This window comes from Pseudoalteromonas arctica, assembly GCF_012927645.1.
In the GTDB taxonomy this organism is placed as follows: Bacteria; Pseudomonadota; Gammaproteobacteria; order Enterobacterales; family Alteromonadaceae; genus Pseudoalteromonas; species Pseudoalteromonas arctica_A.
In genome coordinates this window covers 1-43312 of sequence record NZ_JABBMT010000031.1, presented here as the reverse complement: position 1 = coordinate 43312, position 43312 = coordinate 1, and the positions used below count along the sequence as shown (strand labels likewise).

Annotated in this window: 37 protein-coding genes, 1 tRNA gene and 1 pseudogene; 13 read left to right on the top strand and 26 right to left on the bottom strand. The window is 40.3% G+C overall.

The features are described from left to right. A pseudogene (locus tag HHO47_RS19200) lies at positions 1 to 233 on the top strand (IS1634 family transposase); the annotation flags it as partial. A 401-nt stretch (positions 234 to 634) separates the two neighbouring features. On the opposite strand, the gene pyrF reads toward HHO47_RS19200, so the two are convergent. The 9 genes from pyrF to gyrA all read right to left on the bottom strand — a co-directional run bounded on the left by pyrF (position 635) and on the right by gyrA (position 10933). Beyond that, positions 635 to 1339, bottom strand: a complete 705-nt coding sequence (pyrF, locus tag HHO47_RS15710; protein ID WP_169021155.1) for an orotidine-5'-phosphate decarboxylase — start codon at positions 1337 to 1339, stop codon at positions 635 to 637. Positions 1340 to 1387: 48 nt separating this feature from the next. Then, positions 1388 to 2524 (bottom strand): lipopolysaccharide assembly protein LapB, encoded by a 1137-nt coding sequence (gene lapB / locus HHO47_RS15705; RefSeq protein WP_169021154.1) that lies wholly within the window; start codon positions 2522 to 2524, stop codon positions 1388 to 1390. A 2-nt stretch (positions 2525 to 2526) separates the two neighbouring features. Further along, positions 2527 to 2808, bottom strand: a complete 282-nt coding sequence (locus tag HHO47_RS15700) for a lipopolysaccharide assembly protein LapA domain-containing protein (protein WP_169021153.1) — start codon at positions 2806 to 2808, stop codon at positions 2527 to 2529. Between the two features lie 21 nt (positions 2809 to 2829). Further along, positions 2830 to 3117, bottom strand: coding sequence for an integration host factor subunit beta (gene ihfB / locus HHO47_RS15695; RefSeq protein WP_169021152.1), 288 nt, complete (start codon positions 3115 to 3117; stop codon positions 2830 to 2832). Positions 3118 to 3182: 65 nt separating this feature from the next. Then, positions 3183 to 4850: a 30S ribosomal protein S1 gene (gene rpsA, locus HHO47_RS15690; RefSeq protein WP_029216020.1), complete on the bottom strand. Its 1668-nt coding sequence runs from the start codon at positions 4848 to 4850 to the stop codon at positions 3183 to 3185. Positions 4851 to 4943: 93 nt separating this feature from the next. Next, positions 4944 to 5654: a (d)CMP kinase gene (cmk, locus tag HHO47_RS15685; RefSeq protein ID WP_169021151.1), complete on the bottom strand. Its 711-nt coding sequence runs from the start codon at positions 5652 to 5654 to the stop codon at positions 4944 to 4946. Between the two features lie 106 nt (positions 5655 to 5760). After that, entirely contained in the window at positions 5761 to 7038 is a 1278-nt protein-coding gene (aroA, locus tag HHO47_RS15680; protein ID WP_169021150.1) for a 3-phosphoshikimate 1-carboxyvinyltransferase, read from the bottom strand. Continuing rightward, complete coding sequence (gene serC / locus HHO47_RS15675; RefSeq protein ID WP_169021149.1) at positions 7038 to 8120, bottom strand: 3-phosphoserine/phosphohydroxythreonine transaminase; 1083 nt, start codon at positions 8118 to 8120, stop codon at positions 7038 to 7040. The genes aroA and serC overlap by 1 nt, the downstream gene beginning before the upstream one ends. A gap of 113 nt (positions 8121 to 8233) precedes the next feature. Next, on the bottom strand, positions 8234 to 10933 hold the full coding sequence (gyrA, locus tag HHO47_RS15670) for a DNA topoisomerase (ATP-hydrolyzing) subunit A (RefSeq protein ID WP_169021148.1): 2700 nt from the start codon (positions 10931 to 10933) through the stop codon (positions 8234 to 8236). A gap of 179 nt (positions 10934 to 11112) precedes the next feature. Between gyrA and ubiG the strand changes: the two genes are divergently transcribed. From ubiG to HHO47_RS15640, 6 genes are all read left to right on the top strand, one after another. Beyond that, positions 11113 to 11823 carry a bifunctional 2-polyprenyl-6-hydroxyphenol methylase/3-demethylubiquinol 3-O-methyltransferase UbiG gene (ubiG, locus tag HHO47_RS15665; RefSeq protein WP_169021147.1) on the top strand — a complete coding sequence of 237 codons (711 nt, stop codon included), beginning with the start codon at positions 11113 to 11115 and terminating at the stop codon, positions 11821 to 11823. Then, positions 11823 to 12503 (top strand): HAD family hydrolase, encoded by a 681-nt coding sequence (locus HHO47_RS15660; protein ID WP_169021146.1) that lies wholly within the window; start codon positions 11823 to 11825, stop codon positions 12501 to 12503. Before ubiG ends, HHO47_RS15660 begins: the two co-directional genes overlap by 1 nt. Before the next feature lie 400 nt (positions 12504 to 12903). Next, positions 12904 to 15186, top strand: a complete 2283-nt coding sequence (nrdA, locus tag HHO47_RS15655) for a class 1a ribonucleoside-diphosphate reductase subunit alpha (RefSeq protein WP_169021145.1) — start codon at positions 12904 to 12906, stop codon at positions 15184 to 15186. A gap of 69 nt (positions 15187 to 15255) precedes the next feature. After that, a complete protein-coding gene (gene nrdB / locus HHO47_RS15650; protein ID WP_169021144.1) occupies positions 15256 to 16386 on the top strand; it encodes a class Ia ribonucleoside-diphosphate reductase subunit beta in 1131 nt (376 codons plus the stop codon). After that, positions 16386 to 16658, top strand: coding sequence for a class I ribonucleotide reductase maintenance protein YfaE (yfaE, locus tag HHO47_RS15645; RefSeq protein ID WP_169021143.1), 273 nt, complete (start codon positions 16386 to 16388; stop codon positions 16656 to 16658). Before nrdB ends, yfaE begins: the two co-directional genes overlap by 1 nt. 378 nt (positions 16659 to 17036) lie before the next feature. Next, positions 17037 to 19406: a TonB-dependent receptor gene (locus tag HHO47_RS15640; RefSeq protein ID WP_169021142.1), complete on the top strand. Its 2370-nt coding sequence runs from the start codon at positions 17037 to 17039 to the stop codon at positions 19404 to 19406. Between the two features lie 70 nt (positions 19407 to 19476). Here HHO47_RS15640 and HHO47_RS15635 read toward each other — a convergent pair whose 3' ends face one another. The 6 genes from HHO47_RS15635 to HHO47_RS15610 all read right to left on the bottom strand — a co-directional run bounded on the left by HHO47_RS15635 (position 19477) and on the right by HHO47_RS15610 (position 24031). Then, the gene (locus HHO47_RS15635; RefSeq protein WP_169021141.1) at positions 19477 to 20094 is read right to left on the bottom strand and encodes an FKBP-type peptidyl-prolyl cis-trans isomerase; all 618 of its coding nucleotides are present in this window, start codon (positions 20092 to 20094) and stop codon (positions 19477 to 19479) included. A gap of 104 nt (positions 20095 to 20198) precedes the next feature. Continuing rightward, a complete protein-coding gene (locus HHO47_RS15630; protein ID WP_211183744.1) occupies positions 20199 to 20585 on the bottom strand; it encodes a hypothetical protein in 387 nt (128 codons plus the stop codon). A gap of 49 nt (positions 20586 to 20634) precedes the next feature. Beyond that, positions 20635 to 20725 (bottom strand) — tRNA-Ser (locus HHO47_RS15625). Between the two features lie 101 nt (positions 20726 to 20826). Then, on the bottom strand, positions 20827 to 21204 hold the full coding sequence (locus HHO47_RS15620; RefSeq protein WP_169021140.1) for a hypothetical protein: 378 nt from the start codon (positions 21202 to 21204) through the stop codon (positions 20827 to 20829). Positions 21205 to 21405: 201 nt separating this feature from the next. After that, positions 21406 to 21954, bottom strand: a complete 549-nt coding sequence (locus HHO47_RS15615; protein ID WP_169021139.1) for an NAD(P)H nitroreductase — start codon at positions 21952 to 21954, stop codon at positions 21406 to 21408. A 115-nt stretch (positions 21955 to 22069) separates the two neighbouring features. Continuing rightward, on the bottom strand, positions 22070 to 24031 hold the full coding sequence (locus HHO47_RS15610) for an FAD-dependent oxidoreductase (RefSeq protein ID WP_169021138.1): 1962 nt from the start codon (positions 24029 to 24031) through the stop codon (positions 22070 to 22072). Between the two features lie 218 nt (positions 24032 to 24249). On the opposite strand from HHO47_RS15610, the gene sppA reads away from it, so the two are divergent. Then, positions 24250 to 26115, top strand: coding sequence for a signal peptide peptidase SppA (gene sppA / locus HHO47_RS15605; protein WP_169021137.1), 1866 nt, complete (start codon positions 24250 to 24252; stop codon positions 26113 to 26115). Between the two features lie 70 nt (positions 26116 to 26185). Further along, a complete protein-coding gene (gene ansA / locus HHO47_RS15600; RefSeq protein WP_169021136.1) occupies positions 26186 to 27196 on the top strand; it encodes an asparaginase in 1011 nt (336 codons plus the stop codon). A gap of 73 nt (positions 27197 to 27269) precedes the next feature. Here the strand turns inward: ansA and gndA are convergent, their stop codons facing one another. Then, complete coding sequence (gndA, locus tag HHO47_RS15595) at positions 27270 to 28643, bottom strand: NADP-dependent phosphogluconate dehydrogenase (RefSeq protein ID WP_169021135.1); 1374 nt, start codon at positions 28641 to 28643, stop codon at positions 27270 to 27272. Positions 28644 to 29046: 403 nt separating this feature from the next. On the opposite strand from gndA, the gene pyk reads away from it, so the two are divergent. Continuing rightward, on the top strand, positions 29047 to 30483 hold the full coding sequence (gene pyk / locus HHO47_RS15590; RefSeq protein WP_169021134.1) for a pyruvate kinase: 1437 nt from the start codon (positions 29047 to 29049) through the stop codon (positions 30481 to 30483). Positions 30484 to 30576: 93 nt separating this feature from the next. Here the strand turns inward: pyk and HHO47_RS15585 are convergent, their stop codons facing one another. The 6 genes from HHO47_RS15585 to thrS all read right to left on the bottom strand — a co-directional run bounded on the left by HHO47_RS15585 (position 30577) and on the right by thrS (position 35977). Further along, positions 30577 to 31401, bottom strand: coding sequence for a LytR/AlgR family response regulator transcription factor (locus HHO47_RS15585; RefSeq protein WP_169021133.1), 825 nt, complete (start codon positions 31399 to 31401; stop codon positions 30577 to 30579). Then, positions 31398 to 32471: a sensor histidine kinase gene (locus HHO47_RS15580; protein ID WP_169021132.1), complete on the bottom strand. Its 1074-nt coding sequence runs from the start codon at positions 32469 to 32471 to the stop codon at positions 31398 to 31400. Before HHO47_RS15580 ends, HHO47_RS15585 begins: the two co-directional genes overlap by 4 nt. Before the next feature lie 183 nt (positions 32472 to 32654). Then, positions 32655 to 33017: a 50S ribosomal protein L20 gene (rplT, locus tag HHO47_RS15575; RefSeq protein WP_169021131.1), complete on the bottom strand. Its 363-nt coding sequence runs from the start codon at positions 33015 to 33017 to the stop codon at positions 32655 to 32657. Between the two features lie 15 nt (positions 33018 to 33032). Next, positions 33033 to 33233, bottom strand: coding sequence for a 50S ribosomal protein L35 (gene rpmI, locus HHO47_RS15570; RefSeq protein WP_004587840.1), 201 nt, complete (start codon positions 33231 to 33233; stop codon positions 33033 to 33035). A gap of 210 nt (positions 33234 to 33443) precedes the next feature. After that, positions 33444 to 34007 (bottom strand): translation initiation factor IF-3, encoded by a 564-nt coding sequence (infC, locus tag HHO47_RS15565; protein ID WP_145233176.1) that lies wholly within the window; start codon positions 34005 to 34007, stop codon positions 33444 to 33446. Positions 34008 to 34066: 59 nt separating this feature from the next. Further along, entirely contained in the window at positions 34067 to 35977 is a 1911-nt protein-coding gene (gene thrS / locus HHO47_RS15560; protein WP_169021130.1) for a threonine--tRNA ligase, read from the bottom strand. Between the two features lie 459 nt (positions 35978 to 36436). Between thrS and HHO47_RS15555 the strand changes: the two genes are divergently transcribed. Together HHO47_RS15555 and HHO47_RS15550 are read left to right on the top strand one after the other, a co-directional pair. Beyond that, a complete protein-coding gene (locus HHO47_RS15555) occupies positions 36437 to 36883 on the top strand; it encodes a DUF3010 family protein (protein ID WP_169021129.1) in 447 nt (148 codons plus the stop codon). A 200-nt stretch (positions 36884 to 37083) separates the two neighbouring features. Then, positions 37084 to 38829: an AMP-binding protein gene (locus HHO47_RS15550; protein ID WP_169021128.1), complete on the top strand. Its 1746-nt coding sequence runs from the start codon at positions 37084 to 37086 to the stop codon at positions 38827 to 38829. A gap of 347 nt (positions 38830 to 39176) precedes the next feature. On the opposite strand, the gene HHO47_RS15545 is transcribed toward HHO47_RS15550, so the two are convergent. The 3 genes from HHO47_RS15545 to HHO47_RS15535 form a co-directional block, all read right to left on the bottom strand. After that, entirely contained in the window at positions 39177 to 39842 is a 666-nt protein-coding gene (locus HHO47_RS15545; protein WP_169021127.1) for an AbiV family abortive infection protein, read from the bottom strand. Between the two features lie 135 nt (positions 39843 to 39977). Beyond that, complete coding sequence (locus tag HHO47_RS15540) at positions 39978 to 40166, bottom strand: hypothetical protein (protein ID WP_169021126.1); 189 nt, start codon at positions 40164 to 40166, stop codon at positions 39978 to 39980. Positions 40167 to 40231: 65 nt separating this feature from the next. Further along, positions 40232 to 40612, bottom strand: a complete 381-nt coding sequence (locus HHO47_RS15535) for a hypothetical protein (RefSeq protein WP_169021125.1) — start codon at positions 40610 to 40612, stop codon at positions 40232 to 40234. Positions 40613 to 40906: 294 nt separating this feature from the next. Between HHO47_RS15535 and HHO47_RS15530 the strand changes: the two genes are divergently transcribed. Beyond that, positions 40907 to 41530 carry a tyrosine-type recombinase/integrase gene (locus HHO47_RS15530; RefSeq protein WP_010388419.1) on the top strand — a complete coding sequence of 208 codons (624 nt, stop codon included), beginning with the start codon at positions 40907 to 40909 and terminating at the stop codon, positions 41528 to 41530. A 177-nt stretch (positions 41531 to 41707) separates the two neighbouring features. Here HHO47_RS15530 and HHO47_RS15525 read toward each other — a convergent pair whose 3' ends face one another. Continuing rightward, positions 41708 to 42838 carry an alpha/beta hydrolase gene (locus tag HHO47_RS15525; RefSeq protein ID WP_169021124.1) on the bottom strand — a complete coding sequence of 377 codons (1131 nt, stop codon included), beginning with the start codon at positions 42836 to 42838 and terminating at the stop codon, positions 41708 to 41710. Positions 42839 to 43312 lie beyond the last annotated feature (474 nt).

The window sequence follows — 43312 nt, the reverse complement described above, 5'->3', positions numbered from 1 at the left end:
ACGCGGGGTTAGAGCATCAAATTCGCAAAACCTTAGTCGAGAAAGATTGTTACTTCCCAAATATGAAATACAAACCTGATCAAAGGCCAACAGCACGTTGGGTATTCCAGTGTTTCGAAGGAATAAGCATTATATATTTACCAGACAAAATTCCTATCGTTGCCAATTTGGAAGCACGCAATCAAACCATCATTGATTGTTTGGGTAAACAGTATCAGAAAATTTATTCTTAAAGTGGGTGCGGAAGATCGGCTGTATTACTCTAAAGCACAGCGCCTCTTAACCTCTTTGTGAATAATTTACTAAGTTTTTTGCACAAAGAGAAAGAAATGAGAAGTAAATGAGGGAAACTTAGCGCTTAGTATTAGCATGCTTAATAATCTAACACGAATATTACTAAGCGATTGAATCAAAATAGCAACTCAGTTATGGTTAAACCATTATGGTTAAACCATCAATAAAAATAAATTAAAAACGAGTTAATCTACAGGCTCGCTGCCGACCATCTGCAATTGGCATATTCCTGCCTATTTTTCGCCAAGTTATTCAGTTTGTATACCCAGAAACAAAAAGAGCAAAGTAAATACTTTTGCTCTTTGTTCTTTGTATTAGTACTAATTAAAATAACGCTTGTTTATTTTATCGAGTCATTAATTTCTTTAAGAACCGCGGCAGGATCTGCGGCTTGCGTAATTGGGCGGCCAACAACTAAATAATCGCTGCCATCTTCAATTGCTTGCTTTGGTGTCATGATACGTTTTTGATCGCCAGCATCACTGCCAGCTGGGCGAATACCTGGCGTCACTAGTTTAAAATCTTCACCTAGCTCTGCTTTTAATTTTTTCGCTTCTTGCGCTGAGCACACTACCCCGTCAAGGCCTGCTTCTTTTGCAAGCTTGGCTAAATAAATAACTTGCTCAGCAGGCGTTTTTTCAACACCTAAACGCTTTAGTTCATTTTCATCCATGCTGGTTAAAACGGTCACTGCAATCAATAATGGGGCTTTATCACCAAATTGCTCAAGCGCTTGTTTGGCTTTAGTCATCATTTCAACACCGCCACTGGCGTGAACATTAACCATCCAAACACCCATTTTGGCAGCTGCGGTAACCGCTTTGGCAACCGTATTTGGAATGTCATGAAACTTTAAATCTAAGAATACGTCAAAGCCAAGGTCAATTAATTCTTTTACAAAAGTAGGTCCAAAATAGGTAAACATTTCTTTACCTACTTTTAAACGACATGTATCAGGCGATAATTGCTTTACAAAATTTAAAGCGGTTTGCTGATCATCGTAATCGAGGGCGATAAGGACTTTTTTTGAATGTTCGAGAGACATAACTTTCCTAAAACTGATTGTAGAAGTAAGTGAATATTTTATAGAAAACTAAAAACCGTCTAAACCACGGCTCGGTACTATGGTTTCCCAATGTTTGCATGATGGGCAAACCCAATAAATTGTATGGCTGGTAAAGCCACAGTGTTGACACTGAAAATCTGGCTTGGTCGCAATATAAGATGTGACCAGTTTATCTATTTGGTCTAATACATCTTTAATATCATTATTTTGTTTTGCTAATAGCTGTAATAAAAAACTAAAGCCACGAATCGTCGGCTGACGTTTTAAACTATCCGTTAAAAATTTAATTGCTTGCTCGGTATGCCCTTGCTCAAGTAATGCTTGGCAATGTTTTATTTTTATTAGCACCCCACCTTTATCAAGTAATTGCAGCAATAATTCATGAAATTGGTGAGTTAAGTTTAATTGCTCATAGCTATGAGCTAAATCATCTATAAACAAGGGGGCAAAAAAAGTGAAACTACAGATCAGCTCACGCCAATAATAAATTGCTTTTACGTAATCTTCTTTTGCAAATGCTGATTTACCTAATTCATATAATGGGCGGATCGCTTTATGATTTAGGCTAATGGCTTTGCGCATAATTTGCGGATCATTGCTTAGCAACGCAGCTTCACAATAAAAGTTAGCAATGGCTTTGAAATGTTGCGGCTTTGAAAATAAATCACTGTGTGCTTCGAACATATTGATACCCTTTTCCCATTCGCGTGTTTGCGAATACAAATTAAGTATCGGCTCTAATGCATCACTGTGGTTGGCTTTGACTAACCACACTAAGTGTTCTTCGGCGCCATCAAGTAAACCCGCCATAATATAATCTTCAGCAAGTTCAAGGCGACTAGCAGCAGCTTGTTGTTCATTAAGGCTTGGGTGTTTGAGTAATAATTCGTGGATTTTTATTGCACGATCTAATTCACCTCGCCGGCGAAACATCGTTGCTAATGTAGAATAGTGTTCAACAGAGTCAGCAGCGACTTCAAGCAAATTGATTAAGTGCTCAAGGCCTTGATCTTCTTCTCTGTCGAGTAAGAACTTTAAGCCTTTACTGTATTCAGAGGTGATCTGACGATTAAGTTGATGAGCTTGGTTTTTAGCGTTATTTTTACCCATGATCCAGCCATAACCAGCCGCAACAGGTAAAAGTAAAAACAAAAGCTCAATCATAATTAGGTGTCTTTATTAGCAACAAGCTTATTATTATCTTTTTCAGGCGCTAATTTTTTTTTCAAACGATAGTTTTGCCACTTTAATTGCGAAAATAATTTAAAGCTAATAAAACAACCAATTGCGACACCTAAAGCAAAGCAGATACTTATTATCATTGCGAGGGGCAAAGTATTACTGGCAATAATATAATTTACTTGCACTAACTGTGGATTTTGCGAACCAAGTACAAATGCAAAAATTAAGCATATTGCTACCAGGATAATTTTTAATACCCTAAACAAGTAACTACTCCAACTAAGTAACTAGGCAATACTCGCGTTTACGCGATCTCGTAACTCTTTGCCTGGTTTAAAATGTGGTACGTGCTTACCTTCTAACTCAACCGTGTCGCCAGTCTTTGGGTTACGACCTGTGCGAGGTGAACGAAAATGTAATGAGAAACTACCAAAGCCACGGATCTCAATACGATCTGAGTTTGATAATGAGCCGGCCATTTGTTCAAGAATTTCTTTAACAGCATTTTCAACATCTTTCACAGGTACATGTGCATGTTGCTCGGCAAGTTGTTCTATCAATTCTGACTTAGTCATAGCGTTTCCTTTAAAAGAGATAAAGGAAGGGCAACACTGCCCTTCCAATTATTAAGACTAATTAATTAGTCTTTTTGTGCATTTGCGAATGCAGCAGCCATTGCGTTTTCGAACACTGGCTCTTCTTTCTTAAGCTTTTCTAGTACTTCTTTCTCTTCTGCTTCGAAAAGAGCTTTAACTGAAAGGCTTAAAGTGCGGTTTTTACGATCAACACCAACATATTTCACTTCAATCTCGTCGCCTACAGAAACAACAGTCGTTGCATCTTCAACGCGCTCTTGAGCGATATCAGCTACACGGATGTAACCTTCAACGCCTTCGATAAGTTCAACAGTTGCGCCTTTCGCATCAACTTCTGTCACTTTACCTTTAACAATAGCACCTTTTTTGTTTGCATCAAGGTAGTTATTGAATGGGTCAGCTTCGATTTGCTTAACACCTAGAGAGATACGTTCACGCTCTGGGTCAACTTGCAATACGATAGCAGTGATTTCGTCGCCTTTCTTGAATTCACGTACAGCGTCTTCGCCAGGTGTATTCCAAGAAATGTCTGAAAGATGTACAAGACCGTCAATACCACCGTCAAGACCGATAAAGATACCGAAGTCAGTGATTGATTTGATCTTACCAGTAACTTGATCGCCTTTGTTTTGAAGACGAGCAAATTCTTGCCAAGGATTAGCAATACATTGCTTGAGACCAAGTGAAATACGACGACGTTCTTCGTCGATTTCAAGAACCATAACTTCAACAGTGTCGCCTAAGCTAACAACTTTTGAAGGATGGATATTCTTGTTAGTCCAATCCATTTCAGAAACGTGTACTAAACCTTCAACGCCTTCTTCGATTTCTACGAAACAACCGTAATCGGTAAGGTTAGTTACACGACCAGAAAGTTTAGAACCTTCTGGGTAACGACCAGCGATAGCTGCCCATGGATCTTCACCAAGCTGTTTAAGGCCTAGAGATACACGCGTTTTATCTTTGTCGAATTTAAGAACTTTAACTGCGATTTCGTCGCCAACATTAACGATTTCTGAAGGATGCTTAACACGCTTCCACGCCATATCAGTGATGTGTAGTAGACCATCAACACCACCAAGGTCAACGAATGCACCGTAGTCAGTAAGGTTCTTAACGATACCTTTAACTTCTTGACCTTCAACAAGGTTAGCAAGAAGCTCTTCACGTTCTTGTGAGTTTTCAGATTCGATAACTGCACGACGTGAAACAACAACGTTGTTACGTTTTTGATCAAGCTTGATTACTTTAAATTCAAGCTCTTTGCCTTCAAGGTGAGTTGTGTCACGTACTGGACGAACATCAACAAGTGAACCAGGTAGGAAAGCACGGATTGAATCAACTTCAACAGTGAAACCGCCTTTAACTTTACCGTTGATAACACCAGTAACAGTCTCTTGCTCTTCACATGCTTTCTCAAGACGGATCCACGCTTCGTGACGCTTCGCTTTCTCACGAGAAAGGATAGTTTCACCGAAACCGTCTTCAATTGCATCTAGTGCAACATCTACTTCGTCGCCAACAGCAACTTCTAGTTCACCAGCAGCATTTTTGAACTGCTCTGCAGGGATAGCACTTTCTGATTTAAGACCAGCATCTACAAGTACAATGTTATTCTCGATAGAGATTACTGTACCTTTAACGATAGAGCCTTGCTCTGCTTCAAAACCCTTTAAGCTTTCTTCAAATAACTGCGCAAAATTTTCTGACATACGAATATACGTCTCATATATTATTACCAATAAGCAACCATGCTGCATGGGGTTGTTAAAATAGCACTGGCATCCTGCTGGCGCATAAATAGTTTATCGTCGTTTTGGAAGTTTACCTTCGACAATCGCGGCATCTAATAAAGTCATAACCTTATCAAACACTTGCTGTGCATTAAGCTCGCTAGTATCGAGTTCAATGGCATCGTCAGCTGGCACAAGCGGCGCAACAGCACGATTCATATCGCGCTCATCACGTGCTTGTATATCTTCTAATAGACCACTTAGTGTAACATCAAGACCGCGTTCATTCAACTCAACAAAACGTCGGCGCGCGCGTTCTTCTGCACTGGCGGTTAAATAAATTTTTAATGGAGCATCTTGGAACACCACAGTGCCCATATCGCGGCCATCGGCTATTAGCCCATTTTCAGTTCGAAATGCACGTTGACGACGTAATAACGCTTCTCTAACGCGCGGTAAGGCTGCTACTTTTGAAGCGGCTGCACCTACTTCTTCATTGCGAATTGTGGTTGACACATCTTCACCTTCCAAAATAACCTTTCCAGCGTTAGTTTGACTATCAACTAAAAACTGCACGTCTAAGTTAGCAGCTAAAGGAACCAATGCCTCTTCGTTGTCTAGTGCAATTTGGTGATGAAGTGCTGCTAGTGCTAATACGCGATAAATCGCGCCACTATCCAGTACATCCCACCCTAATTTATCGGCTAACAAGCGACAAACAGTTCCTTTACCTGAACCACTTGGGCCATCAACGGTGATCACGGGCATTAATAACGCCTGCATTTAAACCTCCTGCATGCACACCAAAATAAAACTGCGACATTATACGTTACTTAATTAAATATATCCGCTTTTTGTATGTAACTTTTTATATTTCAACTTTAGTCATTTATCGACTGACCGATGCTAGTACATTGAAAAATGTTGGAAATGTCTTGTATGTACATTTAGGGTCATTGATGGTTATTGGCTTGCCGCCTACCGCTACCATGGCAAAACACATGGCGATCCGGTGGTCGTCATAGGTATCAATTGCCACATCGTTAAAGTGTTTTGGCGGTGTTATTTCGATGAAATCTTCACCTTCAACAACCTCAGCGCCAACTTTACGCAGCTCTGTCGCCATAGCATGTAAGCGATCGGTTTCTTTTACGCGCCAGTTGTAAATATTACGAATAGCGGTTGGACCATCGGCGAATAACGCGACTGTCGCAAGGGTCATCGCCGCATCAGGAATAGCGTTGGCATCGATATCAACACCTTTTAACTGCCCTTTACGTACCACTAAGCGCTCGTCATACCAATCTATTTTAGCACCGACCTGCTCCATCACTTTTGCAAAGCCAATATCGCCTTGCACAGATTTTGCACCCACACCTTTGATCTCTATTTCACCACCGGCAATTGCAGCAGCTGCAACAAAATAGGAAGCCGATGACGCATCCCCTTCAACCATAATACGCCCAACAGCTTGGTATTGCTGTGCGCCTTTTACAGTAAAGGTTTTATAGTTATCGTGAGTTACCGATATGCCAAAGCGAGCCATGACATCTAAGGTAATATCAATATACGGTTTAGATACCAGCGTACCCTTAATTATAATGCACGTATCGCCATTAAATAATGGCGCAGCCATTAATAATGCTGTTAAAAATTGGCTAGAGATACTGCCATCAATTTCAACGTTGCCGCCGTTTATTTGCCCGCCAACAATTTTAAGTGGTGGATAATCTTTATTTTTTAAATAACGAACGTCACCACCTAGCGCTTGTAAGGCATCTACTAAATGACCAATTGGGCGCTCTTCCATACGTGGCTCACCAACTAATTCATAGTCACCTTTAACGGCGGCAAGTACCGCAGTAAGTGGCCGATAAGCGGTGCCTGCATTACCTAAAAACAATGGCTCAGCTGGCGTTAAAAACTGCCCGCCAACACCTTTTACAGTAGCTACCGTTTTATCGTCATTAAGACTTACCTGTACGCCCAATAATTTTAATGCGCCAAGCATATGGCGAATATCATCACTGTCTAATAAGTTTTCTACAACCGTTGTGCCTTTAGCAAGAGCCGCTAACAATAAAATACGATTCGATAAACTTTTTGAGCCGGGTAAGGTAACACTGCCATTTACTAGATTGATTGGCTCTAACCGTAACTGCTCCATTAGCTGTGCTCCTTGGCAAATTGTGCCATAAAGTCAACTAATGCTTGTACACCGCCAAGTGGCATGGCGTTGTAAATACTCGCACGCATACCGCCAACAATACGGTGTCCTTCAAGTGCAAGTAAGCCTGCTTCTTTTGCTTGAGCTAAAAACTGTGCATTTAAGCTTTCATCATTGAGCCAAAAAGGCACATTCATACGTGAACGACAATGCTTAGCAACCTTATTACTATAAAATGGTGATTCATCAATAAAGCCGTACAGCAGTTCGGCTTTAGCTATATTTTGCTGCTCCATGGCTTTTACACCACCATTTTGCTCAAGCCAGTCAAATACTTCTGCCGCTAAGTACCAAGCAAACGTTGGCGGCGTGTTGTACATGCTGCCTTGTTTAACTTCCAGGGCATAATCAAAAACCCCTGGTTTGGGTAGGCCTTGGTACTCAAGCAAGGTTTTACGAATGATCACAATGGCAAGGCCTGATGGACCAATATTTTTTTGTGCACCGGCATAAATTAAATCAAATTGATCAACATCAAACTCACGCGATAAAATCGTAGATGACATATCTGCAACGATCGGCGCGGTTGGATGACTTGGTACATCAAATACTTCTATGCCATCAATGGTTTCATTTGGGCAATAGTGGATATATGAAGGATCGGCTGGAAATTGCCACTCATTAACTGGTTTGATAGAAAATTGCTCATCACTGTCATTGCGTACATCAAGCTCAGTGACTGTGGTAAATTTCACCGCTTCGTCTACTGCGCCTTTTGACCACACACCGTTTTCACAATACACGGCAGCTTTATTATCGACATGCAGGTTTAACGGTACGGCAGCAAACTGACCGCGACCACCACCGTGCATAAACAGCACTTCAAATTCATCGCTGATATTCATTAACCGGCGTAAGCTTGCTTCACATTGTGCCGTTAATGCTAAAAATTCTTTACTACGATGACTAATTTCCATCACCGAGACACCTAAACCTTGCCAATCTAGAAATTCTTTTTGTGCTTTTTCCATCACAGCTGGCGGCAACATTGCAGGCCCTGCGCAAAAATTATATATACTCATTACCTTTCCTCATTCCAGTAATTTAACAATTGTTTTTTATTGCTAATTTTAACAATTAATTTTTTGATTTTTATAGTAAAAAAAAGCGGCCAAAGCCGCTTTAATGATTAATGTTATGCCTCTGGAGGATTATCCTCAGCGTCATCATTAACAGTGTCGACTAGTTCGACACTTTCACCTTCGATAATAGCGTTAAGTTCATCAATTTCGATCTCTTCGATACGTTGTAAACCAACTACTTGCTCTTCGTCAATAGTTCTTATCAAAATAACACCTTGAGTATTTCGCCCAACGGTAGAAACTTCATTAACGCGCGTTCGAACAAGCGTACCACGATTAGAGATAATCATGATTTCGTCGTTTTCGTCAACCTGTACAGCACCAACAACTGCGCCGTTACGCTCAGACACTTTAATTGATACTACACCTTGAGTCGCACGACTCTTAGATGGGTAATCTTCAAGCAACGTACGTTTACCGTAACCATTTTCAGTCACGGTTAAGATAGCACCATCAGTCTTAGGTACAATTAACGATACAACACGTTGGCCTTCAGGCATCTTAATACCACGAACACCTGTTGCTGTACGACCCATTTGGCGAACACCTTTGAACTTGATTTCCGGGTTACCGTTTTCATCAAGTACTGGGTTGCCATTTTCATCTAAAACAGGTGATTCTTCAGCTTCTTTAAAGCGAACAACTTTACCAGCATCAGTGAACAACATGATTTCGTTGCTACCATCAGTGATATCAACACCAATCAAGCTATCACCGTCATTTAAGTTAACGGCAATAATACCGCTAGCACGTTGACGGCTATAAGCAGTAAGTGGTGTTTTCTTCACGGTACCAAATGCAGTTGCCATAAAGATGTATTTATTTTCTTCATATTCACGTACTGGCAAGATAGCCGTAATACGTTCGTCTGCTTCAAGCGGCAATAAGTTTACAATTGGCTTGCCACGGGCTGCACGACTGGCAAGTGGTAATTGATACACTTTAAGCCAATATAAACGACCAGCCGTTGAGAAACACAGAATCGTGTCGTGAGTATTAGCAACTAGTAGACGTTCAATGAAATCTTCATCTTTCATCTTGGTTGCTGATTTACCTTTACCACCACGGCGCTGTGCTTCGTAATCAGATAATGGCTGATACTTCACATACCCTTCGTGAGAAAGCGTTACAACAACGTCTTCTTCTGTGATCAAGTCTTCAAGACTAATATCGTGGGCAGCAGCATTGATTTCAGTACGACGTTCGTCGCCGTATTGCTCTTTAATTTCAACTAACTCATCGCGAATAACTTCCATTAAACGCTCAGGGTTAGCAAGAATATATAAAAGCTCAGCAATTAAATCTAATAACGTTTGATATTCGCTTAGAATCTTTTCATGTTCAAGACCAGTAAGCTTGTGTAAACGTAAATCTAGAATTGCTTGGGCTTGTTGCTCAGAAATATAATACTGACCATCACGAATACCTAAGTCATCAGCTAACCAATCAGGACGTGCTACGTTTGCTTCACCGGCTTTTTCAAGCATGGCTTTCACATTACCTAATTCCCACGGACGGCTAGCAAGTGCTACTTTCGCTTCAGCTGGTGTTGGTGAGTTACGAATAAGCTCGATAATTGGGTCAATATTGGCAAGCGCAATCGCTAAGCCTTCTAGCATATGCGCACGGTCGCGAGCTTTACGTAGGTCAAATACCGTACGACGGGTAACAACTTCACGGCGGTGAATGATGAATTCTTCAAGCATTTCTTTTAAGTTGAAACACTTAGGCTGGTTATTGATCAACGCAACCATGTTCATACCAAACACAGTTTGTAACTGAGTTTGTGCATAAAGGTTGTTTAAAATCACTTCGCCTACGTCACCACGTTTGATCTCGATAACGATACGCATACCGTCTTTATCTGATTCATCACGTAATGCGCTAATACCTTCAATCTTCTTATCTTTAACAAGCTCAGCAATCTTTTCGATTAAGCGGGCTTTATTTACTTGATAAGGGATTTCGTGAACGATGATCGTCTCACGATGGGTTTTTTCATCAACTTCAATTTCCGCACGTGCACGCATGTACACTTTACCACGGCCAGTTAAGTAGGCTTGTTCAATGCCTTTCTTACCGTTAATAATTGCCGCAGTTGGGAAATCTGGGCCTGGAATATAATCCATTAGTTCATGAATAGTTAATTCAGGGTTTTGAATAAGTGCTAAACAACCATTCACAACTTCAGTTAAGTTATGAGGAGGAATGTTTGTCGCCATACCTACCGCAATCCCCGATGAACCGTTCACTAATAAGTTAGGTACTTTGGTCGGTAATACGTCAGGAATTTGCTCTGTACCATCGTAGTTAGGTACAAAATCAACCGTCTCTTTTTCAAGATCAGCCAAAAGCTCATGAGACATTTTCGCCATACGGACTTCGGTATAACGCATTGCTGCTGCTGAGTCACCATCAACTGAACCAAAGTTACCTTGGCCGTCAACTAACATATAACGTAAAGAGAATGGCTGAGCCATACGTACGATGGTGTCATACACCGCACTGTCGCCATGGGGATGGTATTTACCAATTACATCACCAACCACACGGGCTGATTTTTTGTAAGGCTTATTCCAATCATTATTAAGCTCGTTCATAGCAAACAAAACGCGGCGGTGAACAGGTTTTAAACCATCACGTACGTCTGGTAGTGCTCGTCCTACGATTACGCTCATCGCGTAGTCTAAATAGGAGTTTTTTAACTCGTCTTCAATATTGACTGGCAGAATTTCATTGGCGAAATCAGTCATTTGATATCACATTCCTTCAGTATTGACCCACGAAAGTGCCACATACGGGCGCTTGCGAGGATTTAGTTATTATTACCAAGTCATGCTACCACAATTAATTTAAATTTACAGGCGCTAAATCTTTGCGATTTATTAATTTACCCCTATATAATGGCCTGAGATTGACGAGGAAGTTTTTTATGACCGAACATCAGAATGTAGATAGTGCAGAAATTGCAAAGTTTGAAGCCATCGCTGAGCGATGGTGGGACCGCGACGGGGAATTTAAACCCCTTCATGAAATTAACCCATTACGATTAGATTTTATCGCCGATAAAGCCAACGGTTTATATGATAAAGAAACCCTCGATGTCGGCTGTGGTGGAGGCATCCTCAGTGAAAGTATGGCACGAATGGGCGCTCACGTTACAGGCATCGATATGGGCCAAGAGCCATTAACGGTTGCTAAACTGCATAGTTTAGAAACCGGTGTGAAAGTAGAATATATTAAAATACCTGCTGAACAATATGCAGCAGAGCACCCTGCTCGCTTTGATACTATTACGTGTATGGAAATGTTAGAGCATGTACCAGAACCTGCGTCTATCATTCATGCGGTAGCAGAACTAGCGAAACCTGGGGCGGATGTATTTTTCTCAACATTAAACAAAACCCCTAAAGCATACTTGTATGCAATTGTCGGTGCAGAAAAGTTATTGAAGATGGTGCCTGAAGGTACTCACGACCACAAAAAGTTTATTAAACCTGCGCAATTAATTGCATGGGCAGAACAAGCGGGCTTAAAGGTACGTGCCAGTGCAGGGTTAAGTTACAACCCACTTTCAAAGCAATATACGGTTAATGATGATGTCAGCGTAAATTATATGCTGCACTTTGAGAAGTTAGCGTAATGGCAAGCTCGCAAACACCTACTAGCCCGATTGAATTTCAAGCATTGCTGTTTGACTTAGATGGCACTTTACTCGATACCGCTGATGATTTAGGCGCCGCACTAAATAGTGTGCTGGATAATCATCGACAGCCCCAAGTGGGCAGTGATATATATCGACCCGCAGCTTCAAATGGCGCAGCAGCATTACTTGCAGCTGGTTTTAAAGAAGGTTGGGCGCAACAACCGCAAGAGCAACTTTTAGCGGAGCTAGTTGCACACTACGCTGCCAATATTGCCACCCATACCCAATGCTTTGTCGGTATAGAGCAATTACTCATTGCACTTGATAATAAAGGGATCCCTTGGGGAATTATGACAAATAAACCAGGCTTTTTAACCGCTCCTTTAGTCAAGGCCATTCCTGCGTTAAAAAATGCGCGAATTGTGGTAAGCGGTGATACCTTAGCTGAATCTAAGCCCTCCCCCCTTCCTTTATTACATTGCGCTGAGCAAATGAATGTTGATCCTTCGCGCTGCCTATATATAGGTGATGCGCAGCGAGATATACAAGCAGGTAAAGCAGCAAATATGCATACGGCAACTGCATTGTGGGGATATGTCCCTAGTAATGACGAAGCATTGACTTGGAAGGCAGATTTTAATTGGCAATCACCCATTGATGCATTTAACCATATATAGTGCCATGTTAAACTTTAACCACTACATATTGTGATTGTATTATTTTTTGCACATTGTTTGTTGATAAAAAAAGCAGCCGAAATTTATTTTTAAAATGCGTAAATTTAATCGATCATCAGTTGATTTTTATAAATTTCATTTTAATCAGATGGTCAAAGGTTAATGGCTACTAACACAAGTGTGTTATCCCAACCTTATCCACAATTAGGGGCGCTTATGCCCCTTGCAAATGATCGCATACCACACTATCTTGTGATCTAGAATTTAATGAACACCAGATGTTGTGGCTAAATGTTATTCAGTTAAATTCGCGCTAATACAGTCTTATGACAATAAAATATTTATTTAAAGAAAAATGTGTCACTAAAAATTTTATTTCCCAAGGAATACAGGCAAAACTATGAACCAACAGCTATCTGTAAGCAAACGTGACGGACGTAAAGAGTTACTTGATTTAGATAAGATCCATCGCGTTATTGCTTGGGCCGCCGAAGGTCTAAATAATGTGTCTGTCTCACAAGTTGAGCTAAAGTCACATATCCAATTCTACGATGGTATTCGTACTGAAGACATCCATGAAACCATCATCAAAGCGGCCGCTGATCAGATCTCTAAAGAGTCGCCTGATTATCAATATTTATCAGCCCGCTTAGCTGTATTCCATTTGCGTAAAAAAGCCTATGGTCAATTTGAGCCACCGCGCTTGTATGATCATATCGTTAAGTTAGTTGAAGATAAGCGTTACGATGCACACTTACTAGCTGACTATACAGAGCAAGAAATTGATCAGCTCGATGAATACCTTGATCATGGACGTGATTTAAATTTCAGTTATGCTGCTGTTAAACAGCTTGAAGGTAAATATTTAGTACAAAACCGTGTGACAGGTGAAATTTATGAAAGCGCCCAGTTTTTATATATTTTAGTTGCGGCAAGCCTGTTCTCTGACTATCCAAAAGAAACGCGTTTAGACTACATTAAGCGTTTTTACGATGCGGTGTCATTGTTTAAAATTTCATTACCTACGCCTATTATGGCGGGGGTTCGTACTCCTACGCGTCAATTCAGCTCATGTGTACTGATTGAATGTGGTGACAGCCTAGATTCGATTAATGCAACCTCATCAGCGATTGTAAAATACGTATCGCAACGTGCAGGTATTGGTATTAATGCGGGTCGTATTCGCGCACTAGGTAGCCCTATTCGCAATGGTGAAGCATACCACACCGGTTGTATCCCGTTTTATAAGCACTTTCAAACAGCTGTTAAGAGTTGTTCGCAAGGTGGTGTCCGTGGTGGTGCAGCAACGTTATTCTACCCGTTATGGCATTTAGAAGTTGAAAACTTATTAGTACTTAAAAATAATCGTGGTGTTGATGATAACCGCGTTCGTCACTTAGATTACGGCGTGCAATTTAATAAACTAATGTACTCACGTTTGATCAAAGATGATTACATTACTTTATTCAGCCCATCTGATGTGCCTGGTTTATATGATGCGTTTTTTGAAGATCAAGATGAATTTGATCGCCTTTACGTACAATATGAACAAGACGAGTCAATTCGTAAAAAACGTATTAAAGCCATTGAGCTGTTTTCAATGTTTGCACAAGAGCGTGCCAGCACTGGGCGCATCTATTTACAAAACGTTGATCACTGCAATACACACAGCCCATTTATCGCTAAAATGGCCCCAATTCGCCAATCTAACTTATGTTTAGAAATTGCATTGCCAACAAAACCACTTAACAATGTTAATGATGAAGAAGGTGAAATTGCACTGTGTACGCTGTCAGCCTTCAACTTAGGTGCGATTGAGTCACTGGATGAACTTGAAGAGCTTGCAGAACTTGCGGTACGTGCACTTGATAACTTACTGGATTTCCAAGACTACCCAGTGCCAGCTGCACATAATGCAACGATGGGTCGTCGTACTCTCGGAATAGGCGTAATCAACTACGCATATTACCTTGCTAAAAATGGCAAACGTTATTCTGATGGCAGTGCCAATGCATTGACTCACAAAACATTTGAAGCAATTCAGTATTACCTAATGAAAGCGTCAAATGAGTTGGCTAAAGAACGTGGCGCATGTCCTAAGTTTAACGAAACAACGTATTCGCAAGGTATTATGCCAACCGATACGTACAAACGTGATTTGGATAAAGTTTGCAATGAGCCATTACATTTAGATTGGGATACATTACGTACCAATATTAAAGAACATGGTATGCGTAACTCAACGTTATCTGCGTTGATGCCGTCTGAAACATCGTCGCAAATTTCAAATGCAACGAATGGTATTGAGCCACCTCGTGGTCATATCAGTGTTAAAGCCAGTAAAGATGGTATTTTAAAACAAGTTGTACCTGAGTATGAACGCCTTAAAAATAATTATGAATTATTGTGGGATATCCCATCAAATAAAGGTTATTTAGAATTAGTGGGTATTATGCAAAAGTTTGTTGACCAAACAATTTCTGCCAATACTAACTACGATCCAAATAAGTTTGAAGGTGGTAAAGTACCAATGAAGGTCTTATTACAAGATTTACTCGGTGCTTACAAACTTGGCGTTAAAACCCTTTACTACCATAACACCCGTGATGGTGCATCTGATATGCAAGAAGATACACCAGAAGTGGAAGATGATGATTGTGCAGGCGGTGCGTGTAAAATCTAATCGGTAATCAATATAAATTGGAAGCGGGCTATGAACCCGCTTTGCCCTGTTCGTTTTTTGAGTGATTTTATGTCTTATACTACCTTTAGCCGAAACCATAATAACCAATTACAAGAACCGATGTTTTTCGGCCAAACCGTTAACGTATCGCGTTACGATCAACAGAAGTATCCTATTTTTGAAAAGTTAATTGAAAAACAACTATCGTTTTTTTGGCGTCCTGAAGAAGTCGATGTAAGTAAAGATCGGTTAGATTTTCAGGCCTTACCTGATCACGAAAAACATATCTTTTTAAGTAACTTAAAATACCAAACCTTACTTGATAGTGTGCAAGGTCGTTCGCCTAATGTTGCGTTACTGCCAATTGTGTCAATCCCAGAACTTGAGACCTGGATTGAGACATGGGCATTTAGTGAAACAATCCATAGTCGTTCATATACACATATTATTCGTAACGTTACCCAAGCCCCTGAGCTTATTTTTGATGATATCGTTAGTAACAATAAGATCAGTGAACGTGCTGATGCCGTAACTAAATATTACGATGAGTTAATTAATAAAGTGGCTGTGTATAACTTATACGGTGAAGGTAAACATGAACTAAATGGCGAAACAGTGCATATCAGTTTGTTTGAACTTAAAAAACTTTTATACCTTACAATGATGTCAGTGAATATTTTAGAGGCGATCCGTTTTTATGTCAGCTTTGCCTGTTCATTTGCTTTTGCAGAGCGAGAATTAATGGAAGGTAATGCAAAAATAATCAGACTAATTGCTCGAGATGAAGCACTTCATCTGTCAGGTACTCAGCATATTTTGAATATTATGCAAGATGGCAAAGATGATCCTGAAATGGCGATCGTAGCAGCCCAGTGTCGTGATGAAGCGATCAAGATGTTTGTTGATGCCGCTGAACAAGAAAAAGAATGGGCTGAATATTTGTTTAAAGATGGTTCAATGATTGGCTTAAACAAAGATATTTTATGCCAATACGTTGAGTACATTACTAATGGCCGTATGACTGCAGTTGGTTTACCAACACAGTTTAAGACCAGCAGTAACCCTATCCCATGGGTCAATTCATGGTTGGTATCGGACAATGTACAAATTGCTCCTCAAGAAGCTGAACTCAGCTCATACCTTGTAGGGCAAATTGACTCTCAAGTTAATGCCTCAGATTTCGGTGACTTCGATCTCTAATGACCAGCAAAAAAACTGCAAAGATTCACTTTGCAGATAATAGCCAGTGTGTAGATTTTAACACTGGCTGTCATTCCCTTTTAGACTGCCTAGAACAACAGCAATATGAAATTCCTTTTCAGTGTAGAGAAGGATATTGTGGTGCCTGTAGAGCAACCCTAGTAGCAGGGCAAGTCACCTATAACGAAGAGCCACTCGCCTTTGTACGTGATGGAGAAGTACTGCTGTGCTGCTGTAAACCCGACGGGAATATCACTCTCAATTTAAAGTAATTTATTAATGCCAGTCAAACTGTTTTGTTTCGTAACAATGTATTTTATCGCTGATCATAAACCTACTTTTATGGTTATATCCCAAATTAAACTGCGTGTTAAATCCTTCTGAATAGCATCAATAAACTGCTGGTCGATTTCAATTATATGGCTATTATTAAATAACTTTAACCGTGACTCAGATCAGCAATGCTAAACCGCGCTTTAAATATACATGTTTTATCAGACATAACATTCACCAGTCTCACTATTACTGCTCATTAGTATAGCTCATTTGGTACAAGCACGTTTATTTTAAAGTTATGGTATAACATTATTGAACAGCACAAATGATAGTGTTATATTATATCACAACATAATAACCACGATGTAGTAATCATGATCCGACATTCATTAATTTCAACTGCAATTATCACTGCTTTTAGTTCTTTTTCTGCTAATGCCGCTGTAGTCACAGGGCAAGTTTTAGATGATAAAAATCAGCCGATCAGCCAAGCTGACGTCCATGTACACGGTAAAGCACAATCAATAAAGACTGACAACAATGGCCAATTTCATATTAATATCGATGCGAATAGTCAGTTACATATTAGTAAAAATAATTATGTTGATGCTAGAGTTCAAGTAACTGAAGCCAGTTCAGAACTAAATATAACACTTGTACCTACGTCAGTTGAATCAGTCGTTGTGTACGCCTCTGCCCTGCATAAAAATAGCTTAGAGATGATTTCACCAGTGAGTGTGCTCACTGGTGATGAACTACGCAATAAAGCAAAACCCACATTAGGCGAAACTCTTAAAGGCCTTGCTGGTGTTAATGCCAGCTATTTTGGCCCTGTTTCTTCAAGCCCTATAATCCGTGGCCTAGATGGCCCCCGCGTTAAAATCACTCAAAATGGCTTAGACAGCAGCGATGCGTCACGTATTGGCCCTGATCACGCAACATCGAATGACAGCCTAGCTGCTGAACAAATTGAAGTTTTGCGTGGTCCAGCTACGCTGCTGTATGGCTCTGGTGCAATCGGCGGTGTTGTTAACGTGGTTGATAACCGTATCCCTACTGATAACATTGAGCAACTATCCGGCGCAGTTGAGTACAGCCACGATACAGTATCAAATGCCAACACCTATGCTGCCAAACTTGAGACTGGCCATAACAACTTTAACTTCCATTTTGATGCTACCAAACGCACTGGTGATGACTACCAAACTCCGCGTTTTAACTTACCTGAAGGAGAGCACGACGATCATGAGGGTCATCACGACGAAGAGCATGAAACAGCAACCTCGGTAAAAAATACCTTTATTGATAGCGAAACCGTTAACTTTGGTACTAGCTATGTAGGTGAGCATTTAACGCTAGGTGTCTCTTATGGCCGTATTGAAACCGACTACGGTATTCCAGCACATAGCCATAAACATGGCCATGATCACGAACACGACCATGATGAAGGCGAAGAAGCCGTTTATGCGCGTGTAGAACAAGATCGCTGGCAAGCTTTGATGAGCTATGCATTACACAACAACTGGATTGAAACCATTAATTTACGTCTAGGTTACACTGATTATCGCCATGCTGAAATTGAAGATGGTGCCATCGGTACTATCTTTAGTAATGAAACCACTGAAGCACGTTTAAATATCGAGCACAAACTAGGTAACTGGCATGGTATGGCTGGTTATCATTTTAGTGACTCTGATTATGATGCCGATGGTGAAGAAGCCTTCACACCCGCTAGCAAAACCACTACTCATGCATTATTTATCTTAGAAGAACAACAGTTTGGTGACGTGACATTAGAATTAGGTGCGCGCATTGAAGATTATAATATTGATAGTAATGTCGGTGCTGCAGCACATGACCATGATCATACTGATGAACACGTCAATGAAATAACGGCTTACAGTAAAAGCTTTACTAATCTAAGCGCTTCAGCAGGCACTATTTGGCAATATACACCCGGACAAAGTATTGCGCTGAGCGTGTCACACTCTGAACGCGCACCGTTATCAGCCGAGCTATTATCAAATGGTATCCATATTGCAACGGGCACCTATGAGCTTGGTTTAGGCTACGCGATAGAAGACGGTGAAATTCACTTCGAACCTGAAAATATCAAACAAGAAACATCAACCAATATTGATTTTGGCTTTAGACGCTTTAGTGGCGATTTTGGTTATACTGTTAACTTTTTCTATAACGACATTGCCAATTTTTACTATCAGCAAAACACGGGGTTAGTGTTTGATGAAGAGCACGGCCTTGAAGCTGCAGAGCCAGACCATGATGATGGTATGGCTGTTTATCAATTTGTCAGTAAAGATGCGAAATTATACGGCATTGAATTTGACGCACATTATAAATTAAATTCGAATGCGATGGTAAAAGTATTTGGTGACTCAACCACAGCAAAACTGGCAGATGATGAAGGGTATTTACCGCGTATTCCGGCAAATAAGTTAGGTTCAGAATTACAGTATAATATCAGTGATTGGCAGTTCAGCTTTACGGGCACACACTACTTTGAACAACGTGATATTACGGCTTATGAAACAGCAACTGAGGGCTATACACTGTTTGATGCGCAAGCAAATTACCAATTAACTGTCGGCCCTGTCGATACGCAGTTTTATATCAACGTAGATAATATTACTGATGAACTGGGTTTTGTTCATAGTTCATTTATTAAAGATAAAGCACCATTGCCTGGGCGCAACTTTAGAATTGGTCTACGTGGTTATTTCTGATCCCAATAAATAATCATAAAAAAGCCGCGCTAATAATTATTAGCGCGGCTTTTTATTACTCAATTTCTAATTAAAGAATTTCGTGTAGCTCAACGTCAAAGACCAGTGTTGAGAATGGTGCAATTGCAGCACCGGCACCACGTTCTCCATAAGCAAGCTCATGAGGAACATAGATACGCCATTTAGTGCCTTCAGGCATCATTTGTAATGCTTCAGTCCAGCCTTTGATCACACCGCCAACTGGAAACTCTGCAGGTTGGCCACGCTCATAAGAGCTGTCAAATACAGTGCCGTTGATAAGTGTACCGTGGTAATCAACACGCACTGTTGACTCAGCTGTTGGCTTTTTGCCTTCACCTGTTACTAGTACTTCATATTGAAGACCTGATTCAGTCACTGTGATTTCAGCACGTTTTGCATTTTCTTCTAAAAATGCAATGCCTTCAGCAGCAAGTACTTTCGCTTCTTCTTCACGACGCGTTTGGATTTCAGTGTTGATTTTTTCGAATGCAGCTTGGATCTCAGGGATCTCAACTTGGAAATCGCCGCCTACATACGCATCTTTCATGCCTGCAAATACTGAATTTAAGTTCAAACCTTCGAAAGGGTTAGCTTTAAGTTGCTCACCCATCTGTAGGCCAATACCGTAACTTGCTTTTTCAGCATCTGTAGTAAAATTATCTGACATAATGTGTTTCACGTTTTGTTTATACCAAGCTTAATAACGCTGGTATCAGTTAAAAGACGCGCCTATGCTATCATAAAAAAAAGCCCTTTTGGGCTTCATTAGAGCTAGTTTTTAGTGAGTTTTCGCTTTATTAAGCGCACAGCAAAAGTCAAGATTGGCAAGCTGATTAAAATACCAGCAAGTAATGGACGACTCAGTATTGCCTGCGTACCAACTAACAACACCGGCACGACTAACAAACCGATACAAGCAATAAATATTGCCGCAATTTCTGGCCAGTATTTATCATATTTGGTAATTAAATGCCCAACCAATAGATTAAAACCTAGGCAATAAAGCAAAGCTGTGACTAATATATGCTCTGGTTGTGCATCCATCGCCATTTTAACGAGTAAATTAATAGCACTGTGATAACAGTAGCCAAACACCGACCATAACAGTACGTGTTTTAGCACCCGTTGTGTGGTGTTTAATTGATTTTGTTGTGACATCTTAAACTCCAGATAGCAAAAAGCCGCCCATAAGGCGGCTTTTTAAATATGGTGGAGAGATAGGGATTTGAACCCTAGAGGGGCTATAAACCCCTGCCGGTTTTCAAGACCGGTGCATTCGACCACTCTGCCATCTCTCCGTACGGCGCGGATAATAGGGGTTACTTGCCTTTTTGTAAAGCCCTAAAAGTAAAAAAGTTTAAATTAATCGTTACAACTACTCAAAGCGCTTAAAAACACATCAATAATACTGTTTTGGACGTTTTGCTAGCCACGAACATACCAAGCAGACTAATAAGCTAAAAGTTATAAAACTTAAACTCTGGAAGATTAAATCAAAGCGGTTAAGCTCATCACTTGGTACAAGTACCAATATAAAGGTGGGTAAAATACTCACAAACAATACATAACTACACACTTTAAACGCTCTGCCAAAATCAAATCGTCTTGTGCGTTGCATCCACCACGCTAAGATAACTACACTAGCAGTTGATGAGATCGCGATTAAATGAGGAGTCTGTGTACTAAATGCAGTGTAAAGAGTGATAGCCGCACCAACGAAGCCCCATAAAGACCACGTTAACCATTTTTCTTTTTCACGTAAAAATAAATTTCCCATTATCCTCGTCTTTTTGTTGTTATTCTAATTAAGACATTCCATACATTAACAAACTGCTGAAGAATAACAAACCGTTGTATAAGGGTTATTGCATCCAAGCGCTTCAGACAGCCAAGCTACCTGATAATAATAACAAAGGTAGCCTTAATGCACTCCGACTGAAATAAGACGATAAAGTTCCAATTAATTACGTTTTGGCAACTATAAGTTTGTGAAAAAGTGTTCTGACTTATGACGAACAGCCTTCTTACAATCCACTTCTGGAGTGCCTAAATACAAATAACCGACAATCTCATCTTCATTACCAAGATTTAACGCCGCTTTCACCGCCTCGCTTTGTGCAAAGTAACCAGTACGCCATACACCACCAAGTCCTTGTGCAAAAGCTGCTTGTTGCATAGCTAACACAGCACAACCTGCGCTTTGTAGTTGTTCTATGCGCGGTACTTTTGGGTGCACTTGATACTTTGCAATGGCGATGATGATCATAGGCGCACGCAGTGGTAATTCCTTGGCACGATTAATTACTTTTTCATCTTGTTGTTCTGCAACAGCACTTTGATAATAAATTTCGCCGAGTCGTTCACGCGCATCTTCTGCGACAACAATAAACTGCCAAGGTGCAAGGCAACCATGATCAGGCACACGAAGTGCTGCTTGTTTAATAATATCAAGTTGACTATTGTTTGGGGCTGGTGCAATCAGTCGAGGATCTGACTGACGAGTCAATAAAAGCTCAATAGCGTCCATAACGATTCTCTAATTTAAAAAGAAACTAGCATAACATTGATAGAGATTGCTGAAAACTCAATGCCATTATTCGAAATGGACGGTTTACCCTTTTCATAAAGGAAGTATATTTCAGTTAAATTTTACGCGCGACCTGAAGCGCTTCATAAATAGCCCGTTTTGCGTCAATTGCTGATGCTAATTTGGCCCCGCCAATTACATGTACTTTAGGCTTATCGATTAATCCCGACATTAATTCGTTATTAGAGACTTGCCCGATGCAGGCGATCACTGTATCAGCAGGTAGCACCTGCTCCTCTCCTGCCACAGTAATTTTTAGACCTTGCTGATCAAAATGATGATACTGACAATCAGCGATCTGTTTTACACCATGTTGCTTTGCAACTTGACGATGTATCCAGCCCGTTGTTTTACCAAGCTCACTGCCAAAACGCCCGGCACTGCGTTTTAGCATAAACAATTGACGATTATCTTTATCTGGACTTGGCTGACACTCAATTCCCCACTGCGATTTAAAATCAGCAATACTTTGATCTTTATGTTCACTTAAAAAAGCAACCATATCAAAGCCAATGCCGCCGGCACCTAAAATTGCAATCGATTGCCCTAATTCAACTTCACCACGAATAACTTCATCGTATGAAAAAACACGTTTATTATCCGCGCAGGTAAAGTTTGCCTCACGCGGGCGCACACCCGTTGCAAACACCACGTCATCGTATTGCTCAAGCATTTTATCGGTAAAAGCAGTATTGAGTGTTACCGTGACCTTTAGGCGTTCAAGTTCATTAATAAAATAACGCAAGGTATGATTGAAATCTTCTTTACCAGGAATACGCATCGCTAAATTAAATTGGCCGCCCATCTCTGTATTTTTATCAATCAGTGTTACCTTGTGGCCTTTTTGCGCTAAGTAACAACTGGCAGATAAGCCCGCAGGCCCAGCACCTACAACCAACACATTTTTAGCCTTGTTGGTCAGCTCAAGAGGATAATCCAACTCAAACCCCGCTTGTGGATTTACTAAACATGTTGCTCGCTTACCTTTAAATACATGATCCAAACAGCCCTGATTACAGCCAATACAAATATTAATGTGTTTACTTTGTTGTGCTTGGTATTTATTAAAAAATTCTGGATCGGCTAATAGTGGGCGTGCCATCGAGATCAGATCGGCATCTCCTGCGGTTAAAATTTCATTAGCAATCTCAGGGGTATTAATACGATTTACAGCAATAACAGGAATCGCTACCACTTCTTTTAAACGTTTTGAAGCTTCTTTAAACGCGCCCGGAGGCACCATACTCGCAATAGTAGGTACTCGTGCTTCATGCCAGCCTATGCCTGTATTTAAAATATCAACGCCAGCCTGCTCTAACGCTTTGGCCTGGATCGTAACCTCTTCAGGTGTTGACCCATTAGGAATTAAATCCATTACCGATAAACGAAAGATAATTAAAAATTCTTTATTTACTTTTGCCCGAACCGCGTTGACAATCTCTAACGCTAAACGCATACGGTTTTCTAAGCTACCACCATATTCGTCCGTGCGTTTATTGGTATGCGGTGCCATAAACTCATTAATCAAATAACCTTCTGAACCCATTACTTCAACGCCATCGTAGCCAGCCTTTTGTGCTAAATAAGCGGAATGAGTAAAGTCTTTGATGGTTTTTTTAATTGCACTGAGCGACATTGCTTTCGGTTGATATGGGTTAATAGGTGCTTTAATTGCACTGGGTGCTTGATTAAATGGATGATACGCATAACGTCCAGCATGTAATAATTGTAAGCAAATCTTACCGCCATATTGATGAACAACATCAGTGTATGCACGGTGCTTAAACACATCATAATAGCTATTAAAAGACGATGAGATTGGGGTTAATTTGCCACGCAAATTAGGACTGTAGCCCCCCGTAATGAGCATTGCAGTACCACCTTTAGCGCGCGCTTCATAAAAAGCACGCAGGCGTTTTCGGTTATGCCATCCCTCTTCAAGCCCCGTGTGCATTGAGCCCATTACCAAACGGTTACGTAGCTGTGTGTGTTTCAATTGTAATTGTTGTTCTAACATCCTCTGCCCTAACTAACTGGTCTAACCTCTATACATTAGCCAATTCTGCTCGATTGGCAAGCAATAAGCAACAAAAGCGATAAATTAGCTAATATTTTCACATTCTCATGGTTAAAACCTCACTCATAAATACTTAGTTACGATTTAACAGTTAAAATAACTTTTATTCTGGGCTAAGATGGTGATAGATATAAGTTGTACCAGACTAAGGATTTATTTTGATTACAAAGCTATTTAAAGGACTGTGGGCAGGAATGAACTTTTCTCGTCGTTTAGTCCTTAATTTTTTATTTGTGTTACTCGTTATTCTTTTCATTGTTTCAATCGCAAGCGATGACAATGAAATCAATGTTGCTGACACATCAGTGCTCAGGTTAAACCTCAATGGTCCAATCGTAGAAGAAAAAGTTTACGTCGATCCAATTGAAGCTGCCATCAATGATGCAACACAGGGCAACGACGAGCCAGCTGAAATTTTACTTGATGATATTATCGAAGTAATTGATCAAGCCACTGAAGATAAACGTATTACTGTGATTTTGCTAGATTTACAAAAAATGCCCAACGCGCATTTAAATAAATTAAAACAAATCACTCAAGCGTTAGAGCGTTTTAAAGCGAGCGGCAAAAAAGTAATTGCCTCTGGCTATTATTACTCACAAGCACAATATTACCTTGCTGCTCACGCTGATGAAATATCAATGCACCCCTATGGCGGTGTAGAGATCCAAGGCTTTGGCATGTATCCGCTGTATTTCAAAGACGCCCTTGAAAAGCTCGGCATTACTCAGCATATTTTCCGTGTTGGTACATTTAAATCGGCTGTTGAACCGTTTATCCGTAACGATATGTCCGACGCAGCAAAAGAAGCTAATAATGTATGGCTAAGCGCATTGTGGAAAGAATACAAACAAGACGTTGCCGCTGTTCGCCCATTTGATGAAGCAAACTTTGACGAAACAATGGATGTGTTTCTGGCAAAAATGCAAGCAGTTAATGGTGATTCAGGTAAATATGCATTAGAACATCAATGGATTGACTCTTTAAAAACCAATCAACAAGTGCGTCAAGAGTTAATTGCCTTAGTAGGCACTGAAGAAACAGGCAAAACCTTTAACCAAGTCTCATTTAAAGAATATCTCTCATTAGTTAAACCGCCCGTTGAGTTTGATAACCCAATGACAGAAAAAGTCGCTGTTGTGGTTGCACGCGGTACTATTTCTGACGGCGAACGTAAAGCCGGTGAAATTGGTGGTGACTCTACAGCGGCATTACTACGTAAAGCACGCTTAGATGATAAAGTAAAAGCGGTTGTACTGCGTATTGACTCAGGCGGTGGCAGTATGTTTGCCTCTGAAGTTATTCGTGCTGAAGTGCTTGCTCTTAAAGCAGCTGGTAAACCAGTGGTTGCCTCAATGAGCTCAGTAGCAGCTTCTGGCGGTTATTGGATTGCCTCTGCGGCTAACGAAATTTGGGCAGCACCGAGTACCATTACTGGTTCAATTGGTGTATTTGGTAACTTTATGACCTTTGAAAACACCATGGCTAAATTAGGTGTTTATTCAGATGGCGTTGCCACAACTGAAATGGCAGGCCTATCAATCGCTCGCCCGCTTAATGAAAAAATGGCACAGGTTATTCAACTAAGTGTAGAAGACGCTTATCAACGCTTCTTAGAGGTTGTTGGTGAAGCACGAAATATGACCCCTGAGCAAGTTAACTCTATTGCACAAGGCCGTGTTTGGATTGCAAGTCAAGCGCAAGAGCTTGGCTTAGTTGACAAATTAGGCAATAAGCAAGACGCTATCAAAGCGGCAGCTGAACTGGCTAAGCTTGATTTTTATGAAGTTAAAACCATTAAGCAGAGTCTATCGGCGGAAGAGAAGTTAATGCAGGATATTTTTGGAAATGCATCGATTAGATCGCTAATTGGCTCACAAAGTACGCTACAAAACGCACTCTCAAACCAAGCATCTATCAATGGTTTAGTTAAGCAATTAACAACTGAGGTTGAAGGTCTAAAAGATTACAACGATCCGCAAGGCATTTATGCCCGCTGCTTAGTGTGTAATATTTCGCAATAAATAGTGTATAGGCTGTAATCGCAGCAACTAACCGTTATACTAAGCCCAGTTTTTTTACTGGGCTTTTTTTATGAAACGTAAACGTATTTATATCGCATATACTGGCGGTACGATTGGGATGAAAAAATCGAGTCGAGGTTATATTCCCGCTGAAGGTTTTTTAACACAAACCGTAGCAAACAATGCCGAATTTAATCGTGATGAAATGCCCTTATTCGATATTCACGAGTATTGCCCGCTGATTGACTCATCAGACATGTCCCCTGCTCATTGGCAACTAATTGCTGACGATATTAAAAGTAAATACCATGATTATGATGGCTTTGTCGTGCTTCATGGCACAGATACCATGGCGTATACCGCATCTGCTTTGTCCTTTATGTTTGAAAACTTAACAAAGCCAGTGATAGTTACCGGCTCGCAAATCCCACTGTCGCAACTGCGCTCAGATGGCCAAGTAAATTTACTCAATGCGATGTATTTAGCTGCTAATTATCCGATTGCTGAAGTTAGTTTATTTTTTAATAATCAATTATTTCGTGGCAATCGTGCAACTAAAGCGCATGCCGATGGTTTTGATGCCTTTGCATCCCCTAACCTAGATCCATTAGCACTATCAGGTATTAATATTCAATTATTAAAAGGCCAGTTAAGCCCGTATGTTGAAAATGAGCTACAAGTCACCAACATCACGCCGCAACCTATTGGTGTTTTATACTTGTATCCAGGGATCAGTCATGCTGTAGTTAAAAGTTTGGTAAACGACAATATCAAAGCCCTCGTATTATTGAGCTTTGGTGTGGGCAATGCGCCACAAGAACCAGATTTTTTAGGGATCCTCTCCAGCGCAAGTAAGCGCGGAATGGTGATCGTCAATTTAACCCAGTGCTTAAAAGGGCATGTAAATATGGGCGGCTATGCAACGGGTAACGCATTACTTAACATTGGTGTGATCAGCGGTTACGATATGACGTTAGAGGCATGCTTAACTAAATTACATTACTTATTTAGCCAGCAACTTGAAATTGAAACTATTCGCCATTTAATGCAAGACGACTTGCGCGGTGAGTTAAGTAGATAAGCTAAGCTCGGGCTATTTTTAACTAAAAAGGCACGTTAATTAACGTGCCTTTTATTTAAACCTATTGGTCTAATTAACGAACTTTCGCATCAATTTCAACTAAATCAGTTAAATGACACACATCACCACATCGGGTTTTAATGCCATGTTCACCAAAGTAATCGCGTTGAGCTTGTACTAAATGGCCATTACTTGGTGTCGTCAGCGTCGCGAAATACGTTTGCGTTGAGCTAAGTACTGGAAAGGCTAACCCGGTCATCATTGCTTGACCGGTGATCTTACGCAGTGCTAACGACTCTGTTTCAAGCGTATCAATGAACTCAACACCTTCAGCGATGTTATCTAAGTAATCTGCACGGATAATACAGCCTGCACGCCATGTTTGTAGCGTTTTAGATAAATCGACTTTCCATTGATGCGCACGCGATGCACCTTTAATAAGTGCAAGACCTTGACGATATGCCAGTAAACTGGCAAACATAAAGGCATCTTTCAGTTCATCTAGATCTAATTCAATTAATGTAGTGGCTTTTGCGGCATACGTCATTTCTTTCGCTGCATGCGTATCAGCAGTATTGGTTAAATGACGCGCTTGCACAGCAGCAACCAATGAAGGAACGGCGATACCCAGCTCTAATGCATTTTGCGCCGTCCACAAACCCGTGCCTTTCGCACCTACTTTATTATCAATCAAATCAACTAACGCTTCACCCGCATCGGTTTCTAACGATAAAATATGACTTGAGATAGATAATAAATAGCTATTGAGTGCGCCTTCAGACCATTGATTAAAAATCTCTGCAACTTCATGTGGTGTGCGGTTTGTACCTAAACGTAGTAATTGATACATTTCAGCAATTAGTTGCATTAACGCGTATTCAATACCATTGTGTACCATTTTTACAAAGTGACCACTGGCTGATTGACCAACACGGGCAAAGCACGATTCGCCTTTGTAGCTTGCCGCTACTTTTTCAAACCATGGTTCAACGCGTTCCCAGCCACCTTCTGAACCACTTGCCATCATCGCAGGACCATGACGAGCGCCTTCGGCACCGCCAGAAATACCCATAGTTGCAAATTCAAATTTATTTTGATATTTAAGTTTACGCGATATGCCGTCTTTATAATTACTATTACCGCAATCAACAATAATGTCGTTGCAATCAACGCCCGCTTCAACTAATTCGTTACACACTTTATCAACTAATTCACCTGCTGGTACTAGTAACAAAACTGAGCGAGGCGGCGTAAGCCGTTTTACCATATCACCTAAATCAGACACAATGTGCAGACGATCTGCCATGCCTTGTGATTTAGCACAGCTTAATAGCTCTTCGCCCGCGTCTGGGTTTTTATCATAAGCTACTAGCGTCATACCCTGCTCTATCAAGTTCAGAGCAAGATTTTTACCCATAACGCCTAACCCGACTAATGCAACTTGCATTGAGTGTCCTCCTCGGTAACAACTATTGGTTAGTAAATGAAAATAATACCGCACGCATTATATACCCAAGCCACTTAAAAATGCGAGCTTAGACAACAGATACAACGCTTTGCGCAAGACAAACACGCAAGATACAGCGATTATACCCAAACCACCGTTCCCTCGGAGCGATAAATTATCCTGATATGGATTTCTGGGTCGAGCATTGACGAGACCTGACACCGGTGTCATACTGTGGTCATAATTTTTTTGTATAAAATAATAGCAGCATGATAAATTACATTACTTTCAACAATCTATTAGCTGCCTGTAACTGTATTATGCGTGTTAGTTAAACTAACACATATTAATAACGAAAAACCGTCAACCTGCTTACAATTTAATAAGCCTACAGGAGAATTTGATGCTTAGACGCACAAAAATAGTCGCGACCCTTGGACCTGCAACCGATCGAGATAACAATTTAGAAAAAATAATTCGTGCCGGTGCAAACGTAGTGCGCTTAAACTTCTCACACGGTATTGCACAAGATCATAAAGATCGCGCTCAAGCTGTGCGTGACATTGCCAAAAAATTAGGTAAGCACATTGCTATTTTAGCTGACTTACAAGGCCCCAAAATTCGTGTATCGACATTTAAAGATGGCAAAGTGAGCTTAGCCGTTGGTGCAAAATTTATTCTTGATGCAAAAATGGATAAAGGCCTAGGCGATATCAATGCAGTAGGTATTGATTATAAAGAATTACCACAAGATGTAGCCCCAGGAGACTTACTTTTATTAAACGATGGTTTAATTCAATTAACAGTACAAAGTGTTGAAGACCACCTAGTGCATACAACTGTTACTGTTGGTGGTGTTTTATCAAATAACAAAGGTATCAACCGTTTAGGCGGTGGTTTAACAGCTCCGGCCTTCACAGATAAAGATAAAGAAGATTTATTAACTGCTGCAGAAATTGATGTTGATTATATCGCAGTATCATTCCCACGCAGTGGCGACGATATGCGTTATGTGCGTTCACTCGCTGAAGCTGCGGGTTCTAAAGCACAGCTTTTAGCCAAAATTGAGCGTGCTGAAGCTGTTGAAACAGTAGCAGCTGTTGATGATATCGTATTAGCATCTGATGCGGTTATGGTTGCCCGTGGTGACTTAGGTGTTGAAATTGGCGATGCTGCTTTAATGGGCAAACAAAAACTCATTATTCGCCGAGCTCGATCACTCAATCGTACAGTGATCACAGCAACGCAAATGATGGAATCAATGATCGATAACCCGATGCCAACCCGTGCAGAAGTTATGGATGTTGCTAATGCAGTACTCGATGGAACTGATGCCGTCATGTTATCAGCCGAAACTGCAGCTGGTGATTACCCTGAAGAAACAGTGGCAACCATGGCGCGTGTTTGTTTAGGGGCTGAGTCACAAAAAGAGACCCATGTTTCTAAGCATCGTTTAGACAGCCGTTTTTCATCAAACGCCGAATCAATTGCATTATCAGCTATGTATGCAGCCAACCATTTAGATTCTGTGAAAGCGATTATCACCCTGACTGAATCAGGTAGCACAGCAAAACTTATGTCACGTATTAGCTCAGGCTTACCAATTTACTCTCTGTCTCGTCATGCAAGTACACTTGGTCAAACAGCGCTATACCGTGGTGTTTACCCGGTATTCTTTGACTCTACACAATGTGAAAAAGATAATATGGTAAAAGATGCCCTTAACACTTTAGTTGCAGCAGGTTCATTACAACCTGGTGATACTGTGATCATCACACATGGTGATGCTATGGAAACGGTTGGTGCAACCAACACCATGAAGATTGTTACTGTTGCTTAATTAGCTCAGCTATAAAAAACGCGAGCCAAGGGTTCGCGTTTTTTATTTAAACACATGATGCAATATATAACTGCTAATGAGCCCGTTTCTAAGCTAACTTGCTAATGCAGCTTTAACCTTATCGCGATAACTACGACTCACTTTTAATTCTTGACCGTTATCAAGCACTAATAAATACTCACCGCTTACCTGAGTAACAAGCTTGCTAATTTGCTTAGTATTTACAATCGCACTACGGTGGACGCGAACAAATAGCTGGGGAGCAAGCTCCTGCTCTAGTTCTTTCATGGTTTTTCGTAAGATATGCGTTTGGCCATCTTGACAATGTAAGCACATATAGTCACCTGCAGCATCGACCCATTGAATTGTCGCTACCGGTACACGGATTATTTCACCTTGCTCTTTCACTGCTAAAGATTCTGGGTAGCGGCGATCTGTTAATGTATCGCCAGTTGCCAGTTTTTTCAAAATCTCTTCACAATTATTACCAGTAATTCCAGCTACAAAACTCGCCAATTTCTTTTTATGGGCGTTGTCTTGTTGCGTCTTTAAGTAGGTATGCACTTTTTCTACCGCCTGTTTTAGTCTGTTGTCGTCGACTGGTTTAAGGATATAATCTAAAGCATGGATCTCAAATGCTTTGACTGCGAACTGATCAAATGCGGTTACGAATACAATAGCAGGTAAGGCTCTGACACTTTCACTGAGTGCTCTGGCAACCTCAAATCCATTCATTCCAGGCATTTGAATATCTAAAAAAACTAAATCTATTTTCCCTGCTTGACATGCATCGATAGCCTCTTGACCAGACTTACATAGTGTAACGACTTCGATATCATCAAATTCCGCTAATCTTACAGCTAAGCCTCTACGGGCTAATGGTTCATCATCGACAATCAGGGTCTTAATCTTGCTCATTTTTTCACAGCCTTCTCAAACGGAACGCGCAGATTCACTTTCAATCCACTTGGCGTATTATGTGATAACACAAACGAATAGTTATTTTCATACAAAGTTTTCAGGCGGTCTTTGGTATTTGCCACCCCGACCCCTTGTGAATTAACTAATTGGCCATTAAGTAATTCAGTACCAGGGCCATTATCGCCTACTTCCAGTAATAGTTCATTAGCAAAAACTTGTGCTTTAATATCAATTACCCCACCTTCGCTAAGATGAGCTATCGCATATTTAATCGCATTTTCGATGATCGGTTGCAATATTAAACTCGGCACTAATGCATTTTTTGCTTCATCACTGATTTGCACATTCACTTGTAGCCGTTCATCAAAGCGTACTCGCTCTATTTCAAGATAAAGCATCAGTGCATGCAACTCTTGTTCAAGTGGTACTTTTTTTATCGGATCGGTATTGAGTGTATAGCGTAAAAAGTCACTCAATTTCGACACCATTAAATTAGCATCTTTATTCTCTTTTACCAAAATCAACGTAGATATAGCATTCAGGGTATTAAATAAGAAATGAGGGTTTAACTGATAACGTAACATTTTCAGTTGTGCTTCATGCGCCATCGTTGTTGCTTTAAGCGCTTTTTGGCGCTCACTTTGCAGTAGTTGATAATATTTAATGCCAAAGTACAACCCGCTCCAACACAGAATAATATAAACTGAGTCTAAGCCTTGTTGAAAGTAGTAAAACCATTCATTTGGACGATAACCGTGGCGATAAATTTCCCATAAATTAAACTTTTGGATCACCGCCCATAACGTGCCGGTTACATAAGAAGCAGTGAACACGACTAACATTAAAACCCACGGCGCGGTATTCCAAGCCTTGCGATACATGTACCGCAATGGCACAGTCATTAAACATCCAGCGTAAGCGTTAAGCACGATCACAAAAATGTAAATATCGCGCATTTCAAACACTTTAGAGCCAATGTAGTTAACAAGCGCATAACCTATCCAACCGGCGATCTGTAAGACCCAAAAAAACCGTTGGCGGTTATCAACTAAGGATTGCCAATTCAAAATAGTTAATTACCTCATTTATTTGTAATTATTATATAGCGTTAATTAGCATGCGATCACTACCGACTATCTCGCTTTTCACGAGCCTTACCGCAAAGGTTTGCTCTGCAAATGTGTAGGTACTTTATTTTAGCCACAAAAAAAGGAGCCATAGGCTCCTTTTTAATACTTATTTTTAAAAGCTTAAGCTGCCGTTAGGCCTTCTTTTGCTTTTGCAACAAGCGCTGCGAATGCAACTTGGTCATAAACAGCGATATCTGCAAGGATCTTACGATCGATTTCTACAGATGTCTTTTTAAGACCATTGATAAAACGGCTGTAAGACAGACCATTTTGACGTGAAGCAGCATTGATACGTGCAATCCATAATTGACGGAAAGTACGTTTCTTCGCACGACGGTCACGGTAAGCGTATTGACCCGCTTTAGTAACAGCCTGGAAAGCTACGCGGTAAACACGTGAACGTGCTCCGTAGTAACCTTTTGCTTGTTTTAAAACTTTTTTGTGACGTGCACGTGCGACAACGCCGCGTTTAACTCTTGCCATTTCTAAAAACCCCTATTAAGCGAATGGTAACATACGTGAAACTAGACCATGGTCATTTTTATGAACCATCATCTTAGGACGTAGGTGTAACTTACGCTTAGAAGTTTTCTTAGTCAGAATATGACGAAGATGCGCTTGTTTACGCTTGAAACCGCCAGAAGCAGTTTTCTTGAAACGCTTAGCAGCGCCTCTGTGACTTTTTAGCTTATAAGCCATTGCAATAACTCCAAATGTATTGCTTTAAAATTAGTAAGCAGGCGTGAGGTATATTACTATAACTCCACTTTTAGGCCTAAACTTACTGCCATAATCCGGTGAAAACCCAACATAAAATGTTGCAGTTTTACTTTAATACCGGTTAACACAGGTGAATATTTGCATATTACTTGGTGACCTGAGCTAAATTCGCTGCGTATCTTAGCTTGTTTATTGCTTTTTAGCAACAGGTGCCATCATCATAACCATTTGACGGCCTTCAACACGATTTGGGAAAGACTCAACAACTGCAAGTTCTTCTAAATCGCCTTTGATACGGTTTAATAATTCAATACCAATTTCTTGGTGGGCCATTTCACGACCACGGAAGCGGATGGTAATCTTAGCTTTATCGCCACCTTCTAAGAACTTACGTAAGTTGCGAAGCTTAACCTGATAATCACCTTCATCCGTACCAGGACGGAATTTGATTTCTTTGATCTGGATTTGCTTTTGCTTCTTTTTCTGCTCTTTTAGTTCTTTACTTTTTTCAAAGATGAACTTGCCGTAGTCCATGATTCTACAAACAGGCGGCTCAGCATTTGGGCTGATCTCTACTAGATCAACACCAGCGGCATCAGCCATAGTTTGCGCGTCTTTTAATGACTGAATTCCAGCTTGCTCGCCTTCAATGTCAATTAAGCGAACTTCTTGAGCTGTAATTTCTTCGTTAATACGATTTTTTTGGGCTGTTTGTTGCCCTTTCTTGCCGCCTCTAATAGTACGTTCCTCCAAGAATATCAAATAATAAGCGTGTAGTTAGCAATTAAATGTATGCCCTACACGCAGAGTTTTTATAGTCGATTTTTAATTTCGTCGCTAATTTTAGCGACAAACTCATCAACATTAAATTTGCCCAAGTCTTCACCTGTGCGGGTACGTACAGCAACTTCTTGTTGTTCAACTTCTTTATCACCAACAACAAGTAAATATGGGATACGTTTTAATGTATGTTCACGGATTTTAAAGCCAATCTTCTCATTTCTCAAGTCAGCAGCGGCTCTAATTCCAAGTTTATTTAATTTTTGTACAATTTCCTGCACATAAGCAGCTTGTTTATCAGTGATATTCATAATCACCACTTGCTTAGGTGCAAGCCAAGTTGGGAATAAACCCGCGTACTCTTCTGTAAGAATACCGATAAAGCGCTCGATAGAGCCCAATATTGCGCGGTGGATCATAACAGGTGTACGGCGTTCGTTGTTTTCAGCAACATAAGTTGCCCCTAAACGCCCTGGTAATGCAAAATCTAGTTGCACTGTACCACACTGCCACGCTCTGTCTAAGCAATCGTACAAAGTAAATTCAATTTTTGGACCGTAGAAAGCACCTTCACCCGGTAAATAATCAAATTCAATGTTATTTGCTTTCAGCGCATCAGCTAAAGCAAGCTCTGCTTTGTCCCACATATGATCTTCGCCAATACGCTGTTCAGGGCGAGTAGACAACTTAACCACAATTTTTTCAAAGCCGAATGTTTCATACGTATCGTAAACCATTTTAATACAGGCCGATACTTCGTCCATGATTTGTGCTTCAGTACAGAAGATATGGGCATCATCTTGAGTAAAACCACGTACCCGCATTAAGCCATGCAGTGCACCCGATGGTTCGTTACGGTGACAACAACCAAATTCAGCCATACGCAGTGGTAAGTCACGGTACGATTTTAAACCTTGATTAAAGATCTGTACGTGACCTGGGCAGTTCATTGGTTTGATCGCGTATTCACGCTTTTCAGATTCAGTGGTAAACATTGCCTCTGAATATTTTTCCCAGTGACCTGATTTTTCCCACAAAGAACGATCCATCATCATTGGACCTTTGACTTCTTCGTATTGGTACTCACGTAATTTTTCACGCACAAAGTCTTCTAATTCGCGGTATATGCTCCAACCATCGTTGTGCCAAAATACCATACCTGGTGCTTCTTCTTGCCAGTGCCATAAATCAAGCGTTTTACCAATACGACGGTGGTCACGCTTTTCAGCTTCTTCAAGGCGTTGTAAGTAGGCTTTAAGTTGCTTTTTATCGCCCCATGCGGTGCCATAAATACGTTGCAGCATTTTATTGTCTGAATCGCCACGCCAGTAGGCACCTGCTACTTTCATTATTTTGAAATGTTGGCAAAAACGCATGTTTGGTACGTGTGGACCACGACACATATCGATGTATTCTTCGTGGTGATATAATCCTGGACGGTCATCTTTGTTGATGTTTTCATCAAGGATTTTCATTTTGTATGTTTCGCCACGTGCTGTAAAAGCATCGCGGGCTTCTTGCCAGCTTACGGTTTTCTTAACCACGTCATAGTTTGTTTTAGCAAGTTGCAACATGCGCTTTTCAATAGCTTCTAAGTCATCTTGACTTAATGAATGTTCCATATCGATATCATAATAAAAACCATTATCAATTGTTGGACCAATTGCCATTTTTGCATCAGGAAACAGTTGCTTAACTGCATGACCTATTAAGTGAGCACATGAGTGACGAATGATTTCTAAGCCGTCATCATCTTTTACGGTGATAATTTCAAGACGAGAATCGTCAGAAATTAAATCACAGGCATCAACACGGATGCCATTAACACGACCAGCGATTGTGGCTTTGGCAAGGCCAGGGCCGATATCATTGGCTACATCAAGTGTGCTTACAGGGTTTTCAAAACAACGCTGACTACCGTCAGGAAGAGTAATAACTGGCATTATAAATCCTTACTACAGTGGTGACGCCTACAATGCATCACATGTATTTATTAAAATAAAATGAGTAACTCGACAACACTTTTACGAATAAGCATTGCTAATTTTAACCGTATCTGGCTAATGTATTTGTTGAGTCTTAGCAAACACAAGGGGTTATTGTCGCGTTTGGAGTCATTAAATACAAGTATTTAGCCAGACAAATTGACAAATAATTCTCGCATTCATACTTAATTGCAGTTGGTGGTTCACCTAATGACCTCGTCTAATAGTATCCGTTTTGCCACGTTAAATTTAATCGCACACCTATAATATACCCGAAATATACCCAAACCAAATTGATGAAGATATCTGCGTAAACGACCACCGTGGCATTGGGATTGAAATCGGTTTTAAAATGCACTGTTTTTAAGGCGTTTAATTGATATAATACTGCCCAAATTAGTTATTTAGAGAATGACAATGAGAACATGCGGTGTAGAGATTACCGGTAGTGACGTACTACTGTGTATTTTAACAAAAGATAACGATGTATTTGATATACGAGATATTCGCCAAACTCGCTTTACCTTAGGTAATGGTAATGACACTGAAGTAATGCGTAAATTCCAATTTGATTTTGCAAAACTGATGCAGGACTATCAAATTGATTCAGTCGCTATTCGTCAACGTGCCCCGAAAGGTAAATTTGCTGGCAGTGCGAACGGTTTCAAAATGGAAACTGCAATTCAATTAATTAAAGAACTCGACGTACACTTATTCACAGTGACCGAAATTAAAGAACAATTAAAGCGTAATCCAATCCCGATCGATTTTGCAGAAACGGGACTGAAAAAGTACCAAGAAAATGCGTTTGTAAATGCATATGTACATTTAATGAAAAAAACCTACCGCAGTGAGGAGCTTTAATTTTCGATTAAAGCTCAATTTACAATCAGATGCGACGCTAGTGTGTACTACAATGTTTTTGTTGTATCTACAGCTAGCGTTTTTTATTGCCTAACATTCCTCATTTTATTACTACATTGGTCGTATAGCGCTTTCATTTGTCGACAATCTATGTTTTTCTAACTGAGTAGACTCTCACAACATTGACACGGAGACCGTACATGCAAATAAGTAACAGTAATACAACTGCAACCGATGCAAATAAAGCAGTCAAAGATACAGTAGGTTTAGAGCATAGCTACTATCAAGGAGCACTAAGCCCGGCATTGATTCATAAAACCATAGGTGATTACTTTGATTCCATTGTCGACAATAACCCAGGCCACCCTGCAATAGTGCTACATCATCAAAACCTTCGTTTAAGCTATAAAGAATATCAGCAGCAGATCAACCAGCTGGCAATGGGGTTACTGGCTTTAGGTGTAAAACCAGGCGACCGTGTTGGTATCTGGTCACCTAATAATCTTGAATGGTGTTTAACTCAATTTGCAACCGCCAAAATTGGTGCCATTATGGTATGTATTAACCCTGCATACCGCCCCAACGAATTGCAATTTGCTCTTAACTCTGTCGAATGTTCAACACTTATCACCGCATCCAATTTTAAGGCCAGTAACTATCTTGCTATGCTTAACGAGTTACTCCCTGAGCTTAGTAGCTCACAAGCAGGGAAATTGCGTACAAAAAACCTTCCTCACTTAAAGAACATCATCCGCATTGGCGATGAGCCCGCACCAGGCATGTTTAGTTTTAAACACGTCATGTCACTGCCTAACGATGCAACACAACTGACGCTTAATACCATTGCGGCAACATTGCAACCAGATCACGATATCAATATCCAGTTTACCTCTGGCACCACAGGCAATCCTAAAGGCGCAACCCTTTCCCATAAAAATATTTTAAATAATGGTTTTTTAATGGCTAATGCGATGCGCTTAACAGCAGCCGATAAACTGTGTATTCCTGTGCCATTGTATCATTGCTTTGGTATGGTGCTTGGCAATCTGGTGTGTATCAGTAAAGGCGCCACGGCGGTATTCCCGGGAGATTCATTTGATCCGACCATTACACTTGAAGTAGTAGAAAAAGAACGTTGTACAGCCTTACATGGCGTTCCCACTATGTTTATCGCTGAACTCGAGCTAAAAGAGTTTGACCGCTTTGATTTATCAAGCTTACGCACTGGAATAATGGCAGGCTCGACATGCCCAGAGCAAGTAATGCGCAAAGTACAATCATTAATGCATATGAATGAAGTCGTGATTGGCTATGGGCAAACAGAATGCAGCCCTATCAATAATGTCACTGAAATTGACTCTCCTCTAGAAAAACAAGTTACCACTGTTGGTCGGGCTTTAGCTCACACAGAAGTCAAAATTATCGATGAGGTCGGTAATATCCAAAAAGTAGGCCTACCGGGTGAAGTGTGTAGCCGAGGTGCTGGGATCATGCGCTGCTATTGGAATGATGCAGAAAAAACCGCCGCGACTATCGATAAAGATGGCTGGCTACACTCCGGAGATCTAGGGGTAATGGATGAAGAAGGGTTTGTTGCCATTGTCGGGCGAATTAAAGATATGATTATTCGCGGCGGCGAAAATATCTACCCGCGTGAAATTGAAGAAGTACTTTATACTTACCCAGGCGTACAAGATGCGGCAATTTTTGGCATTACCGATGAAAAATTTGGCGAAGAAGTGTGTGCTTGGATCCAACCTAAAGAAGGTGAAGTACTTGATGAGCAAGCAATTCGATTATTTTTAAAAGACAAACTCGCCTACTTTAAACAGCCTAAATACATTCGTTTTGTAGAACATTACCCGATGACAGTAACCGGCAAATTGCAAAAATTTAAAATGCGCGAACAAATGCAAGAAGAACTCGCCGAGTCAGCATTTTCGTAATAATTAACGGCTGTTTTATTACAATGCAACGATTAAGCGTTGCATTGTATTTTATTATAAATTATCGAGCTAAGACTCAATTAAATCTGATAGTTAAAGATGTGCCAATTACGGGCAAAAAATGAATTTGAAAAATTGTTGGGTGGCGCCTTCGGCTTAACCAACCTACATTTAGACGTAGGTCTGATAAATGGCGGGGCCACTCTATACCGACTATAGGCTAAGTGCCAATTGCAGACATTGAAGATTCTTAATGTGTGAAGTCAATATTTGAACCCACCGGCCTTCAATACTCATGAAAGTGCCAAGCGTTGCGAACGCTGCCTTAAACGCTTTGTTATACTCATTTAGCCGACAAACTCTTCGAAGGGAAGATCAGATTCTTTCGCTAAACCTTCATCGAGCATCTCGTTGAACCATGCCTTTAAAGCTATTTGCATTTCTGGCATTGAAGATTTCCACACAGGTTTAATGTGTTTAATCCAAAGCTCAATCTCTTTTTGTGTATATGTTTGATGCTTACACAAAATACGAGTAATTCTCAGAATATCATCAGCTGCTTCTTTGTCGATTACTTGACTAGGAACTGACCAATTTTTTTGACCTAAGCAATCTGTATAAAATCCGACTTGCTTTAGATCGTCTAGTAGCGCTGGAAAATCGTTTTTCTCGGAGTAAATACCACCGAAGTCACGCAGTTTTGTACAGCCATTTGCAACCAAATAAGGAAATACATACATCATATTCTTTTTTGTATGACTGCGATAAGCTTTCCAAGCGTCTTTGACGTCATTGCCATCTCTTGCGACTGCTAACTCACGTAAGATTGAAATTTTACCAGCCTCTTCAATTGCTAAGACAGCTAACGAATAAGCTGTCGGGTAGCTTTCAAGTTCAAACAGTTTTTCAGCGTCTCTCAATAGTCGGTTAGCGTTTTGTTGAGCAAAGTTCATTCCATCAGCAATTTCACGTGAACTGAGTGTATTTTTCCACTGTCTCAAATTTTTACTCACGATCACTCCTATGAGTTATAACGCCAGCATTTGCGGCTGGCTCGGAAACCAGTCTGCCAACATGCTCTTGTTAGCTGTCTTTCTCGTGCCAATACTTTAACTCTCTACCCGCGAGCATCTCTCTCATTTTTTTAGCTAATTCTTGATTTTTTGGTGAGCCATTCTCAAAATGCTCAATGTTTTCTGTCGGAATGGCTCATGTGCTTTTCGTCGCGTCATTACTGTACTTAATGTATTAGCAGCAAGCCTGTAGGGAAATTCATTTTCCTTCATATCAGCGAGAATAGTTTTGTACTGTTCGGTAACATCTAACCAATCTTCCAAATTATCTGCTTCTTTATCAAAATGTGCAGGTGTAACTTTACTAGGAGCTTTTCCTTCAAAAATTTCTATTCCGGCTCCATCATAGGCTTTAGCGACAAGTTCAGAGCAAAATGATGACGTATCATTTCCCGACCCCATGAATACTTTGTTGTAATCTTGGGCATAAAAAACATAGCTGCTTTTTGAAGTTTTTCGGTACTCAAACCTGCTCCTGTAATAGATTTATGTCTAATAACTCTCCATCTATTTTTACAAGCAACATCTTCATCAATCAGCAGGGTAAGGTGAACACCTTTATCACCTGTAGAATGTATAAAAACGCCATCACCCAAGCATAATTCAACATGGCTTGAACTAGCTTTTGGATAAATAACTTTTTGCAATGCAACAAGAGATGAAGACAATTTTCCTTCACCTGTTACTAATAAAACATCTCCTGGTAACACAGAACTCTCCTAGACAGCTAACAGCAAACAGCAAACACTTTCTCTATTTTAGCGCAAAAATGTCCTTATTTTATGAGCTCATATTAATAGCAAAAAGCATAAGTTATTGCTAGCTATATATATTATACATGGGATGAGTTATTTCGTCATGTAGAAAAAGGGGAAGTATCCTCTTAGCTTTACTTAGCTTTACTTAGCTGGCGGCAAATCTCCTGAATGACTATAGATCGCTCATACCCGAATTTTTTTGTAGCAAGCTAAGCTTAAAACTCCATAAACACCGGAGTACAACTAATGCACCAGTTAACTATATATCAGCCTAAAGAGCCTTGGAATAAAAATAAGCTTGTAGGACAAAAGTTACCTTTAAAATTACAGCAAATATGGGCTATCCGAATACGACTAGAACTTTTTCATAAAATAAGAGATCTAGCACTATTTAACCTAGCCATAGATAGCAAACTAAGAGGGTGTGATTTAGTTTCACTAAAAGTTAATGACATCGCTCATGGTAAAACAATCCAATCAAGGGCAATAGTCGTTCAAAAAAAGACTGGTATGCCTGTTCAATTTGAAATTACTGGAAATACAAGGAAATCAATTGTGGCGCTCATAGAGCAATTTACTCTCAATTCTTATGATTACTTGTTTAAGTCACGAATTCATTCCTCTGAACACCTTTCAACCCGTCAATATGGACGTATAGTTGATTCTTGGGTCACCTCAATTGGATTAGATAAGACTCAATATGGCACTCATTCTATGAGACGTACCAAACCATCACTAATTTACAAAAAAACTAAAAATTTAAGAGCCTGTCAGCTTCTACTTGGCCATAGAAAACTAGAGAGCACTGTCAGGTACTTGGGAATAGAAGTTGATGATGCGTTAGAAGTATCAGAACAGATCGATGCTTAAATTTGGACCTAAGCCAGACTCGAAGTTAGAGTCTGGCACGTATCAATTGTTATCACTCAGCAACGCCTAAATTTAGCGTGAGAATTTGCTCAGAGGGTTAAAGTCACGCCAGCGCTATTTGCTGGCGATAAGATTTGATTGTTAGCTGTATTACTTTACAGGCTACCTGATGACCATCTATTTTTTGCTTAGCTTCAAGTCCGTATTTTGCTCCTTGATCTCAACGATAAAAATTGAATTATTGGCAACAGCCAGTTCCAGCGCACGCTCAGATGCACTTAACGCATCAGGTAAATTCTTATTCAAACTGTAAGCTGTTGCTAAACTATCCCACAGTATCTCTGAATTAGGAAAAGTCTCAGTACCTTTTTCCAAAATTTCAACGCCCCATGCTGGCTTATCTTCATACGTAGCTTTGAGCCCATAAACATTATACTGATGTGCCGATAAAGGGAATGCATAACCGAACTCTTTAGCTTTATCCTCATAAAATTTTATTAGGTTCGACAGAGGCATGATATCAATCTCAGGTACCGCATTCCAATCAGAAAAAATAGCTTGTAACCCTTTTGCCATTCCTACTACGGGAGTGGTGTCGTGTGTTTCATCGGGGAACCTTGCGTACTTATAATAAAGCCCTGATTTTGATTTTTTTTCCAATGCCAATAACATGCGCTCAAAAGCTTCGGGCATTTCGTTCGGCTCACTTGCCATACTTAGAAACCATCGAAAAGTTTTTGCTCCACTGGTTGAGTGCTTCTTTTCAAAGTCTGTAACTATTGTAGCTTCATCCCACCAAAGACTTGGGCTAATGGATATCGCAGCATTAAATTTAGTATTACCTTTAACTGCAAGGTAACTGGTATATAGACCAGAAAGTGAGTGGCCTGCGATAACATAATAAGGCGCAACTCTATATTGCTTATTAAGTTGGTTTAATAACTCTTCTTGTAGGAAACGCGTGAGTAAGTCAGCTTTACCGGCTCGACCGACAAATGCATCAGGCTCAGTATGAGTAAAAAATGCTAATCTATTTTTTAGACTTACACCTACAACAATCATTTCCGGTATTGCTGCATAAGTGCTGTAAAAATGCGCGCTAGCTGCCGCGTGATTGAATTGAGTGGCGCCATCTAATACAACTAGTACAGGGTATGAAAAGTTATCAGAATGTCGATAAGTGTCTGGTAACGATATCTGAACGGTAACGTCTTTTCCTAGGAACTCAGAATTTATACTCAAGCGGTCATACTGCGCAAGAGCTTGAGTAGAATTTAAAAAAAATAAAACGATTAATATAAATCTCATTGGATACCTTTAAAGTTAACGGCTTATTCAACACCATTTAGATGGTTTATAACACACGAAAACAGCGGTTAATAATGTTATCAGACAACATTCGGCTCCTACTCAAAGAAGTAGGAATAAATTTAACTTTTTCAGTGTCTGCTTTTCGCTCATTCCTGCCTGTCAGCTTACATCCAAACTTATAGTTGGCACTATTAGGCATATATGAGCTGCTAAAGAATAAAAGGAACGAATAAAAAGGGACAGGTACATATTTCCTTGAGAAAGATTACGCTATTTTCCCGTTGTAGGTAACCTTACCATTATTTTTTCACTCAGCTTGCTATAGAGAATAAAAAGGGACAGGTACATATTTCCTTGAGAAAGATTACGCTATTTTCCCGTTGTAGGTAACCTTACCATTATTTTTTCACTCAGCTTGCTATAGAGTGTAGAGTTGAGTCGCTTGGGAGGGATTTTAGGTTATAAAGATAA

What these genes read in the sequence shown, in the direction of transcription:
- HHO47_RS15660 (WP_169021146.1), top strand. Translation starts at nt 11,823, where the DNA reads ATGGCAAGCTCGCAAACACCTACTAGCCCGATTGAATTTCAAGCATTG.
- nrdA (WP_169021145.1), top strand. Translation starts at nt 12,904, where the DNA reads ATGAACCAACAGCTATCTGTAAGCAAACGTGACGGACGTAAAGAGTTA.
- HHO47_RS15550 (WP_169021128.1), top strand. Translation starts at nt 37,084, where the DNA reads ATGCAAATAAGTAACAGTAATACAACTGCAACCGATGCAAATAAAGCA.
- ihfB (WP_169021152.1), bottom strand. Translation starts at nt 3,117, where the DNA reads ATGACTAAGTCAGAATTGATAGAACAACTTGCCGAGCAACATGCACAT.
- HHO47_RS15620 (WP_169021140.1), bottom strand. Translation starts at nt 21,204, where the DNA reads ATGGGAAATTTATTTTTACGTGAAAAAGAAAAATGGTTAACGTGGTCT.
- HHO47_RS15555 (WP_169021129.1), top strand. Translation starts at nt 36,437, where the DNA reads ATGAGAACATGCGGTGTAGAGATTACCGGTAGTGACGTACTACTGTGT.
- ubiG (WP_169021147.1), top strand. Translation starts at nt 11,113, where the DNA reads ATGACCGAACATCAGAATGTAGATAGTGCAGAAATTGCAAAGTTTGAA.
- nrdB (WP_169021144.1), top strand. Translation starts at nt 15,256, where the DNA reads ATGTCTTATACTACCTTTAGCCGAAACCATAATAACCAATTACAAGAA.
- ansA (WP_169021136.1), top strand. Translation starts at nt 26,186, where the DNA reads ATGAAACGTAAACGTATTTATATCGCATATACTGGCGGTACGATTGGG.
- HHO47_RS15615 (WP_169021139.1), bottom strand. Translation starts at nt 21,954, where the DNA reads ATGGACGCTATTGAGCTTTTATTGACTCGTCAGTCAGATCCTCGACTG.
- HHO47_RS15525 (WP_169021124.1), bottom strand. Translation starts at nt 42,838, where the DNA reads ATGAGATTTATATTAATCGTTTTATTTTTTTTAAATTCTACTCAAGCT.
- HHO47_RS15610 (WP_169021138.1), bottom strand. Translation starts at nt 24,031, where the DNA reads ATGTTAGAACAACAATTACAATTGAAACACACACAGCTACGTAACCGT.
- HHO47_RS15640 (WP_169021142.1), top strand. Translation starts at nt 17,037, where the DNA reads ATGATCCGACATTCATTAATTTCAACTGCAATTATCACTGCTTTTAGT.
- rpsA (WP_029216020.1), bottom strand. Translation starts at nt 4,850, where the DNA reads ATGTCAGAAAATTTTGCGCAGTTATTTGAAGAAAGCTTAAAGGGTTTT.
- thrS (WP_169021130.1), bottom strand. Translation starts at nt 35,977, where the DNA reads ATGCCAGTTATTACTCTTCCTGACGGTAGTCAGCGTTGTTTTGAAAAC.
- lapB (WP_169021154.1), bottom strand. Translation starts at nt 2,524, where the DNA reads ATGATTGAGCTTTTGTTTTTACTTTTACCTGTTGCGGCTGGTTATGGC.
- rplT (WP_169021131.1), bottom strand. Translation starts at nt 33,017, where the DNA reads ATGGCAAGAGTTAAACGCGGCGTTGTCGCACGTGCACGTCACAAAAAA.
- pyrF (WP_169021155.1), bottom strand. Translation starts at nt 1,339, where the DNA reads ATGTCTCTCGAACATTCAAAAAAAGTCCTTATCGCCCTCGATTACGAT.
- HHO47_RS15630 (WP_211183744.1), bottom strand. Translation starts at nt 20,585, where the DNA reads ATGTCACAACAAAATCAATTAAACACCACACAACGGGTGCTAAAACAC.
- pyk (WP_169021134.1), top strand. Translation starts at nt 29,047, where the DNA reads ATGCTTAGACGCACAAAAATAGTCGCGACCCTTGGACCTGCAACCGAT.
- cmk (WP_169021151.1), bottom strand. Translation starts at nt 5,654, where the DNA reads ATGCAGGCGTTATTAATGCCCGTGATCACCGTTGATGGCCCAAGTGGT.
- aroA (WP_169021150.1), bottom strand. Translation starts at nt 7,038, where the DNA reads ATGGAGCAGTTACGGTTAGAGCCAATCAATCTAGTAAATGGCAGTGTT.
- HHO47_RS15635 (WP_169021141.1), bottom strand. Translation starts at nt 20,094, where the DNA reads ATGTCAGATAATTTTACTACAGATGCTGAAAAAGCAAGTTACGGTATT.
- rpmI (WP_004587840.1), bottom strand. Translation starts at nt 33,233, where the DNA reads ATGGCTTATAAGCTAAAAAGTCACAGAGGCGCTGCTAAGCGTTTCAAG.
- gyrA (WP_169021148.1), bottom strand. Translation starts at nt 10,933, where the DNA reads ATGACTGATTTCGCCAATGAAATTCTGCCAGTCAATATTGAAGACGAG.
- yfaE (WP_169021143.1), top strand. Translation starts at nt 16,386, where the DNA reads ATGACCAGCAAAAAAACTGCAAAGATTCACTTTGCAGATAATAGCCAG.
- serC (WP_169021149.1), bottom strand. Translation starts at nt 8,120, where the DNA reads ATGAGTATATATAATTTTTGCGCAGGGCCTGCAATGTTGCCGCCAGCT.
- HHO47_RS15530 (WP_010388419.1), top strand. Translation starts at nt 40,907, where the DNA reads ATGCACCAGTTAACTATATATCAGCCTAAAGAGCCTTGGAATAAAAAT.
- gndA (WP_169021135.1), bottom strand. Translation starts at nt 28,643, where the DNA reads ATGCAAGTTGCATTAGTCGGGTTAGGCGTTATGGGTAAAAATCTTGCT.
- HHO47_RS15585 (WP_169021133.1), bottom strand. Translation starts at nt 31,401, where the DNA reads ATGAGCAAGATTAAGACCCTGATTGTCGATGATGAACCATTAGCCCGT.